Source organism: Lysinibacillus zambalensis (genome assembly GCF_040183165.1).
GTDB lineage: Bacteria > Bacillota > Bacilli > Bacillales_A > Planococcaceae > Lysinibacillus > Lysinibacillus zambalensis.
The window spans coordinates 519,040-564,727 of sequence record NZ_JBEGDG010000001.1 but is presented as its reverse complement, the minus strand read 5'-3'; the positions used below and the strand labels follow the sequence as shown (position 1 = coordinate 564,727).

General features: G+C 35.1%; 48 protein-coding genes, 1 pseudogene and 1 riboswitch (1 of these 50 cut by a window edge). Of the genes and pseudogenes, 34 read left to right on the top strand and 15 right to left on the bottom strand.

The genetic code is table 11. From position 1 onward, the window contains the following. Positions 1-231 precede the first annotated feature (231 nt). Both ABNX05_RS02780 and ltaS read left to right on the top strand, forming a co-directional pair. Entirely contained in the window at positions 232-477 is a 246-nt protein-coding gene (locus ABNX05_RS02780) for a cold-shock protein (RefSeq protein ID WP_349658290.1), read from the top strand. 704 nt (positions 478-1,181) lie between these two features. Continuing rightward, positions 1,182-3,134: a lipoteichoic acid synthase gene (gene ltaS, locus ABNX05_RS02775; RefSeq protein WP_349658289.1), complete on the top strand. Its 1,953-nt coding sequence runs from the start codon at positions 1,182-1,184 to the stop codon at positions 3,132-3,134. 654 nt (positions 3,135-3,788) lie between these two features. Here ltaS and ABNX05_RS02770 read toward each other — a convergent pair. Further along, positions 3,789-4,556 carry a TerC family protein gene (locus ABNX05_RS02770; RefSeq protein ID WP_349658288.1) on the bottom strand — a complete coding sequence of 256 codons (768 nt, stop codon included), beginning with the start codon at positions 4,554-4,556 and terminating at the stop codon, positions 3,789-3,791. Positions 4,557-4,919: 363 nt separating this feature from the next. Here ABNX05_RS02770 and ABNX05_RS02765 point away from each other — a divergent pair, with 363 nt between their 5' ends. Then, complete coding sequence (locus ABNX05_RS02765) at positions 4,920-5,336, top strand: DUF2243 domain-containing protein (protein WP_197143517.1); 417 nt, start codon at positions 4,920-4,922, stop codon at positions 5,334-5,336. A 12-nt stretch (positions 5,337-5,348) separates the two neighbouring features. After that, complete coding sequence (locus tag ABNX05_RS02760; protein WP_349658287.1) at positions 5,349-6,146, top strand: cytochrome c oxidase assembly protein; 798 nt, start codon at positions 5,349-5,351, stop codon at positions 6,144-6,146. Positions 6,147-6,936: 790 nt separating this feature from the next. Here the strand turns inward: ABNX05_RS02760 and ABNX05_RS02755 are convergent. The 3 genes from ABNX05_RS02755 to ABNX05_RS02745 all read right to left on the bottom strand — a co-directional run bounded on the left by ABNX05_RS02755 (position 6,937) and on the right by ABNX05_RS02745 (position 7,874). Next, on the bottom strand, positions 6,937-7,044 hold the full coding sequence (locus ABNX05_RS02755) for a YjcZ family sporulation protein (RefSeq protein WP_349658286.1): 108 nt from the start codon (positions 7,042-7,044) through the stop codon (positions 6,937-6,939). Between the two features lie 258 nt (positions 7,045-7,302). Beyond that, positions 7,303-7,422: a YjcZ family sporulation protein gene (locus tag ABNX05_RS02750; protein ID WP_079561272.1), complete on the bottom strand. Its 120-nt coding sequence runs from the start codon at positions 7,420-7,422 to the stop codon at positions 7,303-7,305. Positions 7,423-7,763: 341 nt separating this feature from the next. Next, positions 7,764-7,874: a YjcZ family sporulation protein gene (locus tag ABNX05_RS02745; RefSeq protein WP_349658285.1), complete on the bottom strand. Its 111-nt coding sequence runs from the start codon at positions 7,872-7,874 to the stop codon at positions 7,764-7,766. A gap of 683 nt (positions 7,875-8,557) precedes the next feature. On the opposite strand from ABNX05_RS02745, the gene ABNX05_RS26345 reads away from it, so the two are divergent. The 5 genes from ABNX05_RS26345 to ABNX05_RS02720 all read left to right on the top strand — a co-directional run bounded on the left by ABNX05_RS26345 (position 8,558) and on the right by ABNX05_RS02720 (position 11,391). Then, positions 8,558-8,842 carry a S4 domain-containing protein gene (locus tag ABNX05_RS26345; protein ID WP_432760112.1) on the top strand — a complete coding sequence of 95 codons (285 nt, stop codon included), beginning with the start codon at positions 8,558-8,560 and terminating at the stop codon, positions 8,840-8,842. Positions 8,843-9,021: 179 nt separating this feature from the next. Further along, positions 9,022-9,684 (top strand): copper amine oxidase N-terminal domain-containing protein, encoded by a 663-nt coding sequence (locus tag ABNX05_RS02735; protein WP_349658284.1) that lies wholly within the window; start codon positions 9,022-9,024, stop codon positions 9,682-9,684. Beyond that, the gene (locus ABNX05_RS02730; RefSeq protein WP_349658283.1) at positions 9,681-9,923 is read left to right on the top strand and encodes a hypothetical protein; all 243 of its coding nucleotides are present in this window, start codon (positions 9,681-9,683) and stop codon (positions 9,921-9,923) included. The genes ABNX05_RS02735 and ABNX05_RS02730 overlap by 4 nt, the downstream gene beginning before the upstream one ends. Before the next feature lie 37 nt (positions 9,924-9,960). Beyond that, positions 9,961-10,836, top strand: coding sequence for an FAD:protein FMN transferase (locus ABNX05_RS02725; RefSeq protein ID WP_349658282.1), 876 nt, complete (start codon positions 9,961-9,963; stop codon positions 10,834-10,836). After that, positions 10,837-11,391, top strand: coding sequence for a ferric reductase-like transmembrane domain-containing protein (locus ABNX05_RS02720; RefSeq protein WP_349658281.1), 555 nt, complete (start codon positions 10,837-10,839; stop codon positions 11,389-11,391). A 37-nt stretch (positions 11,392-11,428) separates the two neighbouring features. Here ABNX05_RS02720 and ABNX05_RS02715 read toward each other — a convergent pair whose 3' ends face one another. Then, on the bottom strand, positions 11,429-12,664 hold the full coding sequence (locus ABNX05_RS02715; RefSeq protein ID WP_349658280.1) for a sensor histidine kinase: 1,236 nt from the start codon (positions 12,662-12,664) through the stop codon (positions 11,429-11,431). Then, positions 12,664-13,335 (bottom strand): response regulator transcription factor, encoded by a 672-nt coding sequence (locus ABNX05_RS02710; RefSeq protein ID WP_349658279.1) that lies wholly within the window; start codon positions 13,333-13,335, stop codon positions 12,664-12,666. The genes ABNX05_RS02715 and ABNX05_RS02710 overlap by 1 nt, the downstream gene beginning before the upstream one ends. Positions 13,336-13,554: 219 nt before the next feature. Here ABNX05_RS02710 and ABNX05_RS02705 point away from each other — a divergent pair, with 219 nt between their 5' ends. Continuing rightward, a complete protein-coding gene (locus tag ABNX05_RS02705; RefSeq protein ID WP_349658278.1) occupies positions 13,555-14,481 on the top strand; it encodes a DMT family transporter in 927 nt (308 codons plus the stop codon). On the opposite strand, the gene ABNX05_RS02700 is transcribed toward ABNX05_RS02705, so the two are convergent. Further along, positions 14,478-15,164, bottom strand: a complete 687-nt coding sequence (locus tag ABNX05_RS02700; protein ID WP_349658277.1) for an ArsR/SmtB family transcription factor — start codon at positions 15,162-15,164, stop codon at positions 14,478-14,480. The two genes, ABNX05_RS02705 and ABNX05_RS02700, sit on opposite strands and share 4 nt — an antisense overlap. A 91-nt stretch (positions 15,165-15,255) precedes the next feature. On the opposite strand from ABNX05_RS02700, the gene ABNX05_RS02695 reads away from it, so the two are divergent. From ABNX05_RS02695 to ABNX05_RS02670, 6 genes are all read left to right on the top strand, one after another. Continuing rightward, positions 15,256-15,564 carry an antibiotic biosynthesis monooxygenase family protein gene (locus ABNX05_RS02695; RefSeq protein WP_349658276.1) on the top strand — a complete coding sequence of 103 codons (309 nt, stop codon included), beginning with the start codon at positions 15,256-15,258 and terminating at the stop codon, positions 15,562-15,564. Between the two features lie 66 nt (positions 15,565-15,630). Continuing rightward, positions 15,631-16,431 (top strand): PA2928 family protein, encoded by an 801-nt coding sequence (locus tag ABNX05_RS02690; protein ID WP_349658275.1) that lies wholly within the window; start codon positions 15,631-15,633, stop codon positions 16,429-16,431. A 17-nt stretch (positions 16,432-16,448) separates the two neighbouring features. After that, positions 16,449-16,721: a hypothetical protein gene (locus ABNX05_RS02685; protein WP_349658274.1), complete on the top strand. Its 273-nt coding sequence runs from the start codon at positions 16,449-16,451 to the stop codon at positions 16,719-16,721. Positions 16,722-16,864: 143 nt separating this feature from the next. Continuing rightward, entirely contained in the window at positions 16,865-17,191 is a 327-nt protein-coding gene (locus ABNX05_RS02680) for a PadR family transcriptional regulator (RefSeq protein WP_349658273.1), read from the top strand. Further along, a complete protein-coding gene (locus tag ABNX05_RS02675; RefSeq protein WP_349658272.1) occupies positions 17,181-17,726 on the top strand; it encodes a DUF2812 domain-containing protein in 546 nt (181 codons plus the stop codon). The genes ABNX05_RS02680 and ABNX05_RS02675 overlap by 11 nt, the downstream gene beginning before the upstream one ends. 288 nt (positions 17,727-18,014) lie before the next feature. Next, positions 18,015-18,716: an SIR2 family NAD-dependent protein deacylase gene (locus ABNX05_RS02670; protein WP_349658271.1), complete on the top strand. Its 702-nt coding sequence runs from the start codon at positions 18,015-18,017 to the stop codon at positions 18,714-18,716. A 31-nt stretch (positions 18,717-18,747) separates the two neighbouring features. On the opposite strand, the gene ABNX05_RS02665 is transcribed toward ABNX05_RS02670, so the two are convergent. The 3 genes from ABNX05_RS02665 to crcB (ABNX05_RS02655) are packed head-to-tail and all read right to left on the bottom strand — an operon-like array spanning position 18,748 to position 19,814. Further along, positions 18,748-19,095, bottom strand: a complete 348-nt coding sequence (locus ABNX05_RS02665; RefSeq protein ID WP_349658270.1) for a hypothetical protein — start codon at positions 19,093-19,095, stop codon at positions 18,748-18,750. 30 nt (positions 19,096-19,125) lie between these two features. Further along, the gene (gene crcB / locus ABNX05_RS02660; RefSeq protein WP_349658269.1) at positions 19,126-19,455 is read right to left on the bottom strand and encodes a fluoride efflux transporter CrcB; all 330 of its coding nucleotides are present in this window, start codon (positions 19,453-19,455) and stop codon (positions 19,126-19,128) included. Beyond that, entirely contained in the window at positions 19,452-19,814 is a 363-nt protein-coding gene (gene crcB, locus ABNX05_RS02655; RefSeq protein ID WP_349658268.1) for a fluoride efflux transporter CrcB, read from the bottom strand. Before crcB (ABNX05_RS02655) ends, crcB (ABNX05_RS02660) begins: the two co-directional genes overlap by 4 nt. Positions 19,815-20,861: 1,047 nt before the next feature. On the opposite strand from crcB (ABNX05_RS02655), the gene ABNX05_RS02650 reads away from it, so the two are divergent. Together ABNX05_RS02650 and ABNX05_RS02645 are read left to right on the top strand one after the other, a co-directional pair. Further along, entirely contained in the window at positions 20,862-22,604 is a 1,743-nt protein-coding gene (locus ABNX05_RS02650) for an ABC transporter ATP-binding protein (RefSeq protein ID WP_349658267.1), read from the top strand. Further along, entirely contained in the window at positions 22,601-24,334 is a 1,734-nt protein-coding gene (locus tag ABNX05_RS02645; protein ID WP_349658266.1) for an ABC transporter ATP-binding protein, read from the top strand. The genes ABNX05_RS02650 and ABNX05_RS02645 overlap by 4 nt, the downstream gene beginning before the upstream one ends. Before the next feature lie 56 nt (positions 24,335-24,390). Here the strand turns inward: ABNX05_RS02645 and ABNX05_RS02640 are convergent, their stop codons facing one another. Beyond that, positions 24,391-24,762, bottom strand: a complete 372-nt coding sequence (locus tag ABNX05_RS02640; RefSeq protein WP_349658265.1) for a hypothetical protein — start codon at positions 24,760-24,762, stop codon at positions 24,391-24,393. A gap of 172 nt (positions 24,763-24,934) precedes the next feature. On the opposite strand from ABNX05_RS02640, the gene dacB reads away from it, so the two are divergent. The 7 genes and pseudogenes from dacB to ABNX05_RS02610 form a co-directional block, all read left to right on the top strand. After that, positions 24,935-26,344 (top strand): D-alanyl-D-alanine carboxypeptidase/D-alanyl-D-alanine endopeptidase, encoded by a 1,410-nt coding sequence (gene dacB / locus ABNX05_RS02635; protein ID WP_349658264.1) that lies wholly within the window; start codon positions 24,935-24,937, stop codon positions 26,342-26,344. A gap of 279 nt (positions 26,345-26,623) precedes the next feature. Then, complete coding sequence (locus ABNX05_RS02630) at positions 26,624-26,764, top strand: hypothetical protein (RefSeq protein ID WP_349658263.1); 141 nt, start codon at positions 26,624-26,626, stop codon at positions 26,762-26,764. 448 nt (positions 26,765-27,212) lie between these two features. After that, positions 27,213-27,521 carry a hypothetical protein gene (locus ABNX05_RS02625; protein ID WP_349658262.1) on the top strand — a complete coding sequence of 103 codons (309 nt, stop codon included), beginning with the start codon at positions 27,213-27,215 and terminating at the stop codon, positions 27,519-27,521. A gap of 693 nt (positions 27,522-28,214) precedes the next feature. Beyond that, complete coding sequence (locus ABNX05_RS02620; protein WP_349658261.1) at positions 28,215-29,147, top strand: LCP family glycopolymer transferase; 933 nt, start codon at positions 28,215-28,217, stop codon at positions 29,145-29,147. A 533-nt stretch (positions 29,148-29,680) separates the two neighbouring features. Then, positions 29,681-29,779, top strand: a complete 99-nt coding sequence (locus ABNX05_RS26340; protein ID WP_386830290.1) for a transcriptional regulator — start codon at positions 29,681-29,683, stop codon at positions 29,777-29,779. Positions 29,780-29,927: 148 nt separating this feature from the next. Further along, a complete protein-coding gene (lepB, locus tag ABNX05_RS02615; RefSeq protein WP_197143477.1) occupies positions 29,928-30,488 on the top strand; it encodes a signal peptidase I in 561 nt (186 codons plus the stop codon). Between the two features lie 248 nt (positions 30,489-30,736). Then, positions 30,737-30,996: pseudogene (locus tag ABNX05_RS02610) on the top strand (IS5/IS1182 family transposase); the annotation flags it as partial. A gap of 129 nt (positions 30,997-31,125) precedes the next feature. Here ABNX05_RS02610 and ABNX05_RS02605 read toward each other — a convergent pair. After that, a complete protein-coding gene (locus ABNX05_RS02605) occupies positions 31,126-31,332 on the bottom strand; it encodes a hypothetical protein (RefSeq protein WP_349658260.1) in 207 nt (68 codons plus the stop codon). A gap of 213 nt (positions 31,333-31,545) precedes the next feature. Beyond that, positions 31,546-31,645: riboswitch (purine riboswitch) on the top strand. A 65-nt stretch (positions 31,646-31,710) separates the two neighbouring features. Between ABNX05_RS02605 and ABNX05_RS02600 the strand changes: the two genes are divergently transcribed. Together ABNX05_RS02600 and ABNX05_RS02595 are read left to right on the top strand one after the other, a co-directional pair. Further along, positions 31,711-32,901 carry an MFS transporter gene (locus tag ABNX05_RS02600; protein WP_349658259.1) on the top strand — a complete coding sequence of 397 codons (1,191 nt, stop codon included), beginning with the start codon at positions 31,711-31,713 and terminating at the stop codon, positions 32,899-32,901. A gap of 552 nt (positions 32,902-33,453) precedes the next feature. Beyond that, on the top strand, positions 33,454-36,060 hold the full coding sequence (locus tag ABNX05_RS02595) for a cation-translocating P-type ATPase (protein ID WP_349658258.1): 2,607 nt from the start codon (positions 33,454-33,456) through the stop codon (positions 36,058-36,060). A gap of 210 nt (positions 36,061-36,270) precedes the next feature. On the opposite strand, the gene ABNX05_RS02590 is transcribed toward ABNX05_RS02595, so the two are convergent. The 3 genes from ABNX05_RS02590 to ABNX05_RS02580 form a co-directional block, all read right to left on the bottom strand. Further along, positions 36,271-36,756: a DUF3231 family protein gene (locus tag ABNX05_RS02590; RefSeq protein WP_349658257.1), complete on the bottom strand. Its 486-nt coding sequence runs from the start codon at positions 36,754-36,756 to the stop codon at positions 36,271-36,273. Between the two features lie 341 nt (positions 36,757-37,097). Continuing rightward, complete coding sequence (locus ABNX05_RS02585; protein WP_349658256.1) at positions 37,098-37,385, bottom strand: hypothetical protein; 288 nt, start codon at positions 37,383-37,385, stop codon at positions 37,098-37,100. A gap of 153 nt (positions 37,386-37,538) precedes the next feature. Then, positions 37,539-38,240 carry a cupin domain-containing protein gene (locus ABNX05_RS02580; RefSeq protein ID WP_349658313.1) on the bottom strand — a complete coding sequence of 234 codons (702 nt, stop codon included), beginning with the start codon at positions 38,238-38,240 and terminating at the stop codon, positions 37,539-37,541. A gap of 751 nt (positions 38,241-38,991) precedes the next feature. Here ABNX05_RS02580 and ABNX05_RS02575 point away from each other — a divergent pair. From ABNX05_RS02575 to ABNX05_RS02545, 7 genes are all read left to right on the top strand, one after another. Beyond that, positions 38,992-40,023 carry a protease inhibitor I9 family protein gene (locus ABNX05_RS02575; RefSeq protein WP_349658255.1) on the top strand — a complete coding sequence of 344 codons (1,032 nt, stop codon included), beginning with the start codon at positions 38,992-38,994 and terminating at the stop codon, positions 40,021-40,023. Between the two features lie 179 nt (positions 40,024-40,202). Continuing rightward, complete coding sequence (locus ABNX05_RS02570; protein WP_349658254.1) at positions 40,203-41,030, top strand: hypothetical protein; 828 nt, start codon at positions 40,203-40,205, stop codon at positions 41,028-41,030. 422 nt (positions 41,031-41,452) lie between these two features. Beyond that, positions 41,453-42,124 (top strand): lipoprotein BA_5634 family protein, encoded by a 672-nt coding sequence (locus tag ABNX05_RS02565; protein ID WP_349658253.1) that lies wholly within the window; start codon positions 41,453-41,455, stop codon positions 42,122-42,124. Between the two features lie 26 nt (positions 42,125-42,150). Then, positions 42,151-42,870, top strand: a complete 720-nt coding sequence (locus ABNX05_RS02560) for an ABC transporter ATP-binding protein (protein WP_349658252.1) — start codon at positions 42,151-42,153, stop codon at positions 42,868-42,870. Then, a complete protein-coding gene (locus tag ABNX05_RS02555) occupies positions 42,860-44,836 on the top strand; it encodes an ABC transporter permease (RefSeq protein ID WP_349658251.1) in 1,977 nt (658 codons plus the stop codon). The genes ABNX05_RS02560 and ABNX05_RS02555 overlap by 11 nt, the downstream gene beginning before the upstream one ends. Positions 44,837-44,921: 85 nt before the next feature. Then, the gene (locus tag ABNX05_RS02550; protein WP_349658250.1) at positions 44,922-45,620 is read left to right on the top strand and encodes a response regulator transcription factor; all 699 of its coding nucleotides are present in this window, start codon (positions 44,922-44,924) and stop codon (positions 45,618-45,620) included. Positions 45,621-45,623: 3 nt separating this feature from the next. Continuing rightward, positions 45,624-45,688: the 5' end (the start) of a HAMP domain-containing sensor histidine kinase gene (locus ABNX05_RS02545; RefSeq protein WP_349658312.1), read on the top strand. The gene runs 1,171 nt beyond the window's last position; only the first 65 of its 1,236 coding nucleotides appear in the window; the start codon lies at positions 45,624-45,626; the stop codon falls past the right edge of the window.

Sequence of the window (45,688 nt, the reverse complement as noted above, 5' to 3'; positions counted from 1 at the left end):
CCGGCTACTATCAATCTATAAATTGAATAAAAAATAGTCAACCAGATTTCTCTCTGGTTGACCTTATAATACGAACGGGTGCTTTACTTGAAGTTACATTGAGTTGCACGATTTCTCTTTTTTTCTTATTCAAATAAAGATGAAATTTAGTGCTATAAGAAAGTAATAATAAGGGGGAGAACAGGTAACGAAGTAGTTTAGTTAAAAAAATGAATTGGAGGCCGAACAGATATGAAACGAGAGGGAATTGTTAAATGGTTTAAAGAAGAAAAGGGTTATGGTCGTATCATGCTTGACGGTGAGGATGGAAACCATGTTTATGTTCATTTCAGTTCGATTTTACCTGATAAAGAAAGATTTCTGAATGGATTCAGATTCCTTAAACAAGGTCAAAAAGTATCTTTTGATTTAGTTGAAAACCCAAATTTTACTGACCAAAAGCAAGTTGCAGAAAATGTAATCGTTATTTCTGACTAAAAAATTCTTCTTCACTAACGGCTGCTTTCGTTGAATAAGACTCATAATTAACGTCATTTCTATCAATCTTCATTCTAAAGCTACACCCTTTTTATACATGCCTTAAAAAATCTTATTAAAAAATGACCGTTTATAGTAGAGAGCTGATATTTGATATGACCGTTTCTAATGTGCAATAAAAAGAACAGCTGACAATTAAGCTACCTGTTTAAAAATGGTTCTATAAAAGTAAATTATTATTTTGGCGTTCATATTACTGCTTTTTTATTATTAATTCTATTTTCTCAGGCTATGAACTATTCAAAAACGCTATCGCGACATATTAATAGTAATGTAAAGCTAACTTAGCCTTACACCTCCGAATTTTGTTACTGAGGGTCACTCCTATCCCAAGTGACCCTTTTTATAGTTTCTTTCTTCAAAGTGTCCAGTAATACTAAACTAAACCTTACAAAATTATAAGTTTCATGTCACCAAAATTAAATTGTTAAAATTAAAATTGTGTTTTAAAATTACTATTGTCGGAAATCAAGATAACATGATTTTTTTTGATATTTAATAACTTGACAGAAATCTAAATGGGGAGTAAGCTACATTAGCTGCGAAAAAAGCTATTGTGAAGTAACATTTTTTTAATGAAATACTTATAATCTAAATTAATATATATCTAGATTTAAGTAAGTAAGTTTAAGGTAGGTGTAAAAATGAAAAATTTATTAAGTAAAAAAGATGGCCTTTTAAATAAATTTTTAGGGATATATTTATTAGCTGTTTTAATGTTATGGATGAAAACATACATCGCTCAAACAGCACAATTTAAACTAGGCGTAGAAGGAGTACTTCAACAATTCCTTTTACTAATAAATCCACTAGGTTCTGCAATGCTATTTCTAGGAATTTCCTTTTTATTTACAGGTAAGAGAAAATATACATCACTAGTTGTAGTATACACTCTAATGTCTATTGTTTTATATGCTAATATTGTTTATTACCGATTTTTTAGTGATTTCATAACATTACCTACTGTTACCCAAACGCAGAACTTCGGAGATTTAGGTGGTAGTGTTCTTTCTTTACTAAAACCTTATGATATCTTGTTCTTTGTAGATGTTTTTGTAATGTTTTACCTACGATTCTCAAGAAAAATACAAAAAGAGTCTAATCGTTTAGGATATAAAAAAGCAACGGCAATCATTGCATTTGCATTGGCAATTTCCGTCCTAAATTTAGGACTAGCTGAAGCTGATCGTCCGCAATTATTATCTAGAGGTTTCGATAGAAACTATATTGTTAAATATCTAGGAATGTATAACTATACGATTTATGATTCAGTAGAAACGATGAAAGCATCTTCACAGAGAGCTTTGGCGGATAGTAATGATATTACAGAAGTAATGAACTATACAAAATCTAACTACGCCAAACCTAATGCAGAATATTTTGGTGCAGCAGAAGGAATGAACGTTGTCTATTTACATTTAGAATCATTCCAAAACTTTTTGATCGACTATAAATTAAACGGTGAAGAAGTTACACCGTTCTTAAATTCATTAGCAAAAGATAAGAATACAATGTATTTTGATAATTTCTTCCATCAGACAGGTCAAGGTAAAACTTCTGATGCAGAATTTATGCTTGAAAATTCTTTATTTGGGTTACCACAAGGATCTGCCTTTATTACAAAAGCACAAAATACGTACCAAGCAGCTCCTAGTATTTTAAAAGATTATGGTTATACATCTGCTGTATTCCATGGTAACAACGGAAGCTTCTGGAATCGAAATGAGATTTATAAATCATTTGGGTATGACAAATTCTTTGATGCAAGTTATTATGACACTGGTTCTACAGATAACATGGCTGAATATGGTTTGCTAGATAAACCATTCTTTAATCAATCTGAAAGTTTTTTAAGTTCGTTACCACAACCTTTTTATACGAAATTAATTACGGTAGGGAACCACTATCCGTATAAAATGAATCAAGACTTAGTAACAATTGATAAAGCTAATACTGGAGATGCAAGTGTAGATAATTATTTCCAAACAGCACGTTATGCAGATGAAGCAATCGAACAAGTCTTCAACCAATTAAAAGAATCAGGCTTATATGATAATACGATGATTGTTCTTTATGGTGACCATTACGGTATTTCAGATAATCATAATGATGCGATGGAGCAAGTCATTGGTAAAGAAATTACACCTTATGAAAATGCTAATTTACAACGCGTACCATTATTTATACATGTTCCAGGAATGCAAGGTGGAGCTAACCATACTTATGGTGGTCAAATAGACCTTCTTCCAACGCTATTACATTTACTAGGAATTGATACGCAAAAATTTGTTCAATTTGGTTCAGACTTATTATCAGAAGAGCACGAGGAAATTGTACCATTTAGAAATGGCAATTTTGTCAGTCCTACGATTTATTCAATTAATGAAAAATTCTATGATAATAAAACAGGTTTACTACTAGATGATAGTCAATTAGAGTTTGCGAAAACTATCAAAGATCAAGTAGATCTTAAATTGCATCTATCAGATAAAGTCGTGAATGGTGATTTATTGAGATTCCATAAGCCAACAGATTATACGCCAGTTGATCGTTCTAAGTATAATTATTCCAAAGATGAGGATGTAGAATCTAATTAATTATTGCCATTTGCAAGCATTTCAAGAAGATGAGTTTGATATTAAAGGGTTTTATTTTTAATTAAAAATTAAAAATGTCACATCAGAAAAGCGCGAGAGATCAATGTTTCTAAAATTGATTTCTCGCGTTTTTATAGTTTTGAACCAGTTTTATCCCGACCGTGGTACTTATAATGCATGAACATCAAGAACCTTTTACAGATTTTCTGAACGAGAAAGCCATAGTCGTTTAAAACGAACTCGTTCTTTGATAATTGAATTTTGTGTAAGGTTCGATAGCCTAATTCATGCTAACGGTAAAACAATATGTGTCGTCAAGGAAAGGACGCTAAACATATCGAACGAGACCAACTTTACGCTCTGGTAACAGTAGAGTAGCCCTAGCTGCTATTTGCACTGGATAGGGAGGGGGAATAATAGGATTCCCCAGTCCTGAGAGCTGTTAAAAACAGAAATGGACTGCGAACGCTTAGTTACTCAGCTATCTCACTGACATGAGTCAGCTTGTCCCTTGAGTGGTGGGAGTCTCAATTTTCAGGATTATCCACATGTGAAAATATGCTCATAATCCTAAATGCAAATACTTTTCAAACTAATCTCCCGTTAACTCAATATAGAAAAACTGCTCTGGAAAAGGGCTTCAATTTAGATCTTCTACCCATTTGGTTTTGACTTATTCCTAGGTGCAAACCATCCGATTAGGGCAATACCTACTAATACTCCATAGAAAATCGTAGTCCAGGCAGTACTATGAGGGAAGTGAGGATCTAAAATACCTATATCCTCATGGGATAGAGTTATTATAGCTAGTTTGACACCAACCCATGCAACTATTGCATATGCTGTTATTTCCAATGCTGGACGTTTTTCAAGTAGTTGCACAAACCATGTTGCAGCGAATTTGATTAGGACAAGTCCAGCAATCCCTCCAAGAACAACAACAATAAATTGCCCTCCATCCATACCTCCAAAATCATCTAGGGGAGAATCGGGAAGACCGAGAGCTAGAGCAACTGCAGCTAGTATTGAATCGATTGCAAAAGCAAGGTCAGCTAATGCAATTTTCCCAACAGTTGGACCAAAACCTTTTCCAGCGACTTCCTTTGCTTTGTCGTTATGAGCATTCTTATTATCTTTCCCAAACAGTGACTTAATGACATGATTTAATCCCAGATAAAGCAGATAGGCTGCTCCTACTGCTTGGATTTGCCAGACGTTCGCAATAAAGGAAATCGCAAAAAGTGCAGCAAATCTGAAAATGAAAGCCAAAAGGATTCCGTAATTTATAGCTCTTTTTTTCTGTTCTTCGGGTAAATGTTTGGCAATAACCGCCAGTACTAGAGCGTTGTCCGCCGATAATAATCCTTCTAAACCTATTAGAATTAGCAATGCCCAGGCATACTCTAACCATATTGACTCCATTAAAAATATCCCCAGCCTTTTAAATATAATGTCAGGTAAAGTATTGATAATTATAGAATTTCCTAATTAGCAATTAAGTATACTTAGAGAATTTTGAAAAAAATACAAACAATGACTTTGAATTTTAAAGAAAATCCACAAATGTGGTTACAGTAAGTGTTGGTGCTTTCTGTTTTTGGGGAATATAGGGATAAATGGATGTAAAGTAGAATGAAATAGAAAACACTTCTGTAAATTGTTTGAATTTCTTAATTTCATGGATAAACTAATAAAAAAACTGAGGTGATTAGGTTGACCATATTAAATAAGAATGAAAGAAATAATCATAAGCACGAAAATCGTTTTCATTATGGGCAACAAAATATGTGGACGGGCTTATTATTTGGTCTCGGTGTCGTGGCATTTATAGATGAAGTACTTTTTCATCAATTATTACATTGGCATCATTTCTATGATAAATCTACAGCTAATATTGGATTAGTCTCAGACGGACTATTTCATGCCTTTAGCTTTTTTGCCACGATTGGATCAGCCTTTTTACTCGCCGATCTTCATCGAAAACATGGATTTTGGTTAAAAAGATGGCTTGGAGGGATTTTTCTTGGAGCAGGAGCGTTTCAACTATACGATGGAATCATTCAGCACAAGTTCATGAAGTTACATCAAATCCGCTACAACGTCGATATTCTTCCTTATGATTTAGTATGGAATGTATTAGCAGCAATTTTAATAGTGATAGGTATTGTTTTACTAATACAAACTAATCAACAAAAGTATTAGGAGGATTCAACTTTGCATTCACATGAAACTTACACCCAAAATTTCTCCATAATTGTACAGCTAATATTAGTTTTGCCGTTTCTTATTTCCCTTATCTCATATATTGTTGCAGTTATTTACTCTAATCAGCATAAAAAAAGATGGTCACGTTCTCGCACATTAAGTTGGATTCTAGGGCATTTATGCGCAATCATTACATTAATCGGTCCATTTGCAGAGCTCACTCACGTTAATTTTTCAGCACATATGATCGGTCATCTATTGCTTGGAATGCTAGCTCCGCTCCTTATTGCTCTAGCGGCTCCGATAACTCTACTGTTGAGATCAATCCCTGTGAAATGGGCTCGTCTTATTTCCTCCATATTAAAAAATTCTTACTTTAGTTTTATACGCAATCCTATCGTAGCGTCTATTCTTAATGTAGGTGGTTTATGGTTGCTTTATACTACACCACTCTTTACCATGATGCATGAAAGCTCGCTTATATTTATTTTGATTCACATTCATATTTTTCTAGCAGGTTATTTGTTTACCATTGCCTTTATCTATATCGATCCAACCCCACATCAAGTATCTTATGTCTTTCGCTCAATCGTTTTATTAGTAGCTGTAACGGCTCATTCAATATTGTCCAAACATATTTATGCGTATCCTCCTAATCATGTACCTATTGAACAGGCTGAACTTGGAGGTATGATTATGTATTACGGCGGGGATGCAATTGAAATCGGACTCGTTTATTTACTATTTTACCAATGGTTTAAAAGGACAAGAAGTACTATTTATTCACCAGAAACGTTTAGTAATTGATCCTCTTTACTTTGAACATTTTCAAACATGGATACTATGGAGGGACATGATAATTCACTCCTCTTAGAAATTTTAAAAGGGTCACTTGGGATGGAGTGACCCTAAGAAGGAATTCGGAGTGCAAAGCATATTTGCTTTACATTTCTATAATATGATTAGGAAGTTATGTTTCGTAGTTTATTATCTTGAGATTTGAAAAAAACATAAAGACGAAGTAGAAACAGATTTAAAAGTTAGTATGTGAGAAATACTTATGACTGCGATATTGAAATAAGTGGAAGTATACTGAACACGATATGAAAATTCTGAAACACCTAGATTGGCGCTATTTACATACATTGAAGGTTAGTACAATCAAAAGGAATATAGGCTTCTAGCGCCTAACGACTGCAAAAGTATGTGCCAAGCTATAGAGCTGAAAATTCGGAAATATTTTTGGTCATCAGGCTTTACAGCATTATAGGTTCTTTTCGCTTTTACTGGCTGCACGAGACGTGGAACACTCCATAAATGGTCGTTACCACAAAACAAAAATTTTACTTTTGTATGTCCAGAATCTTGCCTTAGTTCCTGTATTTAAAAGTAAAAGATTTGAAGGATAGTTAAATATGATAAAGTCGCATATAACAAGGTGTGGCTTTTTAATTTGCTTTTAAAGGTTAAATTTGTCATCGAAAAGGGAAATGTTTAAAGGGTCACCGGAGGATAGTGACCCTTAGTAAAGATATAAAAGTTTAAATTAGTATTACCTTACACAAGTTATGAGCAGTTTAGGCGGCGGTATTAGGTATTAATATCTCATGAAACTAGCTCCGACAATAATTAGAAGGATGAATAGAACAACAATTAGCGCAAATGCTGAGCCATTGCCATAGCCATTACCATAGTTTTCAGACATAGTAAATCCCTCCTTTCTTATACTTTATACTATGTATAGTTGTTAAAAAGTGTTGCGATATTTATCTTAGGATGCATTAGTAAATGTTGAAAAAAATAGATTTAGATGATTAAGAACGTAACTATAGGCGCTGAACATTGGAAGAGGAAGTATAAAAGGGTCACTGGAGGATAGTGACCCTTAGTACAAATTTGAAGTTGTAAGGTTATATTAGTATTACCTTACACAAGTTATGAGCATTAGTGGCGGTATTGGATATTAATATTTCATGAAACTAGCGCCGACAATAATTAAAAGAATGAATAGAACAACAATTAGCGCGAATGCTGAACCTGTACCATAACCGCCACCACTTCCACTACCACAATTTTGAGACATAACAAATCCCTCCCTTCTTTCATTTATACTATGCATCGTAATCAAAAGGGATATTGATTATTAACTATACAGTGCTTAAATATTTATTGAAATGGGCGTGATAACACTTGAAATTAAAAGGTAATTGGTGATCAGTTCATTTTAACAATATAATAAATCTAAACGAATTGAATGCTATTACATGAAATTAAAGAAGACAGAGGGATAGATTTTTTTGAATTTCACAGGCAGGTTAATATGAAAAAGGATCACTTTGGTAAAAGTGACCCTAGAAGAAGGAGTTGTAAGGTTAATTAGCTTAATCCTGTTTTTCTATGCTGTGAACAAAAAGGTTCCGAAGATTAATACATGAAACTAGCGCCGACAATAATTAAAAGAATAAATAGAACGACAATTAGAACGAATGATGAACCGCCATAGCCGCCTGAAGAGCCACCGCAATTGTATCCCATGAAATATTCCTCCTTTCTATTTCTATAATATGTATGGTTGTAGAAAGTAAGGGGGTAATTATCCTACTTAATTTTTTTTTAGAATTAGGGCTAGACAATAGGCTAGGTGTGATAAGATTTGCTCTGTGAAGGTAAAATATTGAATACCCTTCTAATTGTATATAAATGTAATTATAAAGTGAAATAAGGATAATTCTATTTAGATGGAAAGGATACAGGAGAACACGTATGCCAAACTTTACTTTGTAATGATCAATAAATTGGATAGCATACCCCTCAAAAAACAATGTTTTTTTCAAGGGGGGAGTATGCCCATTTTTTCATTACAAAGGAACCGAGCAACCTTGTAGTCTCAATGTGTCAGGAGGTCCTTGTGCAGGATCTCCTTATTTATTTATTTACGAAATTTCACATTGTACTGCGAAATATCCAAATAGACGCTTGCGTACCTTTATCTTAAGAGGTGAAGGATAAATGTTAAATATTACATTCCGCTGGAAACTTTCTCAATTACCAGAACGAACTGTCAAGAAGCACTGTAAAATGTGTGGAACATTATCTGTTTTTACGGATACAACTGTACGAAGGCATAACGCAAATGGAAAAAATATTTATCAATATGCAATTTTTAAATGCGAAAACAATCATACTTGGAATAAAAAGTTAACTATAAAACGTTCTCAATGCATGTTGCTGAAATGGAAGACCAGAAAGAGGATTTTTCAATTTTGTCAACGATTGCGATATCTAGCTTAGCAGAACAAGGAATAAAGATAATACACATTGTACTAGATGATGTGACAGGAAAACATCGAATTGATAAAGTGCTTGCAAATCAAATTGAGGATTGGAGCCGCTCACAGATCATCAAAAAAATTGAAAAAGGTACGATTCAATTAAATGATCAAATCATTAAGCCTAGTTCAAGATTGTCAAAGGGTGAATGTATTGCTATTTTCATTGACTAAAAGTCTTTAAGTACTCTGATTGGAATCTTAAAGTTATTATCTTATGAACAAAGCCATTTTTAAGTGCAGAGGAATCTGTCCATAGAAATGGCTTTTTGTCTGTAAAAATTTATTTTAAAAATTCAGTTTCGTATCATTTTTAAAACCTAGAATGAAGATAAAGGAAAGGAGTGTTATAGATGAGGATGAAAAAATTTAGTCTTATTGTAGTTCTTATATTAGCGGGTTTTGTTACAAATGACGGTGTTGTGCATGCAGATGATCATAAATATGAAGATAAAAAACATGAAAAGTATAAAGAATATAAGGACTATAAAGACGACGATGATGACGATGAGAAATTTTACGATGACGATGAAGAAGAAGGTGAAACTTACTATTTTCAAGATGCTGTAAGTGTACAAGGGACATGGAATATTTGGACACGAACAGTTGCAGCTGATAAAGAAGTATTACCTTTTACAAGCTCCCAAAAGGTTACGTTCAAGGTAGAAGGTACGAATAAGGAGCTGAGCTTTTTTGTAATACCAAAAGACGGGGAATTTTTTGTGCCAGGAAAAGCAGTAGCTCAAGTTTTAGGAGCAAAAGCAACCTTTTACAAAGCAAGTAAGATTTTAAATATCCAACATCAAAAAAATGAATTGATTTACCGTGCAGGAACTAACGTTGTATATGATAACAATGTGAAAACACCATCACCTGCACAAGCGTTTTATGTGAATGAAGAATTATATATACCTATTAGTACAATAACGAATGGCTTAGGTTATATAGCTGAATGGCAAGAAAGTAACCAAACGTTTGTCTGCCAGCCAATTACGAATAGGGGGGAAGCACTATGAAAGATCCTAAAAAAGCTAAATGGATATTAGGGGCTTCGGGGCTACTTTTATCAGCAGCAATACTATCCCAAATCAACAGCCCAGCAGAAGTCGATTCTACACGCACAAATAATATTCAGGGAGTAGATCAGGGAAATATTACAAAAAAAGAAAAAGAACTAGTACAGCTAGATTGGACAAACTTTGAAATGACAAGGCAATCTTCTGGCAAAAGCGAGCGCAAAACGAAAAGAACGTAATGGAGTGGGGCGTGTGGATACACTAACTTTACAAATAATGAATACTGAATTTTATATTGCTATGCCAAAAGTGGCTCATTTTGTATGGAAAGAAAAAGCAGAGAATTGGCTTCAATACGTAGCAAAAGAATGGTCAAGATTTCAATCAAATAATGAATTATCACAACTTAATAGTTTAGAAATTGGAAAAACGCTCCGCGTTAGTTCGTTCCTATATGATTGTTTAGTGCAAGCGAATAGCTATTATCAACTTTCTAATGGTTTATTTTCTCCATATCTTAAACGTCAATTAGAACATCATGGCTACCATCATTCTTTCCCATTTGATTCAGCTAAAAGTAAGGCATTTCAAAACAAACTCCTAATGGCAGAGCAACCATTTGAATTTCTAGGCGATGAGCAAATACTAAGGGTGGCACAGCAGGAAATTGATTTAGGTGGATTTGCTAAAGGGTATGCGATTGAAAAATTGGCGAATTGGCTTGAGCAAGAGGTATCGCCTGATTTCGGATTAATAGACGGGGGAGGGGATATGAAAATGTGGTCTTCTGGGGAAAAGACATGGACAATCGGTGTTGCAGATGTCTTGAATATAGACAAGGAAATTAGCTCGATTAAAATGAAAACAGGCGCGATTGCTACATCTAATCGGGTATATCGAAGCTGGATGCAAGGAACAATGAAGAAACATCATGTATTAAATGGACAAACAGGTGAAATCGCCAATACAGAAGTATTACAAGCTTCAGTCGTAACGTCCTCTTTATGTGATGCGGAGGTTGGGGCGAAACTTTGTTTTCTTATGGATGAGTGTGAATTGCAGCAATGGTTTGAAAATAATTGTCAACAAAGTGCCCGTTTCATTGTTAAAGATGGGCAAGCAGCAAATTGGAAAATGACAGGGGTGAAATAAATGATCATAAGTACGTGGGAATGGATTCGGTTATTAGGGTTGTTAGCGTATTTTTACTTCACAATTTCCATTATATTTGGTTTGTTGAGAAAATCCTCATTTATTAAATCACATAAAAACTTAATTTATCATATCCATCAAAATGCGGGGTGGCTAGGGTTAATTACCGTAATCGCTCATATGGTACTGCTTTTAATCGATCGTTATGAGCCTTATAGTATAGTTGGGGTTTTAATTCCTTTCTCAGCTAACTATCGGTCTCTACCGTCGGCTCTTGGAACAATCGCATTTTATTTGTTTTTAATGGTCATCATGACATCAGATTTATGGATTCGAACTATGAATCGCTCCTTATGGAAAAAACTTCACTTTCTTGTGTTACCAGCATGGGTATTATCACTTGTTCACGGAGTGCTTATAGGAACGGATACAGAAATTACGTTGATTATAATGTTTTATGTAATTTCCGGAGGGGTGACCCTGTTAGTACTGGTTGTAAGAACATTAAGTGGGTTCATGAAAAAAGTAAATTTTCCAATGTTCCACAATAATTAACTAAAATCGGGGCCGTTTAAAAAGCCCCGATTCCTTATTAAATAGGGAATTCAATATGAATTGTAGTGCCTTTATTTACTGTGCTTGTCGCGTAAATGTTTCCATCATGTTGCTCCACTATTGCTTTGGCTATGGCAAGACCTAAACCAGTGCCATTGTGTTGGCGAGCAGCATCACTTCGGTAGAATCGGTCAAATACTAAAGGTAATTCCTGTTCAGTTATACCAACTCCACTATCAGCAACAGTAATTTTTACAGTGTCTTTATTTTTTAAGAGAGTTAGTGTTATCGTGCCGCTATTTGTATATCTAATCGCATTGTCTAATAAAATATAAAGCAGTTCTTGTATTTTTGAAGCATCGCCAAGCAGCTCGATGTTTTTTTGAATTTCAGAAGAAAACTGTATTTCAGCAGGTGTAATCCTTTGAAATTTCGAGCTTACTTTTTCGAGTAGAGTAGATAGTGTTATGATTTCTTTTTGAATGGGAACCTGCTGCTGATCATGTCTTGCTAAGAACAATAGTTTATCTATAAGTTCCTTCATTGTTTCAGCCTCATCTTTTAAATCCGCAATCAATTCTTTTCCAAAAGGTCTTAATTGATGTGCTTCCTCAATTTCTAAAATTTCTAGCGAACTATAAAAAATACTTAGTGGAGTTCGTAATTCATGAGAGGCATCAGATACGAACTTTTTTTGTTTATCGAACGACCATTGAATAGGGACCATCGCTTTACCAGCTAGAAAATAGGCTAGTAGACCGATTAAGACCGTAGAAATACAAGTTAATACTATTAGTAAATACTTTGTCATTTGGAAAAAGTGGTGCTGTGACTTCACAGATTTACCAACAATAATATAGCCTGCTACTGTATCGTCATTGAATATGGGTTTCTTTAAAAGTAGAAAATGCTCTTCCTGCCATTCATAATGCTGTACGAGGTCCTCACTTGGGTTCCTATTGCCAAATGCTTTTTCAATCTGATTCTTCAGTCCTTTGTAGGATTCGTCACCATGGACAAACTTATGATCCTTTGTGTAAATATAGTAAAAGAAATTGCGATTAGGGTCATAACTTAAAGTTTTAGTGTTTGCATGAACATGTTCAAAGAAATCGTGCTCTTGCTTAACATAAAAGTCTTCTAATTCGTTTATTTGTTGATTTTCCATTAATTTTACGAGTGAAAAGTATAGAACAATAACGAATAGTGAAAATAATAAAAAGTAAAGCGTTGCATACAAATAGGATAATTTTTTTTTCGTTTTATGAAACATTAGCCTTCCCTCAATTTATAGCCAATACCTCTGACATTTTGAATACGTGATTTAGATTGGCTATCATCAATTTTTTTTCGCACAAGTTTAACTAAAACATCTAAGGAATTATTCGAAACATCATAATCGTAGCCCCATATATAAATACAAATTTGTTCCCTAGTTAGTACACGTCCTTTATTGATAAATAAATATTCTAACAGTAAAAATTCATTTTTAGTAAGATCCAATATTTCATTATTGTACAAAATTACTCGGGAATCTACATACAGCTGTAATTGATCAATCTGAATGACCTGTTCTATCACTTTATCTTTTCTTCGTAGTAATGCACGAACTCTTGCTAACAGTTCCTCTATTTTAAATGGTTTTATTATGTAATCATCGGCGCCACTATCAAGTCCTTTAATAATGTCCTCTGTGTCGTCCTTCGCAGTTAGCATTAAAATACTACCATTGAATCCAGTGCTTCGTAGCTGTTGACATACTTGAATGCCACTAATGTACGGCATCATCCAATCTAAAATAACGAGATCATATTTCTCAGTAAGCGTATGGTCTAGCGCTTCCTGCCCATTCTCCGCTTCCGTCACATTGTGAAATTCTTTCTTTAATATATGAACGATATTTCTTCTTAATCGTGCATCATCTTCTGCTAGTAATATTTTCAAGGCGCTTCCTCCTAATGATTATATTCGGCTAAGTATACGCATAAAAAATGAAATGAAACTGAAAATGTTCCTTTCGCTTTTACTTTATCAAAACTTATTTATTTCATACTTTGATAAGAGTTGAAGTATTTCCTGTCTATAATGTCCTTAGACAAAGATCATCACAATAACGTGGGTTTCATTTCCGTTTTCAATAAACATAGAAATAGGGGGACAACAATGAATATTTATAAATTCATAGCATTATTAGTTTTGACAACATTTCTAATGGGGTCTTCATTTGCCGTTGTCAAATTGGGGTTGCCGTATTCATCTCCACTGCTGTTGGCTGCACTCCGCTTTATACTAGCAGGGATGATAATGGGTGTCATCGTGATCGCTTTAAAAAGACCTCACCCGGCCACGCAAGATGGCTGGATAAAAATTTTATCGATAGGGGCGTTTCAAACTGCTGGCGTAATGGGCTGTATTTTTTTAAGCTTACGTACAATTACGGCGAGTGAATCCTCTATTTTAACATTTACGAATCCTTTGCTTGTAGTCATATTTGCTACTATATTTATGAAGGTGCGTTACCGATTGTATCAATGGTGTGGTGTTTTGTTGGGGATTATTGGTGTTATGATTACAATGGGTGCACAAGTTGAAATTAAAATTGGAATTATTTTCGGCATTTTTTCAGCCCTATTTTGGGCCATTGCGACACTACTAGCAAAAAAATGGGGTGTGTTATTTGATACATGGGTGCTATCAGCCTATCAAATGCTTTTTGGTGGTATATTACTTTTAATTGCGAGTTTCGTGTTAGAACAACCATTTTTTACTGTAAATGTTCATTCTTTATTTATTTTATTTTGGCTCAGTGTTTTCTCGTCAATTGTTCAATTTGCGGGCTGGTATTATCTTTTGCAAAACAGTGACCCTGGAAAAACGAGTGCCTTTTTGTTTTTAGCTCCTTTTTTCGGTGTGTTAACAGGTTGGGTACTATTAGATGAACCTTTAAAACTATCGTTAGTTGTCGGAGGGCTGTTTATTATTGCTGGTATCTATTTAGTGAACCGTAATTTTGCAGCTAAATCTAATAAAAATATTCGCGGAGAGACTTTGAATGTTAGCCTTCCCGCGAAAGAAGATAGACCATTTTAAATTTCAAATTTAAAAACTTCTTTAAAGCCTGCTCGTCCTTTTTCAGTCACTTTAATGGCACGAATAGCTGGGACACGAGTCACCCATCCCAAGCTTAAAAAATGTGTCAGCATTCCTTCACCAAGTGCGCCAGCTAGATGATAACGTCGTTCACTCCAATCTAAACATGCATGGGAAAATGATCGACGCTTTCTTTTTAAATCATCTAAATCAAGACCGAAATCCGTAAAAAATTGTGCGCCTTCAGCTGTTATGAGAAACTGTTTTTCTTCTAGTTTTAGAAAACCAGCGTTAAGCAATGATTCTGTTAATTGAACGCCTAGTTTACCAGCTAGATGGTCATAGCAAGTTCTTGCATCCTGTAGTAATTTCATTTGACTTGATTGTTTTAAAGAGCGTACTTCAGGTGGTGGAGAAATCGCTAGGAAGGATTCTAGTAATTGTGCAATTTCTTCGCCGGCTAATTGAAAATATCGATGACGACCTTGTTTCTCTACTTTAACAAGTTTACCTTCTACTAACTTAGCGAGATGAAAACTAGCAGTTTGAGGTTTAATAGCAGCCATATAGGCTAATTCACTGGCAGTATGAAAACGACCATCCATCATACTAGCAAGCATCGTAGCTCTTGAAGTTTCTCCAAGAAGAGAACCAATTTCAGCCATGTTTGGATTAATACTCATTCGTCACGATCCTTTCTGCATTCCACATTTCGATATTCATAAAAGTATTTATCGTTTACAATAATACATATTTAGGAAGGAGTAAATAATTATGAAAACATATTATGCTGTTATTTTTACATCCCAACGAACAGACGAGGATGGAGAAGGCTATGCGAAGATGGCAGAAGTTATGGATGAATTAGCACAAAAACAGCCAGGTTTTCTTCGTATAGAAAGTGCTAGAAATATCGAAGGGAAGGGTATTACTGTATCGTATTGGGAATCACTAGAGGCTATTCAAGCATGGAAAGAAAATTCAAAACATTTAGTTGCACAGCAATTTGGAAAAGAAAAATGGTATAAGCAATATAATGTGGAAATTTGTAAGGTCATAAAAGATTATTCTTTTATAATGTAATTAAAGGCAGGGAACTTCAATACTATTATTTCAAGTATAGAAGGAATTAATTGAGGAGGAGGAGAATTGGACAATTTTTTTCAACGATATATTGATTCGTGGCGTTTTAATGGTTGGCTAGTCCACGATATCTTTTTAGGCGTTATCATTGGCGTTGGACTTTTATTTGTATTGTATGTTTTGTTTAAACGCCGACTAAAAGCTACGTTTGTCATAACTTTTATCCTTTATGCTTTTTTGGGTAATCTTTTAATGATTGTTTTTGGCTTAGCTGGTCGAAGCTTCCCAACCAATTCCGAGTCTCCTATTTATACAGATGATGCACAGAAAATTGCTGTCCAAATGGTTGAAGGATCTGAAAATAACGGTACAACTAATGGGATTACTCAAATTATTTCACATCATCAACTAGTAGCAATTAATTTGCAAACAGGTGAAAAACAGTGGTCCAAATATTCTTCAAGTAAAGAGACACTAATTGGCCATTTCATGGGAGGACTTCTTATTCATCATCGTGACGGTGAGTACGGGAATCTTTCATTATTAGATATACACACGGGAAAAGAAAAACTATCTAAAAAGGAATTTGCGAAAAAACACAAACAATTAATAGATGTTTTAAATAATGGTTCGCATACCATAGTCTTGTTGCAAAATAATCTTTATTTAGAGGGTGTCGATGGGAAATTTTATCGCTTTGATGGCAACAAATTACTGGAAGATAATAAAGCAGAAAAATATCTTTCTACAAAGTTTTTCATAGAATCCGATATTCCAGGTTATTTTGCTTCGCATAATCAACCGTTAGAGGATTACGAAGAAGTTGAAGAATTTAGTAACCTGCTATTCAAACATACAAGAATCTAGAGCCGGCTGTATTAGATGTGGATCTGCAACAACGAACAGCCATTGTATCCTATCGACAAACGAAGCGAGAAAGTGCAGACCGTATTGTATTACTTTATGATATGAAAAACCATCACATTTTGTGGGAAGAAAATATAGGTGTTGTGAATACTGAGCAAAAAAATCCGGGTGTTCGTACATTAGAGAACTATTATGCGATTCAAGCAGGAGATGAGTTTCTATTGTTAGATAAGAACACGAAAAAAGTAATGTTCAGATATCATCTACGGTGGAATCGCCCCGTTCGGTAAAAATTAAAAAGCATGTATTATTTATCCCCTCCAAGTAATGGCTTGTGGGGATTTTTTTATTTTGGATCAAGGTTGCTCAATATATCATAAAATGATATATTATTTTACGATATATCACTTTTTGATATATTGGAGGTGTAATAATGAAATCATTAGAGCAGTTAACAGATTCTGTTTTTTATATTATGGCTGCCTTAACTGAGCCGAGACATGGCTATGCGGTCATGAGTTTAATTGAGGAAACGACAAAGGGTACTTTCGTAGTTGGTCCAGCATCCCTTTATACAATTATAAAAAAACTAGTAGCTGAACAGCTTATTCAGCTACACGATGATTCAGATTCTCGTAGAAAGGTCTATGTCTTAACGGATAAAGGTCGTAAAATATTGCTCGAAGATATTGAACGAAGAAAGACTATGATTCATTTGGCAGAGCAGGGATTACAAAGGGGGAAAAATAGTGCGAAATAAGAGATATATGCCATCAATTGGTTTAGCTTTTTCTGAGGCACGCGATATGAAAAAATTAAGCGAAAAAGCGGCGAAGGGCTGGCATTTAAAAAGATTGCGATTTGCTGGCTACGGGCTAGAAAAGGGTGAGCCAGAAGAAGCTGTTTTTAATATTGATTATCGTAAATTACGGAAAGATGAAGAAGCGGAGTATTTTACACTATTTGCTTACGGTGGCTGGACGCATGTATGCTCAAGCACTAACATGCATATTTTTAAAGCAGCTCCAGAAACGACACCTATTTATAGTGATGCAGAGTCTTCTATTGATAAATTAGCTCGTCTTGCAAAGTCTGTAAATCTAGTAGCATCAATTGCTCTTGCTATCACTATGGTCTTGTGGATATTTATGATATTTGCCTCTGGGACAATTCAACACATTGCAGAGCAAGGATTTACATATTCCATTATATTTACTGTCCCAGCGCTCATGACCTCTGGTGGAGTTTACTATCATATGTGGAAAAACCTACGATTAAAATCAAAGCATATATAAAGTAAGAACAGCTGATGCTTTTCAGCTGTTTTTTTATGGCCGCCGTATAGGAATCTCAGAGCGACGGAAAGCAAGGTCTCAACGAAGGAAAGAAGTCTCGGAGCGACGGAAAGAACAGCGATACCGACGGAAAGAAACCTCAAGGTGACGGATAGAAATAGCTACACTGAACTACAGGAAAAACTGATCTGTTGTCGAAGTATTAAGTTATCGCGTTTTTGTGAAAATGAAAGTCCATATAATGACCTATACATCTTATGGTGATGCCATGGATGGGGGGAGGGAAATATGACAAATGAACTTTTAAGTGAGTGGTTACAATCATCAAACAGCACGGTCATTTTAACGGGTGCAGGTATGTCAACCGAAAGTGGAGTTCCAGATTTTCGATCGACATCTGGCTGGTGGAAAAATATTGATCCTCGAACAGTAGCTACTACAGAAGCATTGGCACAAAATTATTCATTGTTTCATGAGTTTTATAAAATGCGCATAGAAAATTTGGAAAAGGTAGCACCGCATGAAGGCCATCAAATTTTAGCTGATTGGGAAAAGCGAGGGATTGTATCGTTAGTTGCTACGCAAAATGTTGATGGTTTTCATCAGCTAGCAGGAAGTCAAAGGGTAGAGGAGTTACATGGTTCGATACGCTCCATTCGTTGTCATCGCTGCGAGAAAGCTGCTCCAATTGAAAGTTTCTTACACAAAGAGAGTTGTGTACATTGTGGTGGTAAACTACGCCCTAATGTAGTGCTTTTTGGAGAAAACTTACCGCAAGTGAGCTGGAACAATGCGATGGAAGCAATCAGAGCAGCGGAGCTTGTTCTTGTTATCGGCACGAGCCTTGAAGTGTATCCTGTCAATCAACTTCCAATGATGACAAAAGGAAAAACTGCTTATATTAATTTAGATATTGCGCACCATGCAGTACAATTTGATTTAACTATTGAAGGAAAAGTAAAAGAAGTGTTGCAGCAATTGCCACTTTAAAAGGAGGCGCCCTTGAGACATCAAGAGGCGCCTAAAACATTTGTGGTAAAAATTCGGTCATAAAGCGTTGATTTTTACGTAGCCATATTTTTAAAATCATACGGTGTGTTAGTAGTCGTTGTCTTTTTTGTGGTCTAGCTTTCGCCTCTATTAAACTTTGTAGAAGAGTGCATGTTTCAGTTGCTAATGTTTGAGGATCAACGAGGACGTCAAGTTTATAATCAATTAACTGAGCAGCCTGGACCTTTGCAAGTAATTGTGCAAAGCGGGTATTCATTTCTGGAAAGTTTTCTTCTAGTTCTAAGTCGATTAAAGAATATATTGTTTGTTCAATTTCAGCTTCGAGCGCTTGTAATTGTTCAATAGATGGCTGTGTCAAAAAATCACCTCTAGTATGTCATAAATGCTACTACACAAGGAAAAAGCCAAGTGTAGCGAAAAGTAAACCGAATAAAACGGTAGTGCATATATAAATAATCACTTGCTTCCATTTTTTCTGTTCCAAGAGCTGCAAACATTCAAAACCAAATGTTGAAAATGTCGTATAGGCCCCTAAAAAACCGAGCCCTATAAACTGCCAAATCCAATCACTTGGCTGTAATGCAAATAGAAAGCCAAGTGCAAAAGAACCTGTTATATTAATAAAAAATGTTGCCCATGGGTATGGATGAGCAATCAATTTTCCAAGATAAAATCTCGTTAATGCACCCAAAAATCCCCCGATACCAATAACTATCATACGCTGCGCCCCTTCGTAAGTCTAAATCCTAGCCATGCACATGCTAAACCGCCAAAAACACTTACTAAAATATAAAGAATAGCTAGTAGCCACTTACTATCTTGCAAAAGTAATAGCGTTTCTAAAGAAAAGGTCGAAAATGTCGTAAAGGCACCTAAAAAACCAGTGCCAATTCCTAAAATAATAGGCGTACGCTTTGTAAACATAGTAAATAGCCACGCTAAACAAAAGCAGCCAATTAAGTTCATACAAAGTGTTGCAATTGGAAAACCACCTGTATTTTGAAATGCTTGACCAAGGTTATATCGACAGATGGCACCCAAAAACCCGCCGATCCCAACAGCTAAAAATGATTTCAAAGTAAAGACTCCTTACTAAAATGTCTATATTGAAAAGTGTATCATGAGAGAATCAATTTAGATATATTTCTATAGTTATATGGAATCAAATATACTAAAAAGAGTTAAAACCACATAATTTTGACCTCTTGAAGTGATAAAGTTTAAAAGTTGGGTGATAAATAAAAAAAGTTGAGCGATAAATTAAAGTTAGGCGATAAATATTGAAGTTGTTCCGATAAACCTTAAAATTGTTCCGATAAATCAAAAATTTGTTCCGATAATTCGAAAAAATGTTCCGATAAATTGATTTGGACCCCATCGTACTAGCTTTGTTCGATAAAGTCTTCCTGCATTTTTCAGCAGGTGTCAAACATTCGCTGAAATAGAGGAACTCAGGCTAAGAACTTCACATCCTGTGAAAACGCCTGAGTGACCGACATCGTGCTGTTGCTGTCGCTGCGCTTTCGCACAGACAAAACACTTTGCTGTTGCTGTCGCTGCGCTTTCGCACAGACAAAACACTTTGCTGTCGCTGTCGCTGCGCTTTCGCACAGACAAAACACTTTGCTGCCGCCCCGCTTTACGCGAAATCTGTTGGCCAAAAGCCTTCGGACGCAATGAGGCCTCGCCATATATAGGAATTCATTGCTTTAAAGCGCTAATTATTTCCTGAAAAACGTAAAAAATAACAGCAAGTTGGTTGACAAATATTTCTAAGATGTGATAATCTTCAAGAACACTATAACAAACTTAAGTAAAGGAGGGCATGACGATGTTAATTTTATCAGTATCATTTCAAATAACAACTGCATACATTGTCCATGTCTTCTAACATTTTATTTTACATTGCAATAAAAGGCATGGGTTACTCCTTGCCTTTTATTAAGAGACACATGCTCTTTTTTTGGGTATGTGTCTTTTTTGTTGCAAAAAAGGGTTGTAGTGAACATGAAGAAGGAGTGTATGTGTATGCGAAACGAAGTACAAAGAATGATTTTCATCAAGGTATTTATGGATAGTGGGTAGCAAAGCTTTAACAGCACTAGAGAAAGAAGGTTATAACGTATGTTTGATGTTTTAAGTAAATTAAGCTGGTTTTTTAAGGAGTATTGGAAGCAATATACAATAGCTGTTGTGTTATTAATGATCGCGAGTGGCTTAGAAGTTGTTCCACCGTATTTGCTAGGGTCAATTATCGATTTATTGACTGCTGGTGAAATGACGCCAGCTCTTTTAACGAAGTATATTTTGATTTTCGTATGTATCATTATTGGGGGGTATACCCTTAATTTTGTGTGGCAATTCAGACTATTTGAAGGGGCTATTAACCTAGAGAAAATTTTGCGTCGAAACCTTATGCAGCATTTTTTGCGCATGACACCAACGTTTTATGAAAAAAATCGTACCGGAGATTTAATGGCCCGTGCGACGAATGATTTAAACGCAGTGTCGATGACTGCTGGGTTTGGGATTATGACATTGATCGATTCTACCATCTACATGGGCTTTATTATTTTTGCGATGGGTTATATGATTTCGTGGAAACTTACTTTTTTTGCAATGCTGCCAGTTCCGATCATGGCCGTCCTTATTCAATATTTAGGGAAAATAGTGCATGAACGCTATATGAAGGCGCAGGATGCTTTTGGTGAACTGAATGATAGTGTTCTAGAGTCGGTTGCAGGTGTGCGAGTTGTACGGGCATACGTACAAGAAAAAAAGGACGAAGCAAATTTTGCAGAGATGAGCGAGATCGTGTATGAAAAAAATATGCATACCGCAAAAATTAACGCCTTATTTGGACCGATTACAAAGGTCGGTACTGGGATTAGTTATGTTGTAGCGCTTGGCTATGGTGCTCATTTAGTAGCAATTGAGGCTATGACAGTTGGGCAACTTGTAACGTTCAATGTTTACTTAGGGCTAGCAGTTTGGCCAATATTTGCAATTGGGGAACTTATAAACGTGATGCAGCAAGGTAACGCCTCTCTTGATCGCGTACAGGAAACACTAAACTACGAGGCAGATGTTCGAAATATTGCAAATCCACAAACAATTGCGATACCGAATGCGATTGGCTTTGATGATTTAACTTTTCAATATCCACTGAGTCAGGTGAAAAACCTTCAGCGAATTTCTTTGTCGTTGAAAAAGGGGCAAACACTTGGAATTGTTGGTAAAACGGGAGCGGGAAAAACGACCTTCCTGCGACAGTTATTACGTGAGTATCCAATCGGCGAGGGACAGCTATCGATTGATGGGGTAGATATTGCTGCACAAACGAAGGAACAGTTACTCGATTGGATTGGTTATGTTCCACAAGATCATGTTCTATTCTCACGTACTATTCGTGAAAATATTTTATTTGGGAAAGAAGATGCTACACAGTCTGAATTGCATCAGGCGATTCGTTCTGCATACTTTGAAAAAGATTTAAAAAATTTACCAATGGGCCTTGAGACACTTGTTGGTGAAAAGGGTGTATCTCTTTCAGGTGGTCAAAAGCAACGTGTTTCCATTGCGCGTGCTCTTATTAAAGACCCTGAAATTTTAATGCTTGATGACTCGCTTTCTGCTGTAGACGCCAAGACGGAGGCAAGAATTATTGAAAATATACAGCGAGAACGACAAGATAAAACGACGATTATTACTACGCATCGTTTATCAGGAATTCAACATGCCGATTTAATTATCGTGCTAGATGAAGGCCAAATTGTAGAGCAGGGAACGCATGAGCAGCTTCTTTCACAACAAGGATGGTATAAAGAGCAATTTGACCGTCAGCAGCTTGAAGGAGGTGCCTCATGAGTACAAGTCAACGTTTAACACGCTATGCAATGTATTTTAAAAAGACGATTCTACTAGGATTATTTTTCTTAACAATCGCCGTCTTTACGGAGCTTGTTGGGCCGTTTATTGCAAAGCATATTATTGATAATTACATGACAATTGGTCACATTGAATTAAAACCAATTACTTGGTTATTACTTGTCTACTTACTTTTAGCAATAGCTACAGCTGTTTTACGCTATTTTATGTATATTTATTTACAAATGGGTGCCAACCGTGTTGTACAAAAATTACGTAAGGATGTATTTGAGCATATTCAAACATTGCCAATTCAATACTTCGATAATTTACCAGCAGGAAAAATTGTAGCCCGTGTAACGAATGATACCGAGGCTGTTCGTAATTTATACGTTCAAGTACTGTCAAACTTCGTTACGAGTTTTATTTCTATTGTGGGTGTTTATATCGCACTCTTCATTTTAAATTGGAAAATGGCATTGTTAGCATTGACTATGATACCAGTCGTTTATTTTTGGATGATTTTATACCGTAAAGTGGCCTCGAAATATAATGATGTCATCAGAACGAAAATTGCCGATATTAACGCAATGATTAATGAATCGATTCAAGGAATGACAATTATTCAAGCATTCCGTCGTGAGCAGCAAATGACGAAGGAATTTGATGATATGAATAATGAGCATTACGCATATGAACGCAAGCTACTTTTCCTTGATTCTGCAACGTCCTTCAACCTTGTTAATACATTAAGACTAATTATGTTTACGGTCTTTATTTTCTACTTTAGTACACAGTCATTTACGGCCACGGAAGTTATTTCTGCGGGGACACTATATGCCTTTGTCGATTATTTAACGAGATTATTTAATCCAATCACGAATATCGTCAATCAATTTTCTCAGCTTGAGCGCTCACTCGTTGCAGGAAAGCGTGTCTTTGAAGTGTTAGATACGAACGGGGAGCCAGTTGCTGAAAAAAGTATGCCTCGATATAAAGGAAATGTGGTGTTCGAAGATGTTTCCTTTGCCTATAAAAATGATGATTACGTATTGAAAAATTTATCATTTGAAGCACACCAAGGTGAAACAATTGCCTTAGTAGGCCATACAGGATCTGGGAAAAGCTCTATTATGAACTTATTGTTCCGTTTCTATGACCCATCTATAGGGAAAATTACGATTGATGGAATCGACATCACTTCGGTTCCTCGTCAAACGATGCGTGAACATATGGGTATTGTTTTACAGGATCCATACTTATTTACAGGTACTATTGCTTCGAACGTTAGCCTAAATAACCCTAAAATTTCACGAGAAAAAATAGAAGCGTCATTAAAGGCTGTTGGGGGAGAACGTGTTTTAGCGAACTTGCCAGATGGCTATGATGAGCCTGTTATTGAGAAGGGGAGCACATTGTCATCTGGGCAACGCCAGTTAATTTCCTTTGCGCGTGCCCTTGCCTTTGACCCGGCAATTTTAATTTTAGATGAGGCTACTTCTAATATAGATACGGAAACAGAGGAGATTATTCAGCATGCGATGGATGTACTGAAAAAAGGACGTACAACATTTATTATCGCTCACCGACTTTCTACTATTAAAAATGCCGATCGTATTCTTGTGTTAGATCGAGGCAAGATTGTCGAGCGTGGCACACATGATGAGCTATTAGCACAGGGCGGCATTTATGAAAAAATGTATCAAATGCAGGCGAATTCATTGCAATAATATTTAAACTCCGACAAAATGAAAGCCTCACTTTGAGAAAAAGTGAGGCTTTCTATTTAAGATTTTACATTTTTAAAGACATTGACAAAAAAGAACAGTACGGAAATTGCTACTGCGATACCGCCACCAGATACAAAGAGCTCAAATAACCAGCTTGGTACATCTATATGAACCATCATCATACCGACCAAGAGGAACGGCAATCCGAGATTGTAGAACCAAAATTGTGCTTTTGCCAGTCCTGTCTCGGCTGCATCTTTATATATTGAATAAATTAAACCGATTAAACCAGTTGTCAGCCAACCTACTACACCAATGTGGGCGTGTGTCGCCGTCCATTCGAGTTGAATTGTATAATGCATAAACAGTCCAAAAGCCAAAACAATCACTAAATATAAGACTGAAATCTTTATCCATTTAGCACCCATTTATAAACAACTCCTTTCCCGAAATGATTTAGCTAGCTATTACAGTTTATTCTTGTCGAATAAAAAAGTTGACATATTATTTTTGTGTAAAATGCTGATTTTTCCTGCGGGATAAAGTGTTGAAGTAAAAATTGCCAATTGGAGGGTCTATGAAAAGAAAATTATTTTTTTTATGATTATTTTAATGGTTTGTTGTTTGCCAATCACCTTTTTTGTGAAGGAAAGAGCTCGAAAGCAAACGATGACAACAAAAGTGAATAGCGTCCTTGCTGGAAATTGGAAGAACAATGAGTATAGTATAACAGTACGAGATATAGAAACTGGGGAAGTACTTTACAATAGAAATGGAGATAAAATGATACGCCCTGCTTCTTCGCTCAAGCTTTTAGTTAGCGCTGCTGCTTTGGATTTATTAGGGCCTGACTATCGCTTTGCTACGAAGACATATGTCGATGGCACAATTGAAGATGGTGTTCTTCACGGTAATATTTATATACAAGGCGGGGGAGATCCAACGCTTTTACCTGTTCATTTAGAATCGTTTTCAAATGAATTGAAAAAGCTGGGTATCTCGAAAATTACAGGTTCTTTAATCGGGGATGATACTTGGTTTGATGCAGATCGTTTACCGAAGGGAATTGTCCCTGAAGAAGAGGATCAATCTTATGCTTCGCGCATTTCTGCATTAACGATTTCGCCAAATGATCAGTATGATATTGCAACTGTGCAAGTGAAAGTGACAGGCTCAAAGGTTGGTACTACGGGTAATGTCCAGCTTGTTCCGTTTGCAAGTACTATTCCGATAGTCAACAAAACAAAAGTTGTGAACAAGTACGAGAAAAGTACAGTGAAAATTACAAGAGAATACGGTACAGATCAAATCATTGTAACAGGTAACTTACCAGCAGATTCACAGGAAAGTACAAATGTAGCTGTCTATCATCCAACGCTATATACACTTGACGTATTCCGAGAAAAATTAATAGCGAAAGGTATCCAAACAATGCCTCTTGAAACTGGAAAGGTACCTGAAAATGCACAACAAGTAGCTATTTCATATTCAAAGCCATTACAGGATATTAACTTTATGTATTTAAAGCTAAGCATTAATGGGATGGGTGATATGTTTACTAAACAACTCGGGCGAAAGTTACTTGGTGAAGGAAGCTGGTCGGCTGGCATTAAAGCGATTCGGTCGTATGGTAATGATATTGGGCTTAATATGGAGCAGTGGTATATTGAAGATGGTTCAGGTTTAAGTCATCAAAATCGAGTAAGCAGTATGCAAGTAAGTCTATTATTATATAACGTTCGCAATAAATCCTGGTATTCCTCATATTTAGATGCATTACCGCATGCAGGAAGAAAGGGCAACCTTGTTGGTGCGACTTTAGAAAATCGTATGAAGGGCTATAGTGTATCTGCTAAAACAGGCTATATTTCTGGAACATATGCTTTGTGTGGCTATGTAAAAGGAAAGAGTGGCAAGTGGTATATCTTTAGTATTTTGACACAGGCCAATAAAACTTCACCTATCCCAACTATTGATGAAATTGTCAAACAGATTGCAAATGAAATGTAAGAATGTTGAACAATATAGTTTAATTTCTTTTCAGCATATGTTTTGTAGCAAAAGCGTAGCGTCAGCTGCAGGTGTAAAAGGGTCAAAGCACTAATCTGTAAGATTAAAAACAAGTAATTGTACATGGTGATTGATTCTAATATAACTTGTTTATAATGTTGCACAAATTATGAAAATGTACATTACTAAAATAAATTTAGTGGTGTGCATTTTTTTAATTTGTTAAGAAGTGAAAAGTTAAAGTAATATTAGTTGTTTTTAATTAGTGGAGGTGCATGTTTGTATGAATACGGCCCAAAGCATATAGAAAGCAAGTATAAGCTTTTAGTATTTAAAGAAAACCAACCATTTTTACCATTAACAAATTATTTAAATGACTATTTAGGACGAATTGATAAGAGCTCTGCAACATCCTATTAAAATTGTTTACTTCCCTTTTTCAAAGGGTTAGAGGAAGAAAGTAATTTTCAAGGGGAACGAGTGCAATGGATGATAAAGAAGAAAAAATACGAGTTGTTGTTGAAGATTATTTAATGCATGAAATAAAATAAATCTAACCAATAAAAGTCGGAATACAATTAGTCGTTTGAATATATCTACACAGCAGATACCAAAATCAGAGTGGTATTGACAGCAATACAAATGCCGATGCATTTTTTGAAAGTGTTAAAAAAGCGTTAGATATTATTTTCTAAATACACAGATAAAAATAGTATGACTCATCTTACTGCAAGGTTATTTGTAGATATGGGCTATTCAAATTCAGTGTACGAGCTTATCAAAGATTCAGAAGTTCGCCTTTTGGTTGAATTAGCGAATAAAATCAAGAATTAACAACTTATAAATCTAAATATTAAAAGGAGAACATATGGAAATATACAATATTAATTTGAATATTCATTATTCAGCCCCGCAAGAAGTTTGGGATAAGTTGGAGCGTTTATATAGAGAAATGCCTAACTGGAACAACTTTGTAAACGGCTGGCCACAGTGGTATGGTTCAGATGGTAAGTTGATAGAAGTTAGTATTGAATCAAGTGGATTACAATTCTATGCTAAATTACCATCAGAAGAATGGAATGAATGGATTACATTATTTAAGAATAGAGCTACAAAATTATTGGGATATGAAGTTGGCGAACCAGAAAACGGTTTTGAATTTCACTATTATGATTAACCCTACAAATTCCAAGTAATCCATAAACTTAATTTGAAAATACATAAGACACTTTGGTACATCATCGACAATTCTTCCAGTCACACTTAATTGCTATTCAACGAACCTGCACCGTTCGTATTATAAGATCAGCCAGATATTACTGGTTGACCATTTTTTATATGGTTTAGTTGAATAACGGAAAGAAAAAATTCCCGAAACTTACTTTTGTTAAATATACCTAAACTATATTTTCAAATAAAGCTTAACTAATATCAAAGTTAGTTAAACTTTAAAATAGCATATTATAATGTTGCACATTGTATAAAGGATCCTGAAATATAAAGTGCATTACTTTAACTATTGACTTTTAACTTTTAATAAAATGTAAAGGTGTCTTGCCCCTTTTTCTATTGTATTTTACCTTTTTGTAGTAGAAAGCGAAGGCCAGTCTGCAACTTCAATAGGTCATGAGCTGAATGCGGACATAGAGTGCTGGTTTGTATAAAACATAGTGGCATTATATAAGTTTCTTGTTAGCAGACATTAAATAATCGAAGTTTATTTTACAAATAAAGTAATATTATGTGTTATTAGTAAATATTAGTGTACGTCTTTTTTTCGTCCGATATGCATATAATTAGACTATATTAACTTTTTTCCAACTTAATACGTCAAAAAGTAGGGTAAATTTTTGCAAGAGAGGACTTATGTATGGAAAAAAACACAAAACGCACTAAAGAAAAAAAGAGCAAGAAGAAAATTTTGCTTTGGATAGTAGGTGGCTTATTAACGATTTTTTTAATTTTTATAGGTACTGCTTATTACACTATCCAAAAAACAATGAATAAAATAAATACACCATTAATTGAAACAACAGATGAAAGTAAAGAACAAAAAATAGTTACGAAAAAAGACCCGTTTTCCGTGTTAATGCTTGGAGTGGATGAACGAAAAGATGACAGTGGACGTTCTGACACGATGATTGTCATTACAGTGAACCCTGAAAAACAAACGATGAAGATGCTCAGTATACCTCGAGACACTCGTACTGAAATTATTGGACATAATTCCGTCGATAAAATCAACCATGCCTATGCATTTGGAGGTGTCCCAATGGCAGTCGATACGGTGGAGCATTTTTTAGATATACCTATTGATTATTATGTGTTTGTTAATATGGATGGCTTCCTGCAAATTATTGACACGATTGGTGGGGTGACCATTGAGAATGACATGGACTTAACCTTTGATTCTTATCATTATCCGAAGGGTGAGATAACTTTAGATGGTGATAATGCACTGATCTTCTCACGTATTCGTTATGAAGATCCTCGTGGTGATTTCGGTCGTCAAATTCGCCAACGACAAATTATTGAAGCGGTTTTGAAAAAAGCCTCATCGAAATCTTCTATATTATTAAAGGCTTCAGATATGCTTGATGTTGTAGGAGATAATGTTCGTATGAATTTTACGATGAAGGATTTAATTCAATTACAAAGTATTTATAAAAATATGGATGGTAATCTTGAGCAATTGTCATTTAAAGAGGGAGATGGCAAAAGAATTGATAACATATGGTATTTCATCCCTAAAGAGACCGAACTAGAAAAAATAAAATCGGAATTAAAAGCGCATTTGCAATAAAAGAGTAACAATTTGAGTACGATAGTTGTAAACTTTTTGACAATGAGGGGAGGGAGATACATGAATGGAAGGACCCAGGTGCTTAGGTATACAGCTGTAAACAATTGCATGCAAAGCTATGTGCCTAAGCGTAAAGTTCAAAAAAATTCATTCAGTTCAGCTATGCGTCATCTACAACTATTGTGCTTAAAAATTTTCATGTGAAACATAAAAAATCATTCAGGTAGGGTGCATGCCTAGTTGAATGGTTTTTTTATTTTAACTACTTTCAGTGGGTGTCCAAACACCTGTACCTGCAGCTACGCTTTCGGTACAAAAGAGATTCGCTGAAATAGAGGTACTTAGTCTAAGAACGCCATGTCCTGTGGCATACCGAAATGACCGACATCGTGCCCTTATTCACGCAGGCCTAAGCACAAAGCCGATACCGGACGCAATTATGCCGAGACATAATTAATTTATTGATTTATTTATTTGAAATATCAGAAAATTGATGTATAATTGTGTTAGAAATGGTTGAAGGAGTGATTGTGATGATTATAGGTACATTTTTTTTAGCAGTTGCATTACATGTAGGTATTGTTTTAACAGTTGACTTATTAACTAATCAGCAACACTCTACTACTACGTAAAGTAACCACTCATAATTGAAAATGCATCTAGGCAAAGTTATAAAATAGCTTTGTCTATTTTTTATGAACATGAAACAATTTATGTGAAAATTCGTCCATATACTGTAGAAAATGTTATACTATAAAAAAACAGTATCGGGGTATGAGCATGCAAGAAGAGAAAACAAGTAGTTTCAAACAGGATATAATATCCTATCTTAAAATTATTGTAATTACCGCTATAGTTGTTTTAGGCTGTAAGCAATTTTTATTTGCACCGATTAAAGTACAAGGGGCTTCTATGTACCCAACTTATCATGATAAGGATATTATTATTGTAAGTAAAATGAGTAAAATTGAACGCTTTGATCAAATTGTCTTTCAATCACCAACAGAGGATGAGCTATATATTAAACGAGTAGTTGGCCTACCAGGTGATACAGTTGAAATGAAAGACGATGTTTTGTATGTAAATGGAAAAGCTTATAAAGAGGATTATGTGAATCGTCAAACAGATGATCCGAAGCAATTGCGAATTACAGAAAATTTTACGTTAGAGCAATTAGTAAATGAGAAAAAGGTACCTGAGGGTAAGTATCTTGTACTCGGGGACAACCGTTTAAGAAGTTCTGATAGCCGCCATTATGGCTTAATTTCTAAAGATGCCGTCTATGGTGAAGCTAAATTAACAATATATCCGTTTAATCGTTTCCATATTGGTTCAAAGTAAATTAAATCTGGACTTGCAGTGAAAAAGAGGCTACGTTGAGTAGAGGGCACTGAAAAAGTCTATATCTTCTCACATTGCGAAGTATTCAACGATTAAATCGTTGAATACCTCGCTTTTTTCATTTGGCACTGTGACTCTACTGTTGTTTTCCCCGAAGCATTCCGCTCGCTTTCCGCGGGCGAGCGCCGAGCCCCCTCCTACGCTTCGCTTCGTGCGGGGTCTCGTCTGTCTCGCTTTCCCGTAGGAGTCGAAAGGGCTGTTATAAAGAAGGCGCAAAAAGTAAAACATATTCTGTCACAATTAAGTCGGATACACATGCCGAACAAGAGGCATTTCAAAATACGGAAGCATTTAAGCAATTAGCCGTAAATCGCTACAAAGTAGAAGCGAAGAATAGTGAATTAAAAAACGGACACGGGTACGATACGGCATCGGCTGCGGGTCCGCTACAACGATATTCGCTGCCAATTTGAAACGGATATTAAAGCTACTAAACGAAAATGAATAAGGAATAGAGACAGAAATAAGGCACTTCCTGTTCAAAATTGAACAAGAAGTGCCTTATTTTTATCTGAAAAAAGTTCGCTTTTATGAAAACATAAGTTTTTCAGTGCCCTCCGTTGAGTAGCCTCTATTTTTATTTCGTTGATAAATCTTTGCATACTTTATAAGTGGAATAATAGGTACAAACTGTTGAATTTTCAACCGTTTCTTTTATCGGGATTTGCTGTTCGCTCAGACTAGGAGAATTGATTGCTTGTTGATTGATTGAGAGTTCTTCTGTTACTGGTTCCACACCATAAAACAACAATAAAAAATAGCATACTAAACCTACTATACGCAAACAATCACCTCACAATGTTCTGTTATATTAGTATGTATGGTTAAACTTGAAAAAATATAAGTAAAATCTGAAATTTCTTTCTTTTAATATGATTTTTTAGTAGGTAAGCGGTTGTACTTCAATGAATGAGAGTGCTATAGTGAACTAAGTTTATGGATGACAAGAAAGAAATAATAAAAAAATGTTGTCATGCAAAATTCAATATGCTAATATAGCTAACGTAAATATTTGATATGTATAACCTCAATAATATGGATTGAGGGTCTCTACCAGGAACCATAAAATCCTGACTACAAAAATCGTGCTTCATTTTTGTAGTCAGGATTTTTTTCTTTTATCTCCCTACAAAAATGAAAGTGGAACAGAAGGGTGATAATTATGAATTGGAGAGTTTACATTCTGGCCGTTACTACCTTTGGGGTAGGATTGGTGGAATTAATTGTAGGTGGTATATTACCAACAATTGCAAAAGATTTAAATGTGTCCTTATCAACAGCGGGACAATTAATTACAATATTTGCTCTCGTCTATGCGATATCTGCGCCTGTCCTTTTATCATTAACCGCAAAAGTGGAACGGAAGCGCCTATATCTTATTTCTTTATTTATTTTTACTTTAGGTAATCTTATGACGTATTTTAGTACGACATTCTTGATCGTCATGATTGCTAGAATTTTCACGGCGATGAGTACTGCATTGGTCATCGTCTTATCCTTAACGATTGCAACAAAAATTGTTGAACCAAGACATCGTGCAAAAGCGTTAGGGCTTGTTTTCATAGGCGTCAGTTCGGCACTTGTCATCGGTGTACCAATTGGGATATTTGTTTCGGAAGCATTTGGATGGAGAGCTATATTTTTAGGAATCGCACTTCTTTCAACTATATCTATGATGCTTATTGCGTTATTGCTTGAAAAAATGCCAGTTGTAGAAATTGTCCCATTAAAGGCTCAAATTAAATCATTAGCGAATTTAAAAATCTTAAGTGCACAATTAACAACACTGTTTATGCTTGCTGGTCATTATATGCTTTATGCATATTTAACACCATTTTTAGTAGAAGCATTTGATATGAGTGCTTCTTGGATTAGTATCTGTTATCTAATCTTCGGAATAGCGTCCGTCAGTGGGAATGCTCTTGGTGGTTGGCTGAGTGACAAAATTGGTACTGGTAAAGCCATTCTAATTGTTGTCTCTACATTTGCCGTTGTATTGTTTAGTATTCCTTACACAATTGTTGCTTTTCCACTCTTTTTAGTCGTGACAGTTTTATGGGGTGCACTTAGCTGGGCACTTACCCCTCCATTACAAAATTATTTAATAGAAACTGATCCAAAAACGTCTGATATTCAACAAAGCTTAAATACTGCTGCATTACAAATCGGTATATCTATTGGTTCAGCTGTTGGTGGGGCTGTGTTTGCTGTTACAGGATCCGCTAAGCATCTAGCTGGCTTCGGTGCCATTTTAGTTTTATGTGCTCTAGGCTGTGCAATTTTTTCTATAAAAAGAGCGCCAGTTTCAGATGGGGCTGAGTTAGGGATGAAATCGGCACATAACAACTCGTAATGCACTCGATTATTTATTATCCGCAAATAAAGAAAGATAACTAAAATAATATAATATTTGCAAGACTGGCCTATCGGGAGTCTATGCATGTGGTGAAGGACATTTGGAATAGTTATATTCCAAATGTCTTTTTTTGCTCACATAGCTAGTAAGCGGAGGTTATTATGTTCGATATCGCTTCATTTTCATCGCGATTTATCTCGCATGAACTACCCGTAAAACCCTACTGATTCAAGTTTCACTTTATTTTATATGTTCAATATTAAACAAATATTTAATTTCTATATCGATTATTATCATACTGGAATAGGACAAGGAATAGATTGTTGTAGTTAAAGTATTTTAGGGGCTCAATAGATCGGGAGCCTGATGATTCAATACTATTTTTAGGATATATTATGTGCTCTCTGCCTAAGATAGATAATTCAAAGGGGTCTACTAATGGGAATCTAACTTGTTAACTAATAACAGCATTTTCTCAGGAAAGGGAGGATGCTGTGAGTTACTTAATTGGCATGATTGTCTAATAATTTCACATGGAGGGGGAATCGAATGTCAGAATATCATCAACAATCATCAGCTGAAGTGATGAAAACTTTGAACGTGACAGATCAAGGATTGAGTGATTATGACGTTCAAAAGAGGCAGGAAGTATACGGCTATAATGTATTAGCGGAAGGGAAAAAAACAAGTGCATTCGCCGTTTTCTTTGGACAGTTTAAAGATTTATTAGTCATTATTTTAATCATTGCTGCTTTCGTTTCATTTCTATTAGGAGAAGTAGGAAGCACCGTTGTCATTATGGTTGTCGTTATATTAAACGCTATCCTAGGTACTGTTCAGCATGTCAAGGCAGAACAGTCTTTGGATAATTTAAAAGCCTTAACCTCCCCAATTGCCAAAGTAATGCGAAATAATCAGCTAATAGAGATTGCTTCAGAAGATCTAGTCGTTGGAGATCTTCTTTATTTGGAGGCTGGCGATTATATCAATGCAGATGGGAGATTATTAGAAAGTCATAATTTGCATATCAATGAAAGTTCGCTGACAGGTGAATCAATCGCTGTAGGGAAAAGTGTTGATGCCATTAAGGAAAGCAATGTAACAGTTGCTGATAAAAAGAACATGGTATACTCTGGAAGCTATGTGACAACTGGTCGTGGTATTGTCATGGTTACAGCTATCGGTATGCAGACTGAAATCGGCAAAATTGCAAATTTACTAGATACTGCCAAAGAGAAGAAAACACCGTTACAAGTAAGTTTAGATCATTTCGGAGAAAAATTAGCTTTAGGGATTACGTTAATCTGTCTAGCTATTTTCGTGATTGACCTTGTTAGAGGACGTGCGCTTGTAGAATCGTTTATGTTTGCTGTTTCACTTGCCGTGGCAGCAATTCCAGAAGCGTTAAGCTCGATTGTTACTATTGTGCTGGCTTTTGGGACACAGAAAATGGCCAAGGAAAATGCCATTATTCGAAAGCTTTATGCTGTTGAAAGTCTTGGAAGTGTATCTGTCATTTGTTCAGATAAAACGGGAACTTTAACTGAAAATAAAATGGTTGTTCAAGAGGTTTATGTGGATGAAAAAGTGATTCCACATGATCAGCTATACACTGAAAATGCAGTTGAGAAAGATCTTATGTTAAAGGCAATATTATGTAGTGATGCAGTGGAAAGGGACGGTAAGGAAATCGGTGATCCTACTGAGGTTGCACTCGTAAAATTAGGGAAACAATATGATTTTGACGAATTATTAGTAAGAGATTATTATCCAAGAGTGGCCGAAATCCCTTTTGATTCAGATAGAAAGCTCATGAGTACTGTGAATACGATCAATCAGCAATCTATTATGATTACAAAAGGAGCATTAGATGTCCTTCTTCCTAAAATTGTAAAGATTGAAACTTCAAAAGGCATATTTAATATTACAAAACAACAACGCCAAAAAATCGAAGCAGTAAATCGTGATTTTTCTATGAAGGGGTTAAGGGTACTAGCGGTTGCCTACAAAGAGGTAAAGGGACATCGAGCAATCGATGTAAGAGCCGAAAAAGATTTAATCTTTGTTGGTTTAATCGCGATGATGGATCCTCCAAGAAAAGAATCAGAAGGTGCGGTTGAAAAATGTATAAAAGCTGGTATCAAGCCGGTGATGATTACAGGTGATCATAAAATTACGGCAACGGCTATTGCCAATCAAATCGGGATTTTAAATGATCCCTCTGAAGCGATTGAAGGGCATGAAATAGAAGGCTTATCAGATCAGCAGCTTCAAGAAAAGGTTAACGATTTTTCTGTTTATGCCCGAGTAACACCTGCTCAAAAAATTCGTATCGTGAAAGCATGGCAAGAAAAAGGGCATGTCGTCGCCATGACAGGAGATGGTGTTAATGATGGTCCTGCACTAAAACAATCCGACATTGGTGTGGCAATGGGAGTTACCGGTACAGAGGTCGCGAAGGATGCCTCCTCTATGATACTAACGGATGATAATTTTTCAACGATTGTAAAGGCTATTGCAAACGGTAGAAGTATTTATACGAATATCAAAAACGCTATTTTGTTCTTATTATCTGGGAATGCGGGTGCCATTTTTGTTGTTTTATATGCAACAATATTAGGTTTGCCAGTTCCTTTTGCACCTGTGCATCTATTATTTATTAACTTACTAACGGATAGTTTACCGGCGATTGCAATTGGTTTAGAGCCGAATAATAAAAAAACAATGAAGGACAAACCTCGAAATATTCATGCACCATTATTAAATAAAGCATTTACTACTCAAGTGGTGCTCGAAGGAATATTAATTGCCATTTCGACAACGGTTGCCTTTGAAATCGGTTTGTCAACGGGAGATACTTTAACGGCAAGTACGATGGCATTTACAACATTATGCTTGTCACGATTAGTGCATGGCTTTAACTCCAGAGCTAAAGAATCTATCTTCGCCATTGGACTATTTTCGAATAAATATACTTGGCTTGCATTCTTAATTGGTTTTTTAAGTTTACACGCAGTATTGTTTATTCCAATGCTTACAGGTGTGTTTGAAGTTGCCACATTAAGTACCGCACAATTAGGCTTTATTTATAGCTTGTCTGTGTTACCGTTTATCGTGAATCAATGGTACAAGCTGTTGTTCGTGAGAAGTCGATAATGAGTAATAAATATTGAAGCTCTCGTTTTTTTTGAAACGAGAGCTTTTTAGTGTTGAAAACCAGAAATTTTTTTGAATGAGGCGCTTAAAAATCTATTGTGTAATGAAATGAAGATATCTTACTTTAATAAGGTATAGTCTTGGGCAAAATGAGGGGTTGATTTACGTTCCTAGACGCTTTTAACTGGAATCTCCCTCGTTTAAGTAACATTAAATTGTTGTAGGAGCTAGTAGCCAGCCTTTGTCGTTACTGAGCCGTATTAGCTTTGCGCCAAGTATCGCATACCTCATATGAAGCTCTCCGTATTTTGCTGTATGCTTCTTCTTCACAGACATTTCTAAAGCCTGACTGACTGAAATAACTGAAGAAGCTATGTTCATCGATAAAATGGTGCTGATTTCTGGATCATTAATAGCTCGTTTCCCTCGTATATTTTTCATTTTTAATTTTCCATAGTCGATCGATGTAGTAGGGGCAAGTACCCCATTTTCCTTTAATAACGCTGTTAGTTGTTTATTTTCCTCTTTTAAACATTGCCCAAAATCCACAATAATAGCCTTCAGTTTTTTATCAACAGCGTGCTTGAAAAATGCATGATTTGAAGCTATATAGCCATTATTAACGCCAATCTGCGTCCAAATCTTAAAAATCTCCTTATAGCGTAATGATGTTAGATTTCCATTTGCCAATTCCATTATTACACATCCTAACTCATGTTCTCGTTCATTTATTTGAGATTAGGATGTGTTATTAAATGAAATTCTAATCATCTTTTACAATAAAAGGGCTTATTGCTAAAGATGACAAATTAAAAGGATTCACAGACAGTTTTGTATATGAATCCTTTTTTTGCTCATTGGAAGGTGGGGTGTCGATAAAAATTAAAAGTTGGGCGATAAAATGTGAAAGTTGATCGATAAAATTCAAAAGTTGGGCGATAATTTCTGAAAGTTTTCCGATAAAACTAAAAAGTTGGAAGTCATTTTGTAAAAACGTTTGTCTGTGGATCAGTTGCTTCCCGTTATGAGCTAAGGTTTTATTCCTTTAATTTCTTGCTTTTATAGCTATTAATAGTTGTTTTTAATGCTGCAAAGTTTCCGATAGCTGCATAACCATAAAAAAAGCCCATAAATATTCCAGCGATAAGATTATGTCTATGGCTAATGAAGATAGAAATAATCAAGCCAATAACAAGGGCGATTGCAGGAACATATTTAGGCTGAACACGCATAAATACCTTAATTAGCTGTGTAATAAGTAACACTACTGGAACGGCTATTACAGCATCCCAAAAATTTGTATGGATCACTGGAAATAATTCCATTTTCTACACCTCTTTTAGTAATAACGAAGCTATGACTTAAAATATAGATTTTCCTTTTTATTTATTTTTATGCAATGAAAGGTGTAGAGCTTATGATGTCGAGTCAAACACTCGTATGAACGATTTATGATTTTTCGTTTTATTTTCTATTAATTAATAATATGAACCATAAGGATTTGAGCCATAAGGATTCATATAAGGATTCATATTTGGATAGCGATATGGCGGATATGGGTTCAAAGGCATATATTTATTTTTATGTTTATGATGAGGATCTTTTTGCTCCTTTTGATCTTTTTGATTTTCAGCGGTTGATTTTACACGGTTACAGTCTTTAGGTGGACCGATATATGTTGATGGTACAACAGGCGCAATTGTTTTCTTCCACTGAGTTTCATCTAAACAATACGCATGAGCCATTACATTGGAAGGTGTAAATTTCAATATATCTGAACCTAAAATAACATCAGGAGTTGGAGCATCAAAAATGGCCAGTAAATGCGTGTCATTCTCAGTTGCTATTTCATAATGCCACCATCCTTGCGGTACATTGGCGACTTGGCCAGGCTCGATCGGATAGTTTTTAATCTCTTTTGTAAAGGGATTAAATATAGAAACAATGGCGGCACCGGAAATACAATAAACAAGTTCTGCTGCATTTTGATGATAGTGAGGCTCTATCATCTTATTCTTACTTAGAAAAATATCAAGCAAAGATATATTTTCTAACGTATTTAATTGTTCTACACCTAGAATGTTTATAAAATTCCGATCATCTCTTTTAAAAAGTGTGTTGTCATTGACATCAGAGGTGAACTGCGTTGACGGTGAAGTATATTCAATATTTGAGCTAATACTTACATCCTTTCTCTAGTTAATTTTCAATACATGTCTTAAGCACAGAATATGTACAAAGCTATTTTAGGCTTACGCGAACGCCCATTATCTGCTTTCTTACAAAAAACATGTTGACCCATGTCTTCGAAGGTGGGCTCCGGTTGATGAAAGAACCCCTTTAGGCGCAGCCTCATTAAAAATTGGGAAGAAATGAGTGGGCTTTCAATAAAGAACTCTATAACTTTATGTTAGCATTTTATATCTCTAAATTGGGGTTTTTTGAAAAATAATGAAACTTTTTGTAATTGATTCTCGTCTAGTAATTGAATTATCATTTTAGGAGGTAAATAATGAATCGAAATAAATCCTTAGTAGTTGTAACAATGTATTATATTGCGGATCAGTTTCAGGATTAAATTTGGCTGAGCCGCTATTAGAAACTGTAAGGTTCAAGATTAAGTATTCTCCCTTATTAAATGGAAGAAGAACTAACTCGAAAGATTGGAAAGGATTCGACATCAAACAAATTCTCAGTAATGGTTATTTTGATAAAACGCTCATAAAGAAGATTATGTGACTATGAGTCGAAAAGAAAATTGGTGAATTTTCAAGAATAAATGTTTATAATAGCATTCACCTAACTAATTTAGTTAGGTGAATGAGTTCTATAACTTTATGGTAGCGTTTAATACACTTGGATTGGATTTTTTTAAAAAAATCCAATCTAATTCTTGTCTATTAACTGAATCAAATTTAAGGAGGTAAATAAATGAATATTAAAAAAATCTCATTAGTAGTAGCAACAACGTTAGTATTTGGCGGATCAGTTTCAGGGTTAAATTTGACTAAACCGGCATTAGCAGCACACAGTAATGTACACGATATAAATATTCTCCCTTATAAAATATCAGAAGAACTAACTCGAAAGATTGAGGGAGCTTCGACATCGGATGTATTCTCAGTAATTGTTAGTTTTAATAAAATGCTCAACAAAGAAGACTATACGAAACTTGAAAAGGAAATTGGCGAATTTTCAAGAAGATATACTTATGATAGCGTTATTAGTGGTTTTGCTGGAGATTTAACCAAAGAGCAAATTTTATTGTTAAACAAAAATGCGTTTGTCACACTTATTGATTTAGACCAGATAGTAACGAATTACGATGATATCATTGTTGAATCAACTTTTAGCAAGGATAAAAATGGATGGATCGGTGGATTTTCTGACTATCCATATAAAGATAAACTTCATTATAAGCTCCGATTTTCACTTAAGTTACTACCTAAAGAGATAAACAATAAACAAAAAGGTCTTTACTTAAGTGGATACAATGGAAGTGACGATTTATTTATGTTTGTTAAGAAGAAATTGGATACAAATGATCGATTAAAACCAAATACAAAATATAGTGTGACGTTTGATTTCGATATTGCCACTAATGCTGGAGATAAAATGGGCGTAGGTGGATCGCCTGGTGAAAGTGTATTTGTGAAAATTGGTGCATCCAATACGGAACCTATCCCATTTATAGATAAAACGGGATTTTATTTGATGAATATTGATAAAGGAAATCAAAAAGAAGAAGGTAAAGATGCATTTATGATTGGTGACTTGGCAAAAATGACAATAGATAAGAAATATGAGTTAAAACCTTTTAATAATAAACAACGCCCGTTTATTGTTGAAACTGATAAAAAAGGAGAATTGTGGTTATTTATTGGCACAGATTCCGCGTTTGAAGGTGTTACGAGTATCTATTATCCTCGTATTAAAGTAACCCTAAAAGAAGTGAAAGAATAGAGTAACCTGAGAAGAAACAAGTGAGCTTTTACATTTAAGAACTCTAATTCCATTAGCGGTAGTAACAATGGTATGCTCGGTCAAAAGTTTAATGATTTGACGAAACTAATTAATAAGGTTATATTACAAAAAGTTTCAGTTGATTAAGGACAGGAAGAAAGAAATTAGGGGGCAATGCCATGAAAAAAATACTTTTTATCTCCATGCTTTTAAGTTTCAGTATAATAAGTGCATGCTCTGATAAAGAAGAAAAACCTAATGTGGCGAACAAGCCACAAGAGGAACAGGAATCTAACGTGGCGAACAAGCCACAAGAAGAGCATCAATCACATGAAAATCAGGAGTCGTCCAAAACAAATAAGGGAAACACAGAAGCATCTCTTACACAGGCTGATGTACTAAAAAATATTAAGAACCAGCTTAAAACTGATTTATCTATAACTTTACCAAAAGGGCTACCGATAATAGAAGGTACATTTTTATCTGCAATAACGAAGGCTGAAGCTAACCAAGTTGAAATACTATTTTTTGAAAGTAAAAAGTATTTGCCAATCAATGATGAGAAGCTTAAAAATTCACAGTCAGCTACTGTTATTGCAAGGTTAGTGGTAAAACAATATCAGAATGCTAAAGAAGCAAATGAGCAAATTTCTTTTGTGAACTTTAGTCAAAATGGTGGTCAAGAGGTTGATCTTGGTTATAAAATTAAAGGTTATCAGGATGCAGGAGCTGGTTCTTTATGGACTGGTTGGAATGAGGGTAGATGGGCAATTGCGACACATACACGAACAGACAATCCAGAAGCAGGTATGAAACTTGCAAAACAGGCCGTCCAATTTCTAGAAACACATATGCTCCCAATTCCAAAACAAAACGGTTTTGCGCGCTTAGATGTTTATGAATCAGGGAATTCGATTGTTTGGCAGAACGAAAAACTGGTCTATACGCTTGATTCAATCAAAGAGCCACTTAAAGCTCTTGAAATTGCCACAGCTTTTTACCATTAACAAATTTTAATTAGGTGGATTACGACAACTTGGTAAGAACAATGGAATCCCATTGGCTCCCTATTGTAGGATGCACTCCTATTGGACTCCGCCCATAAGACCCCTTCGGAGGATATTCTTTTTTCGTTAAAAGTATGGCAGTGAAGACATTTATAAAAATCTAATAAAGAAACTCCATTTTGATTAAAATTTTTTCGAAATGGAGTTTTTTTTTTGCAGTCGCTGTTGAAAATTAAGATTGTTCGCATTTACAAAAGCACTTTCAATCGGAATACTTCCTACAAAAAGCGAACTGCTATTTTGAAAATGTTTATTCTTACGAATGAGTAAGAATAGAAAATAAATAGTAAGACAACAGTTATTCAAATATAAAGTATATCTAGTCTATAATTTAGACACTAAGAAAAAAGGAGAAATATATAATGAAAAAAATTATAGGATTAGCCTTAGTTATCGCCATTTTTTTAGGTGTAGGATACGGAGTAAAACGTTATGTTGGAGGTCCACCACAACCGGCCAATGGAATATTAGTTATCGGCACAGAAAAAGATGTGAATAAAGTTAAGCAGGAATATAAACATAAAACCGAACGAACTGTTGATTACAAAGCGAAGTTCGTAGTAACAAAAAAAGGTGAATCAGAAAGTGAGTATTTGGTTATTAACAAAACTACTGCTGAACAATTAGTTAAGAAAGGAATTATTAGAGCAAGAAAAGAACCAGGCAGTGCATCTATCATTTCAGAACCTGTTAATGAAATTAAAGAATTACCTGGTTCACTAAATTTGTTCTATTCTATAAGTGATTATGATTTGGAAGATAGCCAGATAGATTTGAATGGAAAAAGGATACCTGTAAGTTATATTAAGAATCAAATATGGGTCGGATATATGGGTATGGATTTTGTTATTCTAAATGACAAAACTTATGATGAGTTAGCTGACCCAGATTCCATTATGACAGTGATTCACTTAAAGGATAATAAATTTGATTATAAAGAAGATAAAGAAGAAGTAGAACAAGTTTTCAAAACAATTGAGAACGTTTATCCAGATAGCAAACGCAAAGTGAATTTTGTAGACATACAGGATTGAGTTTTAATGGTGAGAGGATGGGTTATATGGAAGTCGTACGTATGGAGAATATAGTGAAAAGTTATGGGGAAGGCAATAACAGGATAGATGCGTTAAAAGGAATTGATCTTTCTATTCAGCAAGGCGAGTTTGTCTTAATCGTCGGTGCTTCTGGTTCTGGAAAAAGTACACTGCTACATATTTTAGGTGGGTTGGATCGCCCTAGTTCGGGGAAGGTATTCATTGGGGATAATGATATTTATAAATATTCAGATAATGAACTTTCGGTATTCAGAAGAAGAAAAGTTGGGTTCATTTTTCAATTCTTTAATTTGATACCAGTATTAAATGTCCAAGAAAATATTGCTTTACCTACGTTGTTGGACAGTGAATCTATAGATATGGAGTATTTAAATGAAATTATTACTATCCTGGGGCTTCAAGAACGTAAGAATCACTTGCCTTCTGAACTTTCTGGAGGGCAACAGCAACGGGTTTCAATTGGCAGGGCGCTAATTAATCGTCCACATTTGATACTTGCTGATGAGCCTACAGGTAATCTGGATACTCGAAATACGAAAGAAGTTATGGATCTATTAAGAATAACTGCAAAAAAATACAATCAAACCATTGTAATAATTACTCACGATCTAACGATAGCATCAGCTTCAGATCGAATTATAACAATACAAGACGGTGAAATCATTTCTGACCAACGACTGACTGCGAAAGAGTCAATGACCGGAGGGAATGATTTTGATCAATAGTTATAAGCAACTTGGTACTAAGTATTTAAAAGGGAATATGAAACGAACAATTCTGACCTTGGTTGGAATCGTGCTCTCTGTATCGTTAATTTCAACTATTGGTCTGTTTATGAAAGGAACACAACTCTCTCAAATAGAAGGCACCAAAAAGTTAAACGGAATTTCTTTTCACGTTGGCATTTCAAACTACGATGAGGCGATTTTAAATAAAGTCAGATTTAATCCCCAAATTGAATCGTTTGGTCTGATGTCTCAGGGTGACACAGTTCCGGTTGGAGAGGTATCTGTGCGTATGAATTTCGCGGATCATCACGCCTTAAACTTTCTAACTTACAGCCTTTTAGATGGAAAATTACCATCCAATGCTCATGAAGCAGCTATCGATTCCTGGTTAATTCCTTATATTAAAGAAGATCTTCAAATCGGTGACTCATTTGAACTAGACGGAAAAACATATCAACTGGTTGGTTTACTGAATAATAGTGGGTTTACACAAAAAAATAAAGAGGGGAGATTATTAACATATAAAAGTGAGTTTGCTATTGGAGAGGGAAGGATATTAATTGAAATTAACGAGAAGGCAGACTTTAATGAAGTTATAGACGAACTTAAATCTATTACTGAAGATAATAACATTGTTATTAATACTCAATTGATTCAAGCTTTGAAACCGGAAACGAATCAATCGCTTCTGATTATGCTAGTTATAGTTGTCAGTATTGTTGTAATTTCTACAATTGTTGTTATTTACAACGCTTTTCAAATCAGTGTCGTAGAGCGAATGAAGCAGTTCGGTTTGTTGAGAAGCATCGGTGCTACACGAAAACAAATTCGACAAATTGTAATGAAAGAAGCTGCCGTGCTTGCTTTCATAGCCATACCAATTGGAATTGTATGCAGTTTATTGGCGCTTGCTATTCTCCAAGCCTTTTTCGTGATTTTATTAGACAAAGGTTCAGATATTTTCTTTTTCAATATAGATTGGAAGATATTATTGGCCATTTCGATTCTTACTCTGATAGCTGTATTAGTATCCAGTTATTTCCCTGCTTTTTTCGCAGGAAGAATATCACCATTGTTGGCAATTAGTAGTAGATTGTCAATAAAAAAAGAGAGAATCAAAAAACAAAATAATAAGGTGCTAAGAAAACCATTTTCATTCCCATTAAACCTGGCCATTAAAAATATAAAAAGAAATAAAAATCGTTATATCGTAACTATTTTATCGATCGTTATAAGTAGTGTATTGTTTATTACTTTTTCATCTCTAATGGATATCGCATTTTCATCCAAACTTGTAAACGATCCGTCCGAATCGGATCTTACAATCTATCTACAAGAAGAAAATAATGTTTCTTCTGAGAATCTGGAAATTTTAGAACAATTAAAGTTGATTAAAAATGTATCCGAGGCTTCCGAACAAGACATAGGTTTTAAAATTAAATTGAAGGATACAGATCAATCTCTCGCGACTGTTGAAGACATCCAGAAGACTATTGGAAAAAAACACGATATTGCAGTGGTCAATAACTTTGAAGAGAATAAAGCCAAACATGAAGAAGCTCTCACGATCAAAGTTCTTGTATATGCTTTTATTGTGGTCATTTCTTTAATTGGCAGTGTAAATATACTTAATACAATTACTATAAGTATCATGATTAGACGGAAAGAACTGGCTGCATTAAAATCCATAGGCATGTCCCAAAGAGATTTGAAAAAAATGATTATTTATGAAGCACTGTTTTACGGTTTTTCTGGAAGCTTGCAAGGCATTTTTTATGGTTGTATACTTTCATATATTTTGTACACTGCTGCATCGGGTCTCTTTAAAGTTGAATGGTCGATTCCCTATAATGCTTGCATCATTACGTTTGTTGCAGCATTATTAATCAGTTATTTATCTGTTCTGCTACCGCTGAGAAGAATCCAACAGGATAATATTATAGATACGATAAGAGAAGAGTAATACCTATGGCCTGGCTACTTATAGTCAGGTTATTCTGATTTGGTGGTAAATGTTAATATGGAGTGAGAGGAAGGAGAAGATATATTTGAATAAAATATTACTTGTAGAAGACGATGAAGCACTCGGTCTAGCCATTGAATTTTCATTAAGAAATGAAGGGTATGAGGTGATTAGAGCTACTAGTGTAAAAGAAGCAAAAAGCCAATTTAATGATAATACTTTTGACTTGGCTATTTTAGATATTAACCTTCCAGATGGAAGTGGTTATGACTTATGTTTACACTTCAAAAACCAAAATAATGCAACAGCAATTATTTTCTTAACGGCTCTTGATGAAGAAGCAAATGTGGTAATGGGTCTAGATATTGGCGGAGATGATTATATAACAAAACCTTTTCGAGTCAGAGAACTTATGTCTAGGGTAAGAGTACAATTACGCAAACAAGTTAGGATAGAAGAAATTTCAATGATTTTAATATCTGAAAATATAAAAGTGGATATGAACCAAGTAAAGGTATATAAAAATCAAGGAATGGTTCCATTAACAAGCTTAGAATATAAGCTTTTGTTAACTTTTATGAAAAACGCTCACAAAATATTAGAAAGAGATGAAATCCTACTGAAAATAACAGAAGAAGATGATGTTTTTTTTGGGGAAAATACGTTATCTGTATACATTATGCGTTTAAGAGAAAAAATTGAAGACGACCCCAAAAATCCACAGTATATCATCACTAAGAGAGGATTGGGATATCATTGGAATAAGGATGTGAACCGAGAATAGATGATGAAAAATACCGAATTGAAAGGCTATATGATAATACTGGTGGTTTTATTTTCTCTATTTACGGT

Bases quoted from the DNA above. Each gene is read 5' to 3' on its own strand.
- ABNX05_RS02780 (WP_349658290.1), top strand. From the start codon at position 232: ATGAAACGAGAGGGAATTGTTAAATGGTTTAAAGAAGAAAAGGGTTAT.
- ltaS (WP_349658289.1), top strand. From the start codon at position 1,182: ATGAAAAATTTATTAAGTAAAAAAGATGGCCTTTTAAATAAATTTTTA.
- ABNX05_RS02770 (WP_349658288.1), bottom strand. From the start codon at position 4,556: ATGGAGTCAATATGGTTAGAGTATGCCTGGGCATTGCTAATTCTAATA.
- ABNX05_RS02765 (WP_197143517.1), top strand. From the start codon at position 4,920: ATGTGGACGGGCTTATTATTTGGTCTCGGTGTCGTGGCATTTATAGAT.
- ABNX05_RS02755 (WP_349658286.1), bottom strand. From the start codon at position 7,044: ATGTCTGAAAACTATGGTAATGGCTATGGCAATGGCTCAGCATTTGCG.
- ABNX05_RS02750 (WP_079561272.1), bottom strand. From the start codon at position 7,422: ATGTCTCAAAATTGTGGTAGTGGAAGTGGTGGCGGTTATGGTACAGGT.
- ABNX05_RS02745 (WP_349658285.1), bottom strand. From the start codon at position 7,874: ATGGGATACAATTGCGGTGGCTCTTCAGGCGGCTATGGCGGTTCATCA.
- ABNX05_RS26345 (WP_432760112.1), top strand. From the start codon at position 8,558: ATGCATGTTGCTGAAATGGAAGACCAGAAAGAGGATTTTTCAATTTTG.
- ABNX05_RS02735 (WP_349658284.1), top strand. From the start codon at position 9,022: ATGAGGATGAAAAAATTTAGTCTTATTGTAGTTCTTATATTAGCGGGT.
- ABNX05_RS02730 (WP_349658283.1), top strand. From the start codon at position 9,681: ATGAAAGATCCTAAAAAAGCTAAATGGATATTAGGGGCTTCGGGGCTA.
- ABNX05_RS02725 (WP_349658282.1), top strand. From the start codon at position 9,961: ATGAATACTGAATTTTATATTGCTATGCCAAAAGTGGCTCATTTTGTA.
- ABNX05_RS02720 (WP_349658281.1), top strand. From the start codon at position 10,837: ATGATCATAAGTACGTGGGAATGGATTCGGTTATTAGGGTTGTTAGCG.
- ABNX05_RS02715 (WP_349658280.1), bottom strand. From the start codon at position 12,664: ATGTTTCATAAAACGAAAAAAAAATTATCCTATTTGTATGCAACGCTT.
- ABNX05_RS02705 (WP_349658278.1), top strand. From the start codon at position 13,555: ATGAATATTTATAAATTCATAGCATTATTAGTTTTGACAACATTTCTA.
- ABNX05_RS02700 (WP_349658277.1), bottom strand. From the start codon at position 15,164: ATGAGTATTAATCCAAACATGGCTGAAATTGGTTCTCTTCTTGGAGAA.
- ABNX05_RS02695 (WP_349658276.1), top strand. From the start codon at position 15,256: ATGAAAACATATTATGCTGTTATTTTTACATCCCAACGAACAGACGAG.
- ABNX05_RS02680 (WP_349658273.1), top strand. From the start codon at position 16,865: ATGAAATCATTAGAGCAGTTAACAGATTCTGTTTTTTATATTATGGCT.
- ABNX05_RS02670 (WP_349658271.1), top strand. From the start codon at position 18,015: ATGACAAATGAACTTTTAAGTGAGTGGTTACAATCATCAAACAGCACG.
- crcB (WP_349658269.1), bottom strand. From the start codon at position 19,455: ATGATAGTTATTGGTATCGGGGGATTTTTGGGTGCATTAACGAGATTT.
- ABNX05_RS02650 (WP_349658267.1), top strand. From the start codon at position 20,862: ATGTTTGATGTTTTAAGTAAATTAAGCTGGTTTTTTAAGGAGTATTGG.
- ABNX05_RS02645 (WP_349658266.1), top strand. From the start codon at position 22,601: ATGAGTACAAGTCAACGTTTAACACGCTATGCAATGTATTTTAAAAAG.
- ABNX05_RS02640 (WP_349658265.1), bottom strand. From the start codon at position 24,762: ATGGGTGCTAAATGGATAAAGATTTCAGTCTTATATTTAGTGATTGTT.
- dacB (WP_349658264.1), top strand. From the start codon at position 24,935: ATGATTATTTTAATGGTTTGTTGTTTGCCAATCACCTTTTTTGTGAAG.
- ABNX05_RS02625 (WP_349658262.1), top strand. From the start codon at position 27,213: ATGGAAATATACAATATTAATTTGAATATTCATTATTCAGCCCCGCAA.
- ABNX05_RS02620 (WP_349658261.1), top strand. From the start codon at position 28,215: ATGGAAAAAAACACAAAACGCACTAAAGAAAAAAAGAGCAAGAAGAAA.
- ABNX05_RS26340 (WP_386830290.1), top strand. From the start codon at position 29,681: ATGATTATAGGTACATTTTTTTTAGCAGTTGCATTACATGTAGGTATT.
- lepB (WP_197143477.1), top strand. From the start codon at position 29,928: ATGCAAGAAGAGAAAACAAGTAGTTTCAAACAGGATATAATATCCTAT.
- ABNX05_RS02600 (WP_349658259.1), top strand. From the start codon at position 31,711: ATGAATTGGAGAGTTTACATTCTGGCCGTTACTACCTTTGGGGTAGGA.
- ABNX05_RS02595 (WP_349658258.1), top strand. From the start codon at position 33,454: ATGTCAGAATATCATCAACAATCATCAGCTGAAGTGATGAAAACTTTG.
- ABNX05_RS02590 (WP_349658257.1), bottom strand. From the start codon at position 36,756: ATGGAATTGGCAAATGGAAATCTAACATCATTACGCTATAAGGAGATT.
- ABNX05_RS02585 (WP_349658256.1), bottom strand. From the start codon at position 37,385: ATGGAATTATTTCCAGTGATCCATACAAATTTTTGGGATGCTGTAATA.
- ABNX05_RS02575 (WP_349658255.1), top strand. From the start codon at position 38,992: ATGAATATTAAAAAAATCTCATTAGTAGTAGCAACAACGTTAGTATTT.
- ABNX05_RS02570 (WP_349658254.1), top strand. From the start codon at position 40,203: ATGAAAAAAATACTTTTTATCTCCATGCTTTTAAGTTTCAGTATAATA.
- ABNX05_RS02565 (WP_349658253.1), top strand. From the start codon at position 41,453: ATGAAAAAAATTATAGGATTAGCCTTAGTTATCGCCATTTTTTTAGGT.
- ABNX05_RS02560 (WP_349658252.1), top strand. From the start codon at position 42,151: ATGGAAGTCGTACGTATGGAGAATATAGTGAAAAGTTATGGGGAAGGC.